Annotated in this window: 57 protein-coding genes, 1 tRNA gene and 1 riboswitch; of the genes, 30 read left to right on the forward strand and 28 right to left on the reverse strand. The window is 36.9% G+C overall.

The window, feature by feature from the left end:
* Positions 1-63: 63 nt before the first annotated feature.
* Positions 64-137, reverse strand: a tRNA-Asp gene (locus tag EL17_RS21225).
* 269 nt (positions 138-406) lie between these two features.
* Between EL17_RS21225 and EL17_RS21230 the strand changes: the two genes are divergently transcribed.
* The 5 genes from EL17_RS21230 (at position 407) to EL17_RS21250 (ending at position 6,032) form a co-directional block, all read left to right on the forward strand.
* A complete protein-coding gene (locus EL17_RS21230) occupies positions 407-1,201 on the forward strand; it encodes a HipA family kinase (RefSeq protein ID WP_035079294.1) in 795 nt (264 codons plus the stop codon).
* Positions 1,179-1,562 (forward strand): DUF3037 domain-containing protein, encoded by a 384-nt coding sequence (locus EL17_RS21235; protein ID WP_035079297.1) that lies wholly within the window; start codon positions 1,179-1,181, stop codon positions 1,560-1,562. The genes EL17_RS21230 and EL17_RS21235 overlap by 23 nt, the downstream gene beginning before the upstream one ends.
* Positions 1,563-1,847: 285 nt before the next feature.
* A complete protein-coding gene (locus EL17_RS21240) occupies positions 1,848-3,467 on the forward strand; it encodes an ABC-F family ATP-binding cassette domain-containing protein (RefSeq protein WP_035079300.1) in 1,620 nt (539 codons plus the stop codon).
* Positions 3,468-3,469: 2 nt separating this feature from the next.
* Complete coding sequence (locus tag EL17_RS21245) at positions 3,470-4,876, forward strand: sodium:solute symporter family protein (RefSeq protein WP_035079303.1); 1,407 nt, start codon at positions 3,470-3,472, stop codon at positions 4,874-4,876.
* Positions 4,854-6,032: a class I SAM-dependent rRNA methyltransferase gene (locus EL17_RS21250; RefSeq protein WP_035079306.1), complete on the forward strand. Its 1,179-nt coding sequence runs from the start codon at positions 4,854-4,856 to the stop codon at positions 6,030-6,032. Before EL17_RS21245 ends, EL17_RS21250 begins: the two co-directional genes overlap by 23 nt.
* Positions 6,033-6,034: 2 nt before the next feature.
* Here EL17_RS21250 and EL17_RS21255 read toward each other — a convergent pair whose 3' ends face one another.
* Both EL17_RS21255 and EL17_RS23700 read right to left on the reverse strand, forming a co-directional pair.
* Positions 6,035-6,757, reverse strand: coding sequence for a DUF3891 family protein (locus EL17_RS21255; protein WP_035079308.1), 723 nt, complete (start codon positions 6,755-6,757; stop codon positions 6,035-6,037).
* 212 nt (positions 6,758-6,969) lie between these two features.
* Positions 6,970-7,119, reverse strand: a complete 150-nt coding sequence (locus tag EL17_RS23700) for a hypothetical protein (RefSeq protein ID WP_164675207.1) — start codon at positions 7,117-7,119, stop codon at positions 6,970-6,972.
* A 165-nt stretch (positions 7,120-7,284) separates the two neighbouring features.
* Here EL17_RS23700 and EL17_RS21260 point away from each other — a divergent pair, with 165 nt between their 5' ends.
* Together EL17_RS21260 and lhgO are read left to right on the forward strand one after the other, a co-directional pair.
* Entirely contained in the window at positions 7,285-7,575 is a 291-nt protein-coding gene (locus EL17_RS21260; RefSeq protein WP_035079310.1) for a hypothetical protein, read from the forward strand.
* 389 nt (positions 7,576-7,964) lie between these two features.
* A complete protein-coding gene (gene lhgO, locus EL17_RS21265; RefSeq protein ID WP_035079313.1) occupies positions 7,965-9,164 on the forward strand; it encodes an L-2-hydroxyglutarate oxidase in 1,200 nt (399 codons plus the stop codon).
* A gap of 29 nt (positions 9,165-9,193) precedes the next feature.
* Here the strand turns inward: lhgO and EL17_RS21270 are convergent, their stop codons facing one another.
* From EL17_RS21270 to EL17_RS21280, 3 genes are all read right to left on the reverse strand, one after another.
* Positions 9,194-10,171, reverse strand: coding sequence for a YheT family hydrolase (locus EL17_RS21270; RefSeq protein ID WP_035079316.1), 978 nt, complete (start codon positions 10,169-10,171; stop codon positions 9,194-9,196).
* Between the two features lie 127 nt (positions 10,172-10,298).
* A complete protein-coding gene (locus tag EL17_RS21275; RefSeq protein ID WP_035079319.1) occupies positions 10,299-10,649 on the reverse strand; it encodes a hypothetical protein in 351 nt (116 codons plus the stop codon).
* Positions 10,650-10,766: 117 nt separating this feature from the next.
* Positions 10,767-11,984 carry a BaiN/RdsA family NAD(P)/FAD-dependent oxidoreductase gene (locus EL17_RS21280; protein WP_035079322.1) on the reverse strand — a complete coding sequence of 406 codons (1,218 nt, stop codon included), beginning with the start codon at positions 11,982-11,984 and terminating at the stop codon, positions 10,767-10,769.
* A 422-nt stretch (positions 11,985-12,406) separates the two neighbouring features.
* On the opposite strand from EL17_RS21280, the gene EL17_RS21285 reads away from it, so the two are divergent.
* Together EL17_RS21285 and EL17_RS21290 are read left to right on the forward strand one after the other, a co-directional pair.
* Positions 12,407-13,285: a DNA/RNA non-specific endonuclease gene (locus EL17_RS21285; RefSeq protein WP_164675208.1), complete on the forward strand. Its 879-nt coding sequence runs from the start codon at positions 12,407-12,409 to the stop codon at positions 13,283-13,285.
* Complete coding sequence (locus tag EL17_RS21290) at positions 13,278-13,961, forward strand: molecular chaperone DnaJ (protein ID WP_240486045.1); 684 nt, start codon at positions 13,278-13,280, stop codon at positions 13,959-13,961. The genes EL17_RS21285 and EL17_RS21290 overlap by 8 nt, the downstream gene beginning before the upstream one ends.
* 257 nt (positions 13,962-14,218) lie before the next feature.
* Here the strand turns inward: EL17_RS21290 and EL17_RS21295 are convergent, their stop codons facing one another.
* Together EL17_RS21295 and EL17_RS21300 are read right to left on the reverse strand one after the other, a co-directional pair.
* Positions 14,219-14,821, reverse strand: a complete 603-nt coding sequence (locus tag EL17_RS21295) for a tetratricopeptide repeat protein (RefSeq protein WP_035079327.1) — start codon at positions 14,819-14,821, stop codon at positions 14,219-14,221.
* Between the two features lie 284 nt (positions 14,822-15,105).
* Complete coding sequence (locus EL17_RS21300; protein WP_035079331.1) at positions 15,106-15,921, reverse strand: 2,3,4,5-tetrahydropyridine-2,6-dicarboxylate N-succinyltransferase; 816 nt, start codon at positions 15,919-15,921, stop codon at positions 15,106-15,108.
* 259 nt (positions 15,922-16,180) lie between these two features.
* Between EL17_RS21300 and EL17_RS21305 the strand changes: the two genes are divergently transcribed.
* The 12 genes from EL17_RS21305 (at position 16,181) to EL17_RS21360 (ending at position 27,634) form a co-directional block, all read left to right on the forward strand.
* Positions 16,181-17,077: a glycosyltransferase gene (locus EL17_RS21305; RefSeq protein ID WP_164675209.1), complete on the forward strand. Its 897-nt coding sequence runs from the start codon at positions 16,181-16,183 to the stop codon at positions 17,075-17,077.
* 306 nt (positions 17,078-17,383) lie between these two features.
* Positions 17,384-18,049: a metal-dependent transcriptional regulator gene (locus tag EL17_RS21310; protein WP_035079337.1), complete on the forward strand. Its 666-nt coding sequence runs from the start codon at positions 17,384-17,386 to the stop codon at positions 18,047-18,049.
* The gene (locus EL17_RS21315; protein WP_035079579.1) at positions 18,049-18,963 is read left to right on the forward strand and encodes a metal ABC transporter solute-binding protein, Zn/Mn family; all 915 of its coding nucleotides are present in this window, start codon (positions 18,049-18,051) and stop codon (positions 18,961-18,963) included. The genes EL17_RS21310 and EL17_RS21315 overlap by 1 nt, the downstream gene beginning before the upstream one ends.
* A 1-nt stretch (position 18,964) precedes the next feature.
* A complete protein-coding gene (locus EL17_RS21320) occupies positions 18,965-19,753 on the forward strand; it encodes a metal ABC transporter ATP-binding protein (RefSeq protein WP_035079340.1) in 789 nt (262 codons plus the stop codon).
* Position 19,754: 1 nt separating this feature from the next.
* Positions 19,755-21,044 carry a metal ABC transporter permease gene (locus tag EL17_RS21325; protein WP_035079343.1) on the forward strand — a complete coding sequence of 430 codons (1,290 nt, stop codon included), beginning with the start codon at positions 19,755-19,757 and terminating at the stop codon, positions 21,042-21,044.
* Complete coding sequence (locus tag EL17_RS21330; RefSeq protein WP_084166310.1) at positions 21,034-21,909, forward strand: metal ABC transporter permease; 876 nt, start codon at positions 21,034-21,036, stop codon at positions 21,907-21,909. The genes EL17_RS21325 and EL17_RS21330 overlap by 11 nt, the downstream gene beginning before the upstream one ends.
* Positions 21,906-23,249, forward strand: coding sequence for a serine hydrolase domain-containing protein (locus tag EL17_RS21335; protein ID WP_035079346.1), 1,344 nt, complete (start codon positions 21,906-21,908; stop codon positions 23,247-23,249). The genes EL17_RS21330 and EL17_RS21335 overlap by 4 nt, the downstream gene beginning before the upstream one ends.
* On the forward strand, positions 23,246-23,698 hold the full coding sequence (locus tag EL17_RS21340) for a thioredoxin family protein (protein ID WP_035079349.1): 453 nt from the start codon (positions 23,246-23,248) through the stop codon (positions 23,696-23,698). The genes EL17_RS21335 and EL17_RS21340 overlap by 4 nt, the downstream gene beginning before the upstream one ends.
* A 2-nt stretch (positions 23,699-23,700) precedes the next feature.
* On the forward strand, positions 23,701-25,083 hold the full coding sequence (gene mnmE, locus EL17_RS21345; protein ID WP_035079352.1) for a tRNA uridine-5-carboxymethylaminomethyl(34) synthesis GTPase MnmE: 1,383 nt from the start codon (positions 23,701-23,703) through the stop codon (positions 25,081-25,083).
* A gap of 190 nt (positions 25,084-25,273) precedes the next feature.
* Positions 25,274-26,419, forward strand: a complete 1,146-nt coding sequence (locus EL17_RS21350) for a site-specific integrase (protein ID WP_035079355.1) — start codon at positions 25,274-25,276, stop codon at positions 26,417-26,419.
* A complete protein-coding gene (locus EL17_RS21355) occupies positions 26,416-27,279 on the forward strand; it encodes a hypothetical protein (RefSeq protein WP_035079358.1) in 864 nt (287 codons plus the stop codon). Before EL17_RS21350 ends, EL17_RS21355 begins: the two co-directional genes overlap by 4 nt.
* 76 nt (positions 27,280-27,355) lie before the next feature.
* Positions 27,356-27,634: a helix-turn-helix transcriptional regulator gene (locus EL17_RS21360; protein ID WP_035079361.1), complete on the forward strand. Its 279-nt coding sequence runs from the start codon at positions 27,356-27,358 to the stop codon at positions 27,632-27,634.
* A 1,154-nt stretch (positions 27,635-28,788) separates the two neighbouring features.
* Here EL17_RS21360 and EL17_RS21365 read toward each other — a convergent pair.
* The 7 genes from EL17_RS21365 to EL17_RS21395 all read right to left on the reverse strand — a co-directional run bounded on the left by EL17_RS21365 (position 28,789) and on the right by EL17_RS21395 (position 34,198).
* Positions 28,789-29,244 (reverse strand): hypothetical protein, encoded by a 456-nt coding sequence (locus EL17_RS21365; protein ID WP_051720300.1) that lies wholly within the window; start codon positions 29,242-29,244, stop codon positions 28,789-28,791.
* 214 nt (positions 29,245-29,458) lie between these two features.
* Positions 29,459-29,776: a hypothetical protein gene (locus tag EL17_RS24135; RefSeq protein ID WP_051720302.1), complete on the reverse strand. Its 318-nt coding sequence runs from the start codon at positions 29,774-29,776 to the stop codon at positions 29,459-29,461.
* A gap of 36 nt (positions 29,777-29,812) precedes the next feature.
* On the reverse strand, positions 29,813-30,019 hold the full coding sequence (locus EL17_RS24140) for a VapE domain-containing protein (protein ID WP_051720304.1): 207 nt from the start codon (positions 30,017-30,019) through the stop codon (positions 29,813-29,815).
* A gap of 54 nt (positions 30,020-30,073) precedes the next feature.
* Positions 30,074-30,733 (reverse strand): porin family protein, encoded by a 660-nt coding sequence (locus tag EL17_RS21375; protein ID WP_035079364.1) that lies wholly within the window; start codon positions 30,731-30,733, stop codon positions 30,074-30,076.
* A 591-nt stretch (positions 30,734-31,324) separates the two neighbouring features.
* On the reverse strand, positions 31,325-31,906 hold the full coding sequence (locus EL17_RS21385; RefSeq protein ID WP_084166318.1) for a hypothetical protein: 582 nt from the start codon (positions 31,904-31,906) through the stop codon (positions 31,325-31,327).
* Positions 31,907-32,016: 110 nt separating this feature from the next.
* A complete protein-coding gene (locus EL17_RS21390) occupies positions 32,017-32,763 on the reverse strand; it encodes a hypothetical protein (RefSeq protein WP_164675210.1) in 747 nt (248 codons plus the stop codon).
* 397 nt (positions 32,764-33,160) lie between these two features.
* Positions 33,161-34,198, reverse strand: coding sequence for a PDDEXK nuclease domain-containing protein (locus tag EL17_RS21395; RefSeq protein ID WP_035079376.1), 1,038 nt, complete (start codon positions 34,196-34,198; stop codon positions 33,161-33,163).
* 631 nt (positions 34,199-34,829) lie between these two features.
* On the opposite strand from EL17_RS21395, the gene EL17_RS21400 reads away from it, so the two are divergent.
* On the forward strand, positions 34,830-35,816 hold the full coding sequence (locus tag EL17_RS21400) for a hypothetical protein (protein WP_035079378.1): 987 nt from the start codon (positions 34,830-34,832) through the stop codon (positions 35,814-35,816).
* A gap of 272 nt (positions 35,817-36,088) precedes the next feature.
* Here the strand turns inward: EL17_RS21400 and EL17_RS21405 are convergent, their stop codons facing one another.
* The 5 genes from EL17_RS21405 to EL17_RS21425 form a co-directional block, all read right to left on the reverse strand.
* Complete coding sequence (locus EL17_RS21405; RefSeq protein ID WP_035079382.1) at positions 36,089-36,682, reverse strand: HD domain-containing protein; 594 nt, start codon at positions 36,680-36,682, stop codon at positions 36,089-36,091.
* 1 nt (position 36,683) lies between these two features.
* A complete protein-coding gene (locus EL17_RS21410; protein ID WP_035079385.1) occupies positions 36,684-37,571 on the reverse strand; it encodes a YitT family protein in 888 nt (295 codons plus the stop codon).
* 81 nt (positions 37,572-37,652) lie between these two features.
* Positions 37,653-38,693: an adenylate/guanylate cyclase domain-containing response regulator gene (locus EL17_RS21415; protein WP_035079587.1), complete on the reverse strand. Its 1,041-nt coding sequence runs from the start codon at positions 38,691-38,693 to the stop codon at positions 37,653-37,655.
* 15 nt (positions 38,694-38,708) lie between these two features.
* A complete protein-coding gene (locus EL17_RS21420; protein WP_035079387.1) occupies positions 38,709-39,083 on the reverse strand; it encodes a response regulator in 375 nt (124 codons plus the stop codon).
* Positions 39,080-40,507 (reverse strand): sensor histidine kinase, encoded by a 1,428-nt coding sequence (locus tag EL17_RS21425; protein ID WP_035079390.1) that lies wholly within the window; start codon positions 40,505-40,507, stop codon positions 39,080-39,082. Before EL17_RS21425 ends, EL17_RS21420 begins: the two co-directional genes overlap by 4 nt.
* A gap of 349 nt (positions 40,508-40,856) precedes the next feature.
* A riboswitch (TPP riboswitch) is annotated at positions 40,857-40,947 on the forward strand.
* Positions 40,948-41,232: 285 nt separating this feature from the next.
* Here EL17_RS21425 and thiC point away from each other — a divergent pair.
* The 4 genes from thiC (at position 41,233) to EL17_RS22910 (ending at position 45,564) form a co-directional block, all read left to right on the forward strand.
* Positions 41,233-43,092: a phosphomethylpyrimidine synthase ThiC gene (gene thiC / locus EL17_RS21430; protein WP_035079393.1), complete on the forward strand. Its 1,860-nt coding sequence runs from the start codon at positions 41,233-41,235 to the stop codon at positions 43,090-43,092.
* A 539-nt stretch (positions 43,093-43,631) separates the two neighbouring features.
* On the forward strand, positions 43,632-44,042 hold the full coding sequence (locus EL17_RS21435) for a YsnF/AvaK domain-containing protein (RefSeq protein ID WP_051720334.1): 411 nt from the start codon (positions 43,632-43,634) through the stop codon (positions 44,040-44,042).
* 285 nt (positions 44,043-44,327) lie between these two features.
* The gene (locus EL17_RS21440; RefSeq protein WP_035079396.1) at positions 44,328-44,579 is read left to right on the forward strand and encodes a hypothetical protein; all 252 of its coding nucleotides are present in this window, start codon (positions 44,328-44,330) and stop codon (positions 44,577-44,579) included.
* An 88-nt stretch (positions 44,580-44,667) separates the two neighbouring features.
* Positions 44,668-45,564 (forward strand): DUF2382 domain-containing protein, encoded by an 897-nt coding sequence (locus EL17_RS22910; protein WP_051720307.1) that lies wholly within the window; start codon positions 44,668-44,670, stop codon positions 45,562-45,564.
* A gap of 108 nt (positions 45,565-45,672) precedes the next feature.
* Here EL17_RS22910 and EL17_RS21450 read toward each other — a convergent pair whose 3' ends face one another.
* Positions 45,673-46,551, reverse strand: a complete 879-nt coding sequence (locus tag EL17_RS21450) for an alpha/beta hydrolase (protein ID WP_051720308.1) — start codon at positions 46,549-46,551, stop codon at positions 45,673-45,675.
* Between the two features lie 313 nt (positions 46,552-46,864).
* Here EL17_RS21450 and EL17_RS21455 point away from each other — a divergent pair, with 313 nt between their 5' ends.
* The gene (locus EL17_RS21455; protein WP_164675211.1) at positions 46,865-47,491 is read left to right on the forward strand and encodes a hypothetical protein; all 627 of its coding nucleotides are present in this window, start codon (positions 46,865-46,867) and stop codon (positions 47,489-47,491) included.
* A 61-nt stretch (positions 47,492-47,552) separates the two neighbouring features.
* Here the strand turns inward: EL17_RS21455 and EL17_RS21460 are convergent, their stop codons facing one another.
* From EL17_RS21460 to EL17_RS21475, 4 genes are all read right to left on the reverse strand, one after another.
* Positions 47,553-47,972, reverse strand: coding sequence for a DUF805 domain-containing protein (locus EL17_RS21460; protein WP_051720310.1), 420 nt, complete (start codon positions 47,970-47,972; stop codon positions 47,553-47,555).
* A 226-nt stretch (positions 47,973-48,198) separates the two neighbouring features.
* Positions 48,199-48,840 (reverse strand): fasciclin domain-containing protein, encoded by a 642-nt coding sequence (locus EL17_RS22915; RefSeq protein WP_051720312.1) that lies wholly within the window; start codon positions 48,838-48,840, stop codon positions 48,199-48,201.
* A 344-nt stretch (positions 48,841-49,184) separates the two neighbouring features.
* Positions 49,185-49,892: a TVP38/TMEM64 family protein gene (locus EL17_RS21470; protein WP_035079411.1), complete on the reverse strand. Its 708-nt coding sequence runs from the start codon at positions 49,890-49,892 to the stop codon at positions 49,185-49,187.
* 471 nt (positions 49,893-50,363) lie between these two features.
* Complete coding sequence (locus tag EL17_RS21475) at positions 50,364-51,731, reverse strand: Gfo/Idh/MocA family protein (protein WP_035079413.1); 1,368 nt, start codon at positions 51,729-51,731, stop codon at positions 50,364-50,366.
* Between the two features lie 179 nt (positions 51,732-51,910).
* Here EL17_RS21475 and EL17_RS21480 point away from each other — a divergent pair, with 179 nt between their 5' ends.
* The 3 genes from EL17_RS21480 to EL17_RS21490 are packed head-to-tail and all read left to right on the forward strand — an operon-like array spanning position 51,911 to position 53,413.
* Positions 51,911-52,399: an RNA polymerase sigma factor gene (locus EL17_RS21480; protein ID WP_035079415.1), complete on the forward strand. Its 489-nt coding sequence runs from the start codon at positions 51,911-51,913 to the stop codon at positions 52,397-52,399.
* Positions 52,386-52,712 carry a hypothetical protein gene (locus EL17_RS21485; RefSeq protein ID WP_035079417.1) on the forward strand — a complete coding sequence of 109 codons (327 nt, stop codon included), beginning with the start codon at positions 52,386-52,388 and terminating at the stop codon, positions 52,710-52,712. Before EL17_RS21480 ends, EL17_RS21485 begins: the two co-directional genes overlap by 14 nt.
* 11 nt (positions 52,713-52,723) lie before the next feature.
* Positions 52,724-53,413 carry a TonB-dependent receptor plug domain-containing protein gene (locus tag EL17_RS21490; RefSeq protein WP_051720315.1) on the forward strand — a complete coding sequence of 230 codons (690 nt, stop codon included), beginning with the start codon at positions 52,724-52,726 and terminating at the stop codon, positions 53,411-53,413.
* 135 nt (positions 53,414-53,548) lie between these two features.
* Here EL17_RS21490 and EL17_RS21495 read toward each other — a convergent pair whose 3' ends face one another.
* The 3 genes from EL17_RS21495 to EL17_RS21505 all read right to left on the reverse strand — a co-directional run bounded on the left by EL17_RS21495 (position 53,549) and on the right by EL17_RS21505 (position 57,196).
* The gene (locus tag EL17_RS21495; protein WP_035079419.1) at positions 53,549-54,553 is read right to left on the reverse strand and encodes a S41 family peptidase; all 1,005 of its coding nucleotides are present in this window, start codon (positions 54,551-54,553) and stop codon (positions 53,549-53,551) included.
* A 2-nt stretch (positions 54,554-54,555) separates the two neighbouring features.
* Entirely contained in the window at positions 54,556-55,437 is an 882-nt protein-coding gene (locus tag EL17_RS21500) for a hypothetical protein (protein WP_035079422.1), read from the reverse strand.
* 109 nt (positions 55,438-55,546) lie between these two features.
* On the reverse strand, positions 55,547-57,196 hold the full coding sequence (locus tag EL17_RS21505) for a L,D-transpeptidase family protein (protein ID WP_164675212.1): 1,650 nt from the start codon (positions 57,194-57,196) through the stop codon (positions 55,547-55,549).
* Positions 57,197-57,671: the final 475 nt, after the last annotated feature.

Consider the following 57,671-nt stretch of genomic DNA (forward strand, 5'->3'; position numbering starts at 1 on the left):
AGCTGAACTACCACTCCAATATTTTATTTGACGTTCTTCTTAATAAGAACTAAGGGTACTAAGCGGAATGGACGGGACTCGAACCCGCGACCTCCTGCGTGACAGGCAGGCATTCTAACCAGCTGAACTACCACTCCGTATTATCTAATAATATCACTTTTTTATTTCCTTCTCGTTTGAAGTGATGCAAAGGTAGTATTATTATAATCCAATGCAAAACAAGTGCTGAAAAAAATGGGTGATAACATACTATTGAACTCTTTTTCAGGTCAATAATTTTCTATTTAGATATATTAAATCTGATTTACCTCAATTAACAGCTGCTATATCAAACAGTCCATTATAATATCCTACAAAAATTCTTCATCATTTTGCCTACCTTTGCCTTTGTCATAAATAAATACCCATGAATAAAAAAATGGATCTCCGCACAGTGAATGTGCAGCGGTATATATTGCCTCTACGGGAAGGAGGCTCCCTACCCGCATTGGCAGATGCAGACGATGGGTTCAAATATGTGCTTAAATTCCGTGGTGCAGGACAAAGGGAAAAGGCATTGATTGCTGAACTTATTGGTGGTGAAATAGCCCGGATATTAGGTTTTAAGGTACCGGAAATTGTTTTTGCACAACTTGATGAAGCTTTTGGCCGTTCTGAAGGAGACGAGGAAATCCAGGATCTTTTAAAAGGCAGCCAAGGACTTAATCTTGCACTACACTTTTTATCTGGAGCCATTAATTATGATCCAGTAGCCTTGGATATTCCCTCACGGCTTTCTTCTGAGATAGTTTGGCTAGATGCGTTCATCACTAATGTAGACAGATCTTTCCGCAATACTAACATGTTGGTATGGAACAAAGATCTATGGCTGATAGATCATGGCGCAGCCTTTTTGTTTCATCACTCCTGGTCCAATTGGGAGAAACATGCCACCGGCCCATTTCCCATGATTAAAGATCATGTACTGCTCCCCACTGCAGGTCAACTGGATGAAGTAAATGAGCGATTTTCAAATATCATAACGGAATCCGATATTATTGGGATCATCAATACTATACCAGAAGAATGGCTGATGGCCTCTCGCGAGATGGATACACCAGAAGAGATGAGAGCCGTGTATAAAAATTTCCTATTGACCCGATTGGCAAGTTCCAGTCAGTTTGTAAAAGAAGCAAAAAATGCAAGAGAAACACTTATATGAATATGCCATCATCCGGGTAGTACCTAGGGTGGAGAGAGAGGAATTTATTAATGTAGGGGTCATAGTTTGCGCTGGAAAAAGCAATTATATAAAATGTAAAATCGGGCTGAATAAGCAGAAACTAGCCTCATTGGATCCTGAAGCAGATCTGGAGATATTAGAAGCACACCTAGATGCCTTTTCCAAAATATGCAGTTCACCAGATCGTGGCGGCCCTATTTCCAAAAATGACCCGGCAGGAAGGTTCCGATGGCTCACTGCAGTGCGGAGCTCTATGATCCAAACCTCGCGACCCCATACCGGTCTGACCGGAGATCTGGAAGGTACATTGGATAGGCTGTATCAGGAAAATGTTTTATAACATTTAATGATGTAAGACTAAAGCCTAGATCAAACAGCATTTAGCGCTTTTTCTATTTTTTTAAAGCTCCTGCTTCACGAGGATATACTAAGGATATAATACCAGGAATCGTTGATTACCGGCAGGTGACCTGTATACACATGTATACATTTCATCTTTTTTTTTATTTCTTTTTTAAAAAGTTAAATAAATTTTTCCCTCTATAGCCTTTGTGTCTAATCTTACTATTCATTAAACAGAATTTCCTTATCTTTGCAGATTGTAAAAAATGCAACTTTATACTAAATGATATCAGTAGATAATTTATCCTTAAAATTCGGCAAACGAACCCTTTTTGAAGACGTCAGTCTAAAATTTACCCCAGGAAACTGCTATGGTGTGATCGGGGCTAACGGCGCTGGAAAATCCACTTTTTTAAAGATCATAGCAGGGGATCAGGACAGCACTTCCGGTTCTATCCACATCACTCCTGGCCAAAGAATGGCTGTACTTAAGCAAAACCACTTTGAATTTGACGAAGTGGAAGTGCTTAAGACTGTAATCATGGGCCATAAAAAACTTTATGGGATTATGAGTGAAAAAGATGCCATCTATCTTAAGGAAGATTTTACTGAAGAAGATGGTATCAAAGCATCCGAACTCGAAGCTGAGTTCGCAGAAATGGACGGTTGGAATGCAGAATCAGATGCTGCTTCTATGCTGTCGGGCCTCGGTATTACAGAGGATCTGCACTATTTGCCTATGAAAGAGCTATCCGGTAACCAAAAAGTTAGGGTTCTCTTGGCACAAGCCCTCTTTGGCAATCCGGATATCTTGGTATTGGATGAACCTACCAATGATTTGGATGCAGATACCATTAACTGGTTAGAGGATTTTCTGGTCAACTTTAAAAACTTGGTAATAGTCGTATCACATGATAGACACTTTTTAGATTCAGTGGCAACCCATATTGTGGATATCGATTTTGGTAAGATCAAGATATATTCAGGCAACTACACTTTCTGGTATGAATCTTCGCAACTGGCAGCGAGGCAAAAATCCGATCAAAATAAAAAAGCAGATGAGAAGCGGAAAGAACTGATGGCATTTATCGAGCGGTTCTCTGCCAACGTGGCCAAGTCCAAACAGGCCACGTCCAGAAGAAAAATGCTCGAAAAACTAAACGTTGATGACATAGAGCCATCCACTCGGAAGTATCCAGGAATTATCTTCAAACCCGAAAGAGAAGCCGGTGACCAAATTTTTATGACTGAAGAACTTGGTCTTAAAGATGATGGTACCATTTACTTTACCGATGTTAACCTTATGGTAGATAAAGGCGATAAAATTGCATTTATCTCCAAAACCAAACAGGCGGTCAATAAATTCTTCCAAACTATCATGGAAGAAATCCCTACTCAGAAAGGTAGTTTCAAATGGGGAGTGACTATTAACAGGGCTTACCTTCCAAATGACAACAGCAAATATTTTAATGCTGATCAAAACCTTATCGACTGGCTGCGCCAATATTCTACCAACCAGGAGGAAGCTTACGTGCGAACTTTCTTGGGAAGAATGCTTTTTACAGGAGAAGAAACACTTAAAAAATCCTCTGTATTATCGGGAGGGGAAAAAGTTAGGTGTATGATCTCCCGAATGATGCTGCAGAATCCAAACCTATTGGTGATGGATGAACCTACCAACCACCTTGACCTAGAGTCAATTACTGCGTTTAATAATGCCATCATCGATTTTAATGGTACTGTTTTGATGTCATCATATGACCACGCCTTTGTTCAGTCAACAGCTAACAGAATTGTCGAGTTTACTCCCAATGGTACCATAGATAGAAGAATGCCTTATGATGATTACCTGGAAAGTCCTGAGGTTAAGTCACTGCGTGAAAAAATGTACTCAAAAGCTTAAAATTGTTAATTACAGCTGTAATCATCTATCTCCTGGTTACTGTATGTATAGGAGTATGGTCGTCAAAACTGGTCAAAAATTCAAATGACTTTGTTTTGGCGGGCAGGCAATTGCCTCTTTTTTTAAGTGCCTCTGCCCTATTCGCTACCTGGTTTGGATCTGAGACGATATTCGGAGCTTCTTCTGAATACTTAGATCATGGATTGCAGGGAGTCATAGAAGATCCGTTTGGAGGTGCACTTTGCCTGGTACTTTTCGGTATGTTTTATCTCCGTCCCATGTACCGGATGAATGTACTCACCCTAGGGGATGTATTTAAAAAGTTATATGGTAAGAAAGTAGAATTTCTGTCTTCTGTATTTATGGTACCTGCTTATTTTGGCTATGTGGCAGCACAGCTCGTAGCGTTAAGTCTTATAATGGGGGCCATAGTGGACATCCCCTTACCGGCAGGTATAATCTTAAGTGCAGTCATCGTTGTGATATACACATTTTTAGGCGGCATGTGGGCCATATCTATCACTGATTTTATACAGACTACGCTCATTATAGTAGGTCTGGTATGGGTGAGCATCATGGTTGCACAAGAGGCAGGAGGTATTATGCCTGTCTTAGAGGCGGCCCCTGAAGGAAGTTTTCAGTTCTTTCCAGAGACAGGTTGGGATTCGTGGATAAATTATTTAGGAGCATGGATGATCCTGGGTTTGGGAAGTATTCCCAGTCAAGATATTTACCAAAGGGTAATGTCTGCTAAGTCTGAAAAAGTGGCCGTTCAATCCACCTATCTGGCAGGAGGCTTCTATTTGAGCTTTGGTTTGCTACCATTATTTATAGCGCTGGGAGCGAGAGTATTATACCCAGAAATTTATTTAGAAAATAAGCAAATGCTTCTGCCCGAAATGGTCCTTCAGCATGGAGGACTTCCGATACAGATATTGTTTTTCGGCGCTTTGTTATCTGCTATTATGAGCACTACAAGTTCTGGCCTATTGGCTCCTGCAGCTATCATTTCTGAAAACATTATCAGGCCGCACTTTGGCAAAAGACTGAAAGATCAAAATTTCCTTTGGATCTTGAGGGTCAATATCATAGTGGTGGCCGTTATAGCCGTGGTGATGGCCACATGGAAAGCCAATATATATGAACTGGTCGCTGAAGCCAGTATGCTGTTATTGGTTTCACTTTTTGTACCTTTGACCGCAGGTCTATATTGGAAAAAATCCACTAAACAGGGTGCCATTATGGCCATAGTAATAGGAATGTTTTCTTACTTGATACTTAGCTTTATGGTCTTACCCATTTATCCGCATGTGATAGCTCTTGGCATCAGTGCAGGGGCCATGGTCATTGGCTCCCATTTATATCCCAATAAAACATATAAAAACTATGTATCCGAAAATATACCTTAAAAAAGGTAAAGAAATATCACTAAAAAGAAGGCATCACTGGGTATTCTCAGGTGCCATTCAGGATAAACCTGAAGACCTAAATAATGGAGATCTGGTCACAGTGGTTAGTCATAAGGGAACATTTCTAGGAATAGGTCATTATCAAAATGGATCAATTATGGTTCGTATCATCAGTTTTGATGATGTAGAGATTAATGTTGATTTCTGGCATAATGTGGTCCTACAGGCATACACTATGCGCAGACACCTAGGTCTTACAGACAATCCCCACACTAATGTATATCGTTTGGTACATGGCGAGGGGGATTTACTGCCTGGCTTGATCATAGATTATTATAATGGTACAGCAGTCATACAAACCCACACGATCGGGATGTTCGGACATATAGGGGAAATTGCATCCGCACTAAGACATGTTTACGGGGATCTGATCAAGGCTGTCTATGATAAGAGTGCTGAAACGCTCTCCAAAAACCTGGTTGAAACAGAAAACAGGTTGATCTTTGGTACACCCCAAACCAATCTGGTGCTGGAAAATGATAGCCAATATGAGATAGATTGGGAAACGGGCCAAAAAACCGGCTTTTTTATTGATCAAAGAGAAAACAGAAAACTGTTCGGAGAGTACAGTAAAGGCAAAAAAGTCTTAAATACCTTCTGTTATTCTGGCGGCTTTTCTATAGCGGCACTAAATGAAGGTGCCAGAGAGGTACACTCTGTGGATATCTCAGAAAAAGCCATAGTCCTCACCGATAAAAACGTTGCGCTGAATTCCAACCACCAGGGTGTGCATAAATCTGTAGTGGCGGATGTGGTGAAGTATATCAGGGAAATTGATTTTGATTTTGATGTAATAGTACTTGATCCACCTGCCTTTGCCAAAAATGTGAAGAGCAGGCACAATGCTGTGCAAGCTTATAAAAGATTAAATGCAGAAGCACTCAAACATATAAAACCAGGAGGTATCTTGTTTACTTTCAGCTGCTCGCAGGTGGTGGACAAACAACTCTTTACAGCTACGGTAACTGCATCAGCTATAGAAGTGGGAAGAAAAGTTAAAATTCTTCATTACCTCTCCCAGCCTGCTGACCATCCTATTAATATATACCATACTGAAACGGAATACCTAAAAGGATTGGTACTGTACGTAGAGTAAACTTAGGCATCTTCTTTTATAAATTTGTAGGAGGAGATGCTTACCTCTGCTTTATTTAAAGTATCCTGAAGATCATGGTCATTTTTGTAAACCCGCTTTTCTATGAGTCTTTTTTCAACTTCAAAAATAACCTTATCTTTTTGGAATATCCATGGGGCAATACTTTTATCCTCTAAATGGGTGATATATGATTTTGACCCATCTGGTAAATATTCTAAAAAATCCTTTTCTCCCTTTACAGGAACCTCGTGCTTACAGATTCTCAAAGATAATTCATCTGCCCACTTCAGTAGTCTATAATACATTTGTGCTGCCGCTTCGCTAAACGGCAGATGCATCTGAAGTTTGGCCTGTAGAGAGTACTGCTGTTGGATCAGTGGCTGGGCTTCTTCCAGATTGCTGTATAGTTCTACTAGATGTTTGGATACCAGCATTGCTACCCATATTGACTTGCATTCAGCAGTATTGACTACTCGTTGAGCCTGTTTTTCATCAAACTTGAATTCGGTAAAATCTTTGGGGTACCCTTTATCATTAATGTGAAAATCACCTTCCCAATTTCTCCTGCCGTCATCATGATCGGCTATGGCTACCAGGGTTTCCAACCAATAGCTAGCAGGAGGCCGAAGTGAGGCAGCTATTTGCTCTGCTATTTTAGCAGCTAACATGCCATGTGCGCGCTGATATATTATTTCAAAATGGTCATCTGCTATATTGACTATCATATGATGTAGGGTGATATAAAATTAATTCTTATCAAAAAATATGCGCAGTTTGTGAAGATGCCTAGTTTAAGACTAAATAATAAGATATGGAAAGTACAAACCATGATATGTCTATTAGTAAAACGTGGCATTAATATGATTAAAAAATTTTAATTTTTACGGATTCTTTTCCGCCATTTAAACGCAATAAATAGCCTATCATTAATAATTAACTACCCTACACAAATCCTATATTCGCTGACCACTTCACTTCTATCAGTTACTACCCTTAGTTTCCATTGAGGCCGGTCCATCCAAATCCACCATTCCATAAAAGAAGTACTCCTTACAGTGAAATCTATAAATGAACGACAAGATTTCATATATATGACCCATACTAATGATTACATCTGATTATCAACAACTTAACCAAGTTATGATATTTTTTATAAGAATTTCTTGATTTTTTTATACAATAGCTATTGATTTATCGAAATTTTGGAATACTTTTGGAATATAATTTAAGCAAATGACCCTAAAAAGGGAAAATGTCATTAAATAAAATCATAGCTTTTAATATATACCCAAATATGAACCCATATCATTTTGACATTGATTTTGCTGGACCTGAGAAAGGTTTTTCTAAATCTCAGATCCTTAATTTAACTTATAAGGATATAGAAAGATTATCCATGATGGAAAATCCAGAAATATCTAATAAAGAAGAAGAAAAGAAAAAAGGACCTAATGATGGTGGTCCGAGACCTCCAAAAGAGGAAGATTTTCCTGATAAAGACCCGTTTCCAGAGGTATCTGATCCAAACGGAAAAGACAATTAACGATTGTAAGACTAACCACTATACAATCTTATTTTTTGATCAATACTTCAACCTTTACCACACATGGAAAACTGTAGAAGTACTTTTTAAAAAAGCCTCTCTAACCAGGAGGCTTTTTTTTATTTAATATAGTATTCCCATTCTTTTAAAAGGTAATTGATAATAGATTAAAGTTGGGTTATACCTTATGGGATTAAAGAAACCGGTCATCAATTCCTTATGGTGTTATATTCCTTTTAGGAGATCAGTGATTTTTCAATAATCATATGCTTTTTTTGCTAAGAACTTATATTTACGAGTATTTCATAATATGCAGATAATGATTAATTCAGGCTTTTTATGCACATAAATTTATACTGTTCTTTATATTTGTGTCTACAATAATAATTATGGAATTCGATATCATTATCATAGGTGGGGGAATAGTAGGTCTTGCTACTGGACTTAAAATTTTACAACAAAGAAGTGAATTAAAAGTAGCTATATTAGAAAAAGAAGGTGAGTTGGCCAAACATCAAACAGGCAACAACAGCGGGGTCATCCATTCCGGGCTCTACTATAAACCAGAATCGCTTAAAGCTAAAAATTGTATCAAAGGATACAATGAACTGATTAACTTCTGTGATGAAGAAAATATTCCATATGAGCTTACTGGTAAAGTGGTAGTTGCCACAAGAAAAGAACAGATCCCATTACTGGAGATATTATTATCCAGAGGCCTAAAAAATGGCTTAGAGGGAACAAGGAAAATATCGTTGGAAGAACTCAAAGCATATGAACCTCACTGCGCAGGTGTAGCAGCCCTACATGTCCCCCAAACTGGTATAGTTGATTATAAAAGAGTGGCCCTAGCTTACGGTGAAAAATTTAAAAAACTCGGTGGAGAGATATTTTTGAATTGTGAGGTCATCGGAGGGAAAGAAAAAAATCATTCTTATTATACAAAGACTTCACAGGGGGAGTTCGTCTCTCAGCTCCTGGTTAATTGTGCTGGATTATATTCAGACAAGATAGCTGACCTAAACAGTGAACAGGAAGGCAACATAAAGATTATTCCATTTAGAGGTGAATATTATAAATTAAGACCAGAAAAAGAATATTTGGTCAAAAATTTAATCTATCCAGTCCCAGATCCCAACTTCCCGTTTTTGGGGGTTCATTTTACCAGAATGATGAAAGGTGGTGTAGAAGCCGGACCCAATGCTGTATTAGCCTTTAAAAGAGAAGGATATAAACGATCTGATATAAATATCCGGGAACTAGCAGAATCTTTAACTTGGCCGGGTTTTCAAAAAGTAGCGGCCAAATACTGGAAGACGGGTGTTGGGGAGTTATACCGATCTTTTTCTAAATCAGCATTTACCAAAGCGCTACAGGAGCTTATACCGGAACTACAGGTACAGGATTTAATCGAGGGTGGTTCTGGCGTCAGGGCTCAGGCTTGTGACAGGAATGGTGGCTTAGTAGATGATTTTAGCATAACTGAAAATAAAATTGCCATCAATGTACTAAATGCTCCATCTCCGGCAGCCACTAGTTCATTAGCTATAGGGGGTATAGTGGCTTCCATGGCTTTAAAAAGAATATAGGAGATGATTTGAACAAGAGTCAAGTACATTTACCATATTTGATCATCATTATTCAGAAATTCCAATAGCCTAGTTTCTGCCCAGGTATATTTCTGGCCTTTGAGTGTAAACCCTGTGTGTCCACCTCTCGCTGGCATTTCTAAATATAAGTATTCATGATCTGCTGCAAGTGTCTTGGGATAACAGGCCTCCCCCAATAAGGGATCATTTAATGCATTTACGATAAGGGTAGGAATAGATATGGCAGCCAGCCAGTTATCTGCGCTCACAGAGGCATAAAAATCCACAGCATCTTTAAAGCCATGAAGAGGCGCTGTAATAAGGTTATCAAATGCATCAAAATCTTTTATTTTCTCTAATATTGTTAAATCTAAAAGATCAGGAAATTGGTTTACTTTTGAAGCCAGTTTAATTTTTAATTTGCCCAAAAAGCGTTTTTTATAAAATGCGTTAGTCCTTAGTTTCAAAGTAGCAGCACTGGAAGGCAAATTACATGGCGTGGAATAGACAGCTGCAGCTTTTATCTCTTTGGGAATTGATAGGGCATTTTCTCCCAAATATTTTAATGTCTGAGCTCCACCCATACTGATACCACTTAAGAAAATGGAATTATAATAGTTTAATTTAAGTACATTATCAATTACCAATTGGAGATCATCTGATGAACCGTGATGATAGAGTCTTGGGGTAGTATTCATTTCCCCACTGCAGGAGCGATTGTTCCACGCAAGTACATCATAACCATATCTATTAAATAGCTTTACCAACCCTAAAACGTAATGTCTTTGTGAACTTCCTTCCAAGCCATGGGATATGATAAGCAGTTTGGAAAACCCCTGTCGTGACCAATCTAAATCCAAAAAATCTTCATCAGGGGTATAAATTCTTTCCCTTTCATATTTTACACCTTCTACTTTTCTGAATAAACTCGGCACTATAGTTTCCCAATGTCCATTGAAAAGATGTGGAGGGGGACCTGAATAACTAGAATTAAGTATTATTGGCATTGGTTATAATAAATAAACTAACAGAATGCGTTTATTTCCTTTTATATAGATTAGTGAGGTATTCGAGCAAATAAATATACCGTAAAATGCAACGGGTTTAATTAAAATTTATGGCCCTATAGATAGGTCATTTATCAATTTGATTTATTTCTTCAATCAGATCTTCCACTGCTTCTATAAATTCGGTTTTGTGTCTATCTGTTTCTGGCCCTATCATATTATTTTCCCCTAATATAATTTTTCCCTCTTCTATTACTGAAGAAAGTTTTTCCAGTCCAAATAGTGAAAGCGTGGGTTTAATCTTATGCCGCGCCTGCATAATCATTTCCTCATTCTGTCCTAATATACCTTCGACATACTTATTGCGAAGGTCTATTACAGAATTTACTATAGCCTCTAAAAGTTCTATTTCAAAGTCTTTTTCACCTTCAGCCATTTCCAACACCATCTGGTAATTGATATTAGTAAGTTGTAACATAATCAGCCAATTTAATTTTTTCAAAAAGATACAAATCCTTCAATCTATTAATTGTTTATTAAATATTTGGTTTTATGGATAGGGTATTCATGAGAAGGAGATATTTTTCTGTTTATACTAAATATACTCTTTTATAGCAGATTTACCTGCCAAATATCCTGTACTCCATGCTGCCTGAAAGTTAAAACCACCGGTGATACCATCCACATCAACAACTTCACCTGCGAAAAACACACCCGGTACTATTTTACTTTCCATGCTTTGTGGATCAATCTCAGAAAGATTAACCCCTCCTGCAGTTACGAACTCTTCCTTAAAAGTGGTTTTACCATCTATGGAAATAATATAGTTAAATAAACATTCAATTAATTTATTTATCTGCTTTTTACCACATTCGTGCCAAAGTAATAGGCTGCTTATACCTGACAGTTCACAGAAATGATCCCATAGTCTGGCAGGTAAATTAAATAAAGGATTGGCAATTATTTTCTTTTTCGGATGAATATTTTTAAATCTGTCTATTTCTTTTCTTAAATCCTCTTCACTGTGCTCACTTGACCATTGGATATGGGCTTTTGCTTTATAGTGTTTTTCGGCGAGCCATTTGGCACCAAAGGCAGACAGTTTGAGAACAGCTGGACCGCTTACCCCCCAATGGGTGATCAATAATGGGCCCCGGTAATTTAATTTAGTTCCTTCAAGCTTTATCAGTGCATTAGGGACCGCTATGCCCGGTAATGATTTTAGGGTTTCCTGAGGTGTATTGAAAGTAAATAAAGAGGGTACCGGGGATACTATCGTATGTCCCAAACCTTTTATCATATCAAACCCTTCCAGTTTAGGATGTCCTCCTGTGGTGATGATCACACTATTAAATACCTCCCAAACACCATTGGACAAAAGTTCCAATCCTTTGTCCGTCCGTTTAATGTCGGATATTTTATGGTTAGTTTTTAACGTAACTTTACTTTGTTCAGCTTCTAGTTTAAGAATATCAATGATGGTCTGGGACTTATCAGTTTCTGGAAACATTCTTCCATCAGATTCTACTTTTAACTTTACACCTCTTTTTTCAAACCAATCTATGGTATCTTTAACATTAAAATGCTGAAACACCTTTTTAAGAAATTTTTCTCCGCGTGGATAATTTTTTGTAAGTTTCGATATTTCATACGCTGCATGTGTGACATTACACCGCCCGCCACCGGAGATTTTTACTTTAGACAGTGTATTAGATGTTTTTTCAAATAGAATGACCTCTGCCTTAACCTGTGAGGCATGGATAGCAGCAAAATATCCTGCTGCCCCTCCTCCTATCACTGCTATCTTTTTCATACAGCAAAAATACTGAATCATTGTTAGGTTTAAAAATTGCCCACTATACTTCCCACAATTAGAAACCCACCTGTATCAAACCATAACCGGAATGTTAGAAAAACCAGCATAATTCATACATAAGTATGGACAAGAAGGTAAAATGAAGTATTGCCTTAAAGTGGGAATATTAGACGGCTATAATAAAAAATGTTTCGGCATGGTTTAACTTTTGGTAAGCTAATATTTATAGAACCAACATAAAATTTAAGTAATATATAGCCTTTGATCCTTTTGTTTTTTATTTAAATTCTTACCTATATTAGGAACCTATATCATTTTCTTATTTTTTTGCAGCCATGAGGCGTGGAGTTAAAAAACATACTAAAAGAAAAAGCAACCATCAAAAAAAATCCCTTCTAGCTTTTATTTTAATGGTTATTATGATTGTTTTTTTAGCTGTATTGGCTGTAAAACACTTTAAAGAGTCCCATACATCCTTCTTAACCAATGCGGCATTAAACGTCCCATATTATGAAGAGCTGCCATCGTCTTCCAGCCAAATAAAGAATGAAAACAAAATGTCCAGTACAAAATCACCGAATCACCACGGTTATATTGTAACGCTAACAGAACTTCCTGAATTTAAGTCAGTATTATTTTCCAGCGGTCAAAACGGTGAACAGATCGTTCATTCTGCTATTACACTTTCCTATGATGAGGAGCATGAACAAGCCCATTGGGTATCGTATAAACTTACCTCCTCCATGTTAAAAGGTAAGGAAAAGCGTACTGATAAATTCATACAAGATCCAAAAGTGAGTACGAAATCAGCTTCTTCTTCAGATTATCGGCTATCAGGTTATGACAGGGGTCATTTGGCACCTGCAGGAGATTTCACCTATGATATGCAGGCCATGCGTGAAAGTTTTTATATGAGTAATATTTCCCCTCAATCACCATCTTTTAATAGGGGTATTTGGAAAAAACTGGAAGATCAGGTAAGGTATTGGGCCAGGGAATATGAAGAAATCTATATCGTCACCGGGCCTGTAATTAAGAAAAAAGAGATAACTTTAGGCATAAATAACGTTACAGTACCAAATTACTTTTATAAAGTGATTTTGGATATACACCCACCGGAGTATAAAGCAATAGCATTTCTGATGAAAAATGAATCATCCAACAGACCGCTGTTGGAATTTGCCATCAGCGTGGACAGTTTGGAAAGGTTTTCAGGCTTGGACTTCTTTCCTATGCTTCCGGATACTTTAGAAAGAAGACTTCAAGAAATGAAAAATCATGAGATTTGGTTTGAATAAAATAATTATCATCATAGCGTGTTCACTCCTACTGCCGGCAATGACACATGCACAACTAAAACCCCATCTGGGTGAGACCTCTAGGAAGATGAATACCGCAATAGATGCAATGGAAAGCGGGCAGTATGAAAAGGCCAACCATATATTTAGAGAGATCATAGAGAGTAAGGTGCCCCTACCTTCTGAGATGCCCTATTATTTTGCAGAAACCCTATTTAGGATAGGCCAATATGATAATTCAGCTAATTTTCTAAATAAGTATTTAGAAATAAATGGGTTTAAAGGAGATAATTATGATGCTGCTAAAATGCTGGAAGAAAAGCTTATCCAGCCGCTCAGTGCGATAAAGGCCTGCTCCTACTGTGACAGAAAGGGGTATAGGTACTTAACCTGTTCTACCTGTAATGGAGCCAAATCATTGGAACAGGCATGTAATGTTTGTAAGGGAAAAGCTATAGTGGGTTGTAGCCGTTGTGCTGCTTCAGGTATGGTCACCAAAAAAAATGTGTTTAACATTATGGAATATTATGAATGTGACCGCTGTGAAGGAAAGGGCAGGCTAACGTGTCATGCCTGTGAAGGTTCTAAAATAGTCCATAGTAAATGCCGGACCTGTAATGGATCAGGTACTATAGGTTCTGACGAACTGTGTGATCATTTGGAACATAAGCATTGACCGGAAAACTTGGCATCCATGATTACCTTTATCCAAATATATTAGTTTCTTATCCGCCATTTACCATTTCATGCACCAATAGTAGCCGTGTTAATTTTTACTAAAATATCATAACCATAAAACATTCGAAAAAAAACATCCCTCTGGTTAATCGGAGGGATGTTTAAATATTCTTTAGGACCTAAAGGAGCATGATCTGTAAATTATGTATTTCATCTCTTCAAACCAACTGTGAAGTATCGGTTAGGATAGGTTTATTAATTGCAATACTTATCTTTTGCTGCCTGGGCTGGAGTATAGTTCATGGAAACAGCCATATTGATATCCCCACAGCCTCCTTTAATTTGTTTTGTACCTAATTTCAAAAGACCTCTATAGTAATAAGCCTGGGCAAAATCTTCATCATTTTTTATAGCGGCACTATATTCACGTAATGCCTCATCTGTATTGCCCAATTGGTGAAGTGCTCTGGCTTTAAGAAAGTAAGCCATGGCGGGAGCCCCTGGAAGCTCTACAGCATAATCAGCATATAATAAGGCTGAGGTATGGTTTTTTTGCTTTTGGTATAAATTTGATAAACTCATTAATACCTGTACATTTTGATTGTCCAATTCATAAGCTTTCTTAAAATCATTTTCAGCCTCCTCGGCATTTCCCAATTCTTCCTGGGCCCTTCCTCTGTTATATAATGATTTTACATTCCTAGGATTGGATGACAGATAATTATCGTATGCCTCTACAGCGGCCTGGTAATCTCCCCTAGCAAAATATGTATCTCCCTGATCTGAAGAAGCTTCACCACAGGAGGACAAAATGGTCACTATACTGATCAATATTAAGATACTCCTTTTAAAATTCATGTGTCTATAATTACTTTTTAATCACCATACCCACCTACAGGCAGACAGACGGAATCAAATATAGGTGATCCTCCCCAACTCCCGCACACCCTAAGGATATCGTGGCATGAAGCATTATAGAGGTATCTCCTACTATGACGCTAGTATAGCGCTTGGTTTTTAGTTTTAATTTATATTTCCTTAATTTTTGACTGGTGTCTTATGTAATCGCCGTAATGCACCTCACCTATTACCAATCATCGTAATGCATAACGGTTTTTTATAGGTTTCATTTTATTGATTCATTATACGGCAACATTATTTTCTCTCAATGCCTGATTGAGCGAAGTTTTTAGATCAGTGGAAGCCTTACGCTGTCCTATGATAAGTGCACACGGGACCCCATACTCCCCTGCAGCAAATTTCTTATTGATCGTGCCAGGGATGACCACTGAACGATCCGGAACATACCCCTTATATTCTTTCGGTTCTTCACCTGTTACATCTATAATCTTGGAACTGGCGGTAAGGGTAACCCCTGCCCCTATGACGGCTTCTTTACCAATCCGTACTCCCTCTACTATTATAGCCCTTGAACCTATAAATGCTCCGTCCTCTATTATAACGGGTGCTGCCTGAACAGGTTCTAATACACCGCCTATTCCTACTCCCCCACTTAGGTGCACATTTTTCCCTATCTGGGCACAAGATCCCACGGTGGCCCAAGTATCCACCATAGTACCACTATCCACATAAGCTCCTATATTTACATAGGAAGGCATCATCACCACCCCACTGGCCAGATAGGCACCATATCGAGCTACTGCATGGGGGACTACCCTTACACCCTGTTTGGCATAATTGGTTTTCAGCGCCATCTTATCATGGAATTCAAATGGTCCTACCTCTATGGTAGCCATTTTTTGGATAGGGAAATACAGAATAACTGCTTTTTTGATCCAGTCATTTACTTTCCACGATCCGTCTTCTAGCGGTTCTGCCACCCTTAAAGCACCTGTATCCAATTCGCTTATAACAGTTTTTATTGCTATAATGACGTCCTTTTCCTTTAATAATTCCCTGTTGTCCCAGGTTTTTTCTATAATATTCTGTAATTCCATAATTTATATGATTAGCTTAGCTAATGTTTGATTGATTGATAGCATGTATAAAGTTGTGATCGCATCGGTATTAAAACCTCTCAATGACCCGAGATCTTTTGATAAACTTGGGCTTTCATTGTGTGAAACAAATAAATACCAGTTAAACATCATAGGTTTTTTTGCAAAAAATGTAATAAATAACCCACATCTTGTATTTAAGACAATCTATTCTGGCCTAAGGTTGCATCCAAAAAGACTTTTGGTTCCTTGGCGTTTTATGAATTTACTTCAGGATTGCTTTCCAGATCTGGTCATAGTGACCACATATGAACTGTTACCCGCTGCAGTGTGGGCAAAAAAACGATTGGGGTTCAAACTCATTTATGATGTACAGGAAAACTATGCTCTTAACATTCTCGATCATAATACCCTCCCTTTTGGAATGGGGTACGCTTATGCAAAACTCGTCCAGTTGATAGAAAAAAGAACAGCCCCATATGTAGACCATTTTTTATTAGCAGAAGAAAGCTATAAAGACGAGCTTCCATTTATAGGTAAGCACACAGTTTTACAAAACAAATTTTCTGGCAATATTAATCCAGTAAAGCCATACCGACTTGATAAAGTTAAAATCTTTCATTTTGTCATAAGTGGGACGCTCACTCCATCGTATGGATCACACGAAGCGATGCACTGGTTCGCTGAAATATTAAATCGGTACCCTGGTTCTAAACTGACTATTATAGGTCATGTCCCCCTTAATACTTATAAAAATAAACTTGAAAAAATCGGAAGTAAAAATCATGCATTTAAGCTTCATTTATCATCTACCCCTATAGCACATCAAGAGATTTTAAGGGTATTAAAAAGTGCTGATATTGTATTGCTGCCCTATCTTCAAAAATCCTCCATAAAGTATAAAATACCTACTAAACTTTATGAAGCTTTGGCTTTGGGAAAGCCTGTTTTATATACTCAAAATCTCTATTGGGATGCTTTGGTCCAGCGATATCCAGGTGGTATGCCTATTGATTTTTCAAATAAAAATTCAGCCATTAAAGCATTTGAATCATTTCTTTCGCTTACCCTTTATAATACCCCCCCAACCAAAGAGCTCACTTGGGAACATGAAAAAGCCCAATGGAAGGCAATTGTGGATAAGTTGATCCAATAGAGATATCCTAGTAAAGTTATCCACCACATGCCCCATAAGGAAACTCATCACCTATAAAAGGAAACTCCTTTAATTGAAATTTACCTATCCAAATTATAGGCTGTAACGAGGATTACAAATATTAAATAATTGTAATTCAGATTTATACATATTATTTTAGCTTTATCTAAATAATATTTTAGCCTTCATACAAACCCTATTCACAAACCGAAAGGAGTTATCCACACGCAGATTAGGTAATAGTGAAATATTTTTTTAGTACCGTCTAAATTACTATATTTGTGCTTTCAATCCTATATTGTGATCATGATCAGATTAACCTCCGCAGAAGAAAACTACCTTAAAGCTGTTTATCACCTATCCCAAGAAGGTAAGACTACAGTATCTACCAATGACATTTCCAGTGAGATGAAAACCAAACCTGCTTCAGTAAGTGATATGCTTAGAAAACTGGCAGAAAAAGAGGTGATCGATTACAGAAAATATTATGGTGTCAACGTAACTGAAAATGGTAAAAAATACGCCCTACAGATTATCAGAAAACATCGTTTATGGGAAGTTTTTCTGGTAGAAAAGTTGAGGTTTGCATGGGACGAGGTACATGAAGTGGCCGAGGAATTGGAACATATTAAAAGTCCTATTCTCATACAGCGATTAGATGAGTATTTGGGCCATCCAAAATTTGATCCACATGGAGATCCCATACCTGATGAATATGGAGATGTGAAGGCCAGACCTCGGCTCCCGCTCAATGAACTCGCCATCAATGACGGCGGGCAGATAGTAGCTGTAAAAGACAGTAGCGCGGCCTTCCTTCGATACCTGGATAAAGTGGGAGCCTATATCGGTGCCCGGATCAAAGTACTGGATAAAGTAGAGTTTGATGGTTCTCTGGAAATTCTGGTAGATAATAAAAAAACACTCTTTATGTCAAAAGACGTGGCCGCTAACATCCTGGTATTGCAACAATGATGGCCTCGCATAAATATGTAGCCCTACTGATATTACTTATCCTTTCCTCCTGCAAAAAAGCAGAAGACAGGAACCATCATCAATACCAGATCGTCACCACTACCAATATCCTAGCAGATGCTGTCAAGGCTTTGGTAAGAGACAGCGCTGAGGTGGAATCTTTAATGGCTATAGGAGTGGATCCCCATTTATATAAAACTTCACAGAGAGACCTGGATAAATTGTTTGATGCGGATCTGGTCATATATCAGGGTTTTTACCTGGAAGGAAAAATGAATGAAGTGTTGAAAAAATTTGCAAGGACTAACCAGGTGTTGTCAGTGGAAAGCTATCTCTCCCCTGAACTTTTGCTAAAAGACGAAGCTTTTGAAAATAGTGTAGACCCCCACCTGTGGTTTGACCCTGTGACCTGGAAAGAAGTAATGCGGGGACTGGCTGAGAAGTTGATCCATATTCATCCAGGATGGGAAGCATACCTGCTTGATAATCTAAATGCATATGAACAGCAAATGGAACAGCTAGATGTAGAATTAAAGGAAAAGATCAACCGGTTGCCTGCCGATAAGAGAATTTTGGTTACAGCACATGACGCTTTCGCATATTTTGGTAAAGCTTATGGATTTGAGGTGAAAGGCCTCCAGGGACTTTCCACACTCAGTGAGCCCGGCCTGAATGATGTAACCCGCCTGGTTCAATATATTTCTGAACACAGGATCAAAGCCATTTTCTCTGAGCAGAGCATATCCCCTAGGGGTGTTAAAGCCCTGGTAGAAGGTTGTAGGAGAAATGGGCATGAAGTAACACTGGCAGGGCCGCTTTATACCGACAGCCTGGGAGAGCCAGATGGACCGGCCGGTACATACCTGCGAATGTTAAGGTACAATATGGAAATGATAGTTGAAAATCTGAGATGACATGATCGTAAAAGTAACTAAACCTGTTTTGGAAATTCATGACCTCACAGTAAGCTATGGTAAAAACCCTATCTTATGGAACATAGATTTCAGTTTGCCACATGGTGTATTGGCCGGAATCATCGGACCTAATGGCGCCGGCAAATCATCTCTGATCAAAGCCATCATGGGGCTGCTGGATGTAAACAGTGGCTATGTAAGGATTTTTGATAGTGAAATGAACGCTGTAAGAAAAAAAATCAGCTATGTGCCACAGCGGGAATCAGTGGATTGGGATTTCCCAGCTTCCGCCCTGGACATTGTGATGATGGGCACCTATCATAAATTGGGTCTATTTAAAAGGCCCGGAAAAAAGGAAAAAGAACTAGCCATTAAATGCCTGGAAAAAGTAAACATGTCTAATTTTCAAGATCGACAAATTAGTGAACTTTCAGGGGGACAGCAGCAAAGGGTCTTTATAGCACGGGCTCTGGCACAGGAAGCAGATATTTATTTTATGGATGAACCTTTTGCCGGAGTGGATATCAGTACAGAAAATACCATTGTAGAATTGCTGAAAAAAATGACCAAAGACGGTAAGACGGTTATTGTGGTTCATCATGACATTCACTCAGCATCCCGGTATTTTAACTGGATCATCATGCTGAACCTGCATTTGGTTGCCTCTGGTCCTACGGATAAAGTGTTAACCGAGGAACTGCTTCAAAAAACCTTCGGGGGCAAACTGGCCCTGCTGTCCGATGTGGGAGACTTAATTAAACAAAAAGGATTTGACCCGCTTAAAAATTAGTATGGAAGAGTTCATTTATTTTTTTTCATTTAAAGACCCCAACATTGTCTTAGTGGTAGCTGGCATCAGCCTGCTTTCCATCAGTGCTGCGATGGTGGGTACATTTACATTTTTGGATAAAAAAGCCCTGGTCGGAGATGCCATATCCCATGCTGTCCTACCCGGGGTGTGCATGGCATTTATGTTTGCCGGAAATAAAAACCCATATTGGATAGTACTTGGCGCCTTTACTACCGGAGCCATCTCGACTTATTGTATATCTTATATTAGTACCACGACCAAGTTAAAAGAGGATACAGTAATAGCCGCTGTGCTTTCTATTTTTTTTGGTGTAGGTATACTTTTGCTCACGCAGTTACAGCAAACGGGCAATGCTGCCCTGTCAGGTCTGGACCATTTCCTTTTTGGAAATGCCATAGCTATAGTATGGGAAGATTTAATAGTATATGGCTTTATAGCCTCTTTTGTAATCATTATATTACTTGTATTTTACAAAGAATTTAAACTGATCATATTTAATGCGCACTTTGCGGAAAGTGTAGGAATGCCGGTTAGGATATTAAGGTTCGTATTCAATTCACTTCTGGTACTGGCAGTGGTAACTGGAATTCAGGCAATTGGCGTGGTACTGATGGCAGCCCTACTGATTACACCTGCCGCCGCAGCCCGTTTCTGGACCAATAAGCTGCATGTCATGCTGCTCCTAGCGGTGACATTTGCCTTGTTTTCGGGTGTGGCAGGCGCCTACATTTCTTATGTAATCCCAAAGATGCCGACTGGACCATGGGTAGTGATGGTGATATCCTTTCTGGCATTTATATCTTTTTTCTTTGCCAAAAAGAAAGGAATGGTTTCTAGGTGGTATTCTCAAAGGAAATACCAGAAGAAAATTCATATGGACCATATTCTCAAAACACTCTTTCTTCATTGGGAAAAAAAGCAACAAGGCATGACCCAGGGGGAACTGATCAATCAGTTTCAAGGTAAAGCTAGTACCACTAGGCAATACATTAATCATCTTATCAATAAGGATCACCTATCGGCCACTGAGCACTATATTACCCTTACCCCTTCCGGCTTTACAGAAGCAAAGCGCATCGTGCGGCTTCACAGACTATGGGAAGTATATTTATCTAAATACCTTAATTTGGCACCGGATCACGTCCATGATATGGCAGAGAAAATGGAACACCTGTTAACGCCTGATTTAGAAGCTCAATTAGAAGCTTCACTGGATTATCCTGCCACAGACCCTCATCAGTCCACTATACCCCGAGACCATGACGTTTGACCATAATGCTTTCCTTATCATCATCACCGGTGCCCTTATAGCTATTTCTTGTGGGTTATTAGGTACATTTCTAATTCTGAGAAGGATGGCTATGATAGGTGATGCCATATCTCATGCTGTCCTACCTGGTATTGTTTTGGCTTTCTTGTTCTCTCAGCAGCGGGAAGGGATAGCAGTGATCATAGGGGCAGGTGTTTTGGGCATAATCGCTACACTCATCATAGACTATCTGAGCACCAAGATCAAACTTCAGCATGACGCTTCTATTGGAGTTACTTTTACATGGCTTTTTGCGATAGGCATCATATTGATTACCCTATTTGCTGGCCAGATAGACCTTGATCAGGATTGCGTCTTATATGGTGAAATAGCCTATATTCCGATTGACCTTTGGATTTTGCCTAATGGCACCATTATGGGTCCACGCGTTTTGTATGTGGCGCTGATTAATGTTATTTTGGTCATCTTTTTCATAATGTATCTATTTAAAGAATTAAAGATAACTTCTTTTGATGCTGAATTTGCCAGTTCTATAGGCATTTCTACCGGCATTATAAACCTGAGTTTAATGGGGATGGTATCCTATACTACCGTCAGTTCTTTTGAAGCCGTAGGTGCCATTTTAGTATTGGCCCTTTTGGTGGTACCGCCAGCCACTGCTTATTTACTTACTTCAAATCTAAAAAGGATGATACTATATACTTTAATAATTGGAGTATTCACTTCTCTGATAGGCTACTATGTAGCTTATTACATTAATGGATCCATTGCAGGCGCGATGGCAGGCGTGTCAGGTATATTCCTGTTGTTTGCCATAATTTATTCTAATTTTGCTAAACGTATTATAATATTTTCCAAAGCATGAAAAAACTATTAGGTATTGCCCTAGCTTCTTTGTTCTGTATACCTCTGTTAGCCCAAGGGCCTGAACAGGTCAACTTACTGCTGGACCGCTGGGAGGAAGATCAAACATTCATGGGAGAAATCCTGATCATGAAAAACGATGAAACTGTTTTGCACCGGCACATAGGTTTCCGGAATGTGGATAAGGAAATGCCTCATGATAACGGATCAACCTTTACCATTGGTGGCATATCTCAAGCATTTACTGCGGTTTTGGTACTGAAGGCTGTAGAAGAAGACAAGCTCACTTTAGACACAACCATAGATACACTTCTACCTCAACTACCAAACAGTAATCTAATCACTATCAGGCATTTATTAGAACACCGGTCAGGTTTGGCAGACTATACAGATTACCTCCCTGCCTATCAAAATTCTGCCATTGGCACAACTTTAGAAAAATTGATTATCCCTTTAGAAGTTTCTGAACATGAATTTTTGCCCGGTCAAAAGCAGCAGCTCAGGAATACAAATTACCTAGTGCTTTCTTATATATTAGAAAAAACTTATGATAAAGATTATCAAACATTACTTGAAGATAAAATAACAAGTCCTAATTCACTGAACAATACTTTTTTAACCACGGTCAATGCAAGTAAATTACGTTCAAAATCCTCTGGGCATTTATTGATTGGTAAAGAGCTGAGACCTCAGCCTGCCACCCACCCATTATTTACAGCTGGAGCTTCTGGGATAAACAGCAATGCAACAGATCTAGCAAATTTTTTTCTGCTAATGTGGAATGAAAAGCTACTCAACAAACAGTCTCTAAGCTTGATGCAGGCAGATAGATCCAATGACAATAGTGGTATGGGTTTATCAGAAATGAATGTATTGGGAAAAAAAACTTTAGGCTATGATGGAAATATAAACGGATTTGAGTCAAGTCTCCTTTATTTTCTAAATGATAAGGTAACTTTAGTGATCTTGATGAACAGAACCGATGCAAGTTATCAAGATAAATTAAATGAAATAGGAGAAGCTTACTTTGGAGCCTCCCCTTTACCCGCCCCGATGTCTACACCTATAGAAGCCGAAAAGCCGAAACCGACAGCATCAAACGCAGTCATCACCGGAACTTATGCCTTTAATCCAAAGTTAAAGATAACGGTATTTAAAGAAGGTTCAGATTTAAAAGCTAGAACAGCTAGTCAGCCTGCTACGACTTTGGTAAAAGAAGGGCCTCTTATCTATAAAATAAAAGGAACGGAAGGTAAAATCAGGTTTGTAACGGAAAATGATGAAGTCACCCACCTAATCTTTGAGCAAACTGGGTTTCAACAAAAAGCTATAAAGGAATGAGGAATTTAGTATTGATTTTAATCATAGTAATCTGCAGCTGGACTGCCCAAGCCCAACAGTCAGAGAAGATCAATTGGCTTACCTTTGAGGAAGCAGCAAATCTAACCGAAAAAAACCCCAAAATGATCATCGTAGATGTGTACACGGATTGGTGCGGTTGGTGTAAAAAAATGGACAAAGGAACTTTTACTGATCCTGCTGTGGTGGAATATATTAATAATACTTTTTATCCAGTAAAAATGAATGCTGAAAACAGCAAGCACACCTTTACCTTCAAAGGCCAAGAGTACACTGAACAGTCTATGGCAAGGGCTATGAGGGTGAGCTCCTACCCTAACTTTATAATTATGGACGCAGCGATGGAAAACATTACGCAGATGCCCGGGTACCGAGAAGCTGAGCCATTTATACAGACCCTTCAGGCCGTACTAAAACAATTTAACCCCTAAAGATGAGCTTTTCTATAAGTGAAAAAAGTGATACCATTATAGCCTTAGCGACTCCGCAGGGCGTAGGGGCCATAGCTGTCATTAGATTATCAGGACCGGATGCTATTAGTTTGACCAATGAAGTCTTTAAAGGCAAAGACCTCACCAAGCAGGCTTCCCATACCATCCACTTCGGTACCATCCGAGACGGCGAAAAAATCATCGATGAAGTACTGGTTTCTCTTTTTGTTGCGCCCAAAAGTTTCACCAAAGAAAATGTTGTTGAGATCTCCACGCACGGCTCCTCGTACATAGTCAACCAGGTCATCAAGCTCTTCATCCGCAAGGGAGCCCGACCGGCCAAACCCGGTGAATTCACCCAGCGGGCATTTCTCAATGGTCAGTTCGATTTGGCTCAAGCTGAGGCAGTAGCTGATTTGATCCACTCTGATTCCGAGACCTCTCACCAGGCCGCAATGAACCAGATGAGAGGTGGTTTTAGTGGAGAAATACAACAGTTGAGAAGCAAACTAATACACTTCGCTTCTATGATTGAATTAGAGCTTGATTTTGGGGAAGAAGATGTAGAGTTTGCCAGCCGGGATGATCTGCGTGATTTGGTAGAGAAATTACTGCGTGTGGTAGAAGTATTGATCGGAAGTTTTGACCTTGGTAATGTCATAAAAAACGGTGTTCCGACAGTGATTGCGGGCAAGCCAAACGCAGGAAAATCCACGCTTTTAAATGCCCTTTTGAACGAAGAAAAAGCAATCGTTTCAGAAATCGCCGGGACCACCCGTGATTTTATTGAAGATGAGATTAATATCGGCGGGATCATTTTCAGGTTTATCGATACGGCGGGATTGAGAGAAACTACTGACGTGATAGAGGCCATGGGTGTCAGCCGGACCCAGGAAAAAATGAAAACTGCCAGTCTGATCCTCTATCTTTTTGACCTCACTGACACCGATATGGTCGAAATCAGCCGGGATGTAAATAAATTGGAAAATTTAGGCGTTCCATTCCTTAAAGTTGGAAATAAAATAGACAGGCATAATCCACAACTCATCAGTGACTTAAAACATAAACATCCGGATACTATTTTTATCTCTGCCGGCGAAAAAGAAAACCTGGATGCCTTAAAAGACAGGATACTCGAACTCGTCAATTTGGACAAGTTCCGAACAGGAAATACGATAGTGACCAACATTCGTCATTACGACTCACTTGTCAAAACCCGTCAGTCATTGCTGGATGTGCTGAATGGACTGGACATACAGATTACCAATGACTTTTTGGCCATGGATATTAGGAGATCTCTCCATTATTTGGGAGAAATCACGGGGGAGATTACTACTGATGATTTACTTGCGAATATTTTCAGTAAGTTTTGTATCGGGAAATAAATCTTTTTTCTTTTAATATACTTGGTTGTATTTCTTTTGACTGTCAATTATTTACATAATTTTTATTTTTCTTTAATTGAGTTTAATAGTACATTTGTTACAACTCCTGTACAACTCCTATATAAAAAGTTGTACAAGTGTACAACTCCTATATAAAAAGTTGTACAAGTGTACAACTTAAGAATGAGAGATGAATATAACATTAAAAGAGAAAAAGCTATCGAACGGTATGATTAGCCTTTATATTGAATATTATAAAGGATCTACTAGCGATTTGAATGGGAAGCGTAGCCATATCCGAGATTTCGAGTTTCTGAAGATTTACCTTCACCAGAATCCGAAAGATGCTGTAGAAAGAAAAGAGAATAAAGAGAACCGGAAACTTGCTGAGGATATCCTTTCCATAAGACAAAGTAATTACATTCAAGGTAAATTTGAATTTAAAAACCTGAATAAGTCCAAGAGACAGTTCTTAAACTTTTTTGCTGAAAAAATGGAAGAAAAATCTAACTCAGTTAAGAACTATGGAGTTTGGCAATCAACCTATTCACATCTTAAAAATTGTATAAGCCCAAATTACCTATTCGATGAAGTTGACGAAAACTTTGTAAAGAGAATCAAACACTATTTTGAAGTTGAAGCGCGAACAAAAAGTAACCTACCCCTTTCCCAAAACTCAAAGTATTCTTATTTTAATAAGTTCAAGGCATGTCTTAGAAGTGCATTTGATGATGGATATCTCTCCATTAATTATGCTGTTAAAGTAAAAGCTTTCGAACAGGGAGAAAGTCAAAGAGAATACCTGACTTTTAATGAACTACAAGCTTTAGTCAATACAGCATGTAAATATGAAGTTTTGAAGAAAGCTTTCATATTTTCCTGCTTGGTAGGCTTAAGATGGTCTGATATCAATACGCTTGTCTGGTCAGAAATAAGAGATGAAGGCGAAAATTTACATAAACTAAATTTTCGGCAGGAAAAAACTGATGGAGTAGAGTACCTATATATTTCAAAGCAAGCCAGGAATCTTCTAGGTGTTAGGAAATCTCCCCAAGATCGAGTGTTCATAGGTTTAAAATATAGTGCAGTATATAATAATGAAATAGTTAGATGGTGCAATCGAGCCGGAGTTTTTAAGCATATCACTTTCCATAGTGCCAGACATACCAATGCTGTTTTACTTTTGGAAAATGGTGCAGATCTGTACACAGTTCAGAAAAGGCTTGGCCATAAAGAAATTAAAACCACAGCAATATATGCTAAAATTGTGGATCAAAAAATGCGAGAATCTGCTCAATTAATTCCAGAACTGGCATTGGAAATCAGAAAAATATGAAAGGTTCAAAGTTAATAATTTCCTTAAAAATTTTCCTATTCATAGCCCTAATAATGGGTTATTCAGCTTTAGGCCTATCCTTTGATTTTCAATTATTTAAATGGGTTACTTTAGTTGCAATAATGTGCTATTTTTTATTCATATCATGGAAATTTTATAAACACTTTGCTCTCATCTATGCCAACTATATGTTCAACCAAAAATCTAATGATTTTAATAAACATATTGACAAACCTCGTATTTTAATTTACTCTATTTTTTGGCCTTTAATGATCATAGCTATGATTTTGTTTATAATCCATACGCCTAAATATGAGCTCTGGATTGAGATGATAATAATATCACCACTTATTGTGCTGTTCAGTATTGCGTCCTATACCTGTCATTTCACATGGCAACCTGTATTTTCAGAGAAGTTTATTCCCCAAATCAAGAAGAGGATTCAAAGCAAAAAAGCTACTTTTAAATGTCATTATTCTGTAGTACAGTTAAGGAAGATTTTTAAAGGCATGATTGAATATGAACTCATGGAATATGAAGATCACTATTTACAAAAACAACATATAAATTTGTTTACAGAAATTTTCCAAAAAGAAAAATTACCAGATATACCCCCCTTTGATTTAAAAATGATCAATTCAGATATTATTTATTTCTTCCGTAAAATGGAGACAAAAATCAATGGAATGACTAATCCGAAATGGGCACAAATTTTCACCCGAAACGGAGCGGAAATTAATCCTTCATCATTGTATATCGAAAAAAAAACCATGGAAGAAACTAAAGGCAGATCTGAAAAAATGGACATGATAGACATCATTTTTTCACAAATAGGTTTAGATTTTCGACAAAAACATTAAGATTTTTAAATAGTTACCCATTCCTTTTTTGAACATTTTTTTCCTTTGCTACATCACATCAAACGAAAAGATAGCAATGGAAAACGAATTAATTCTGCACAAACTCAACCGAATTGAAAAATTCATTTTTGGCCTTAAGGATATCCTAAATACTGAGGAATTAAGTGATTATACGGGATTTAAGATTTCTTACATCTACAAGCTCGTAAATCAATCGAAAATCCCCTACTCTAAGCCGAATGGTGGAAGTCTCTTCTTTGAATGTAAAAAAATCGATGCCTGGTTATTACAAAACCCTAGTAAGTCTGTAGACGAGATAAAAAGAGAAGCATTCCATTATACAAGAAGAAAATAGAGTGAATCTTTTCAGATTTGACCTTATTTATTGTTGGATTCAGCTTCCAATGCGTCGACACAAGGAATGGTCTCAGCTGCATTTGGACAACAAACGCTTCTGAATCTTCGATTTAGAAGCGTTCTTAACATTTTTCAATAGATCAATTCTTTGAACAGGAAGTTTTTCCCCAATCCTAATGTATTCTTATCCAGAGCAATTTTTTTTTGACATTATCGGGAGAAAATAATAATTACTCCGAGAACCCGAAAAACACTTTCTATGGTCAAACAATCGTTAGAATGGAGGCTAAATTTATTGATTAAGTCATTAATGTTCCAGGCTCACCAAGCTAATTGTAATCAATAGTCCAAAAATTTATAATTTATTAAAGCAATATTTTAGATGTATTGATTGAAGAGTAAACACTAGTGTACATGAGAAACGGCTATACAAGTAAGTCCATATATAGCTATACATATATATATTGTAAAACTCCGTAAGAGTACCTACAAGACGTACTCTTTTGCAATAACAAAACCAAAACGAAAAGCCCCCGATGAGCTTTTATTACTTTTAGAGTCCTTTTTCAACCTGATCATTGCAACTGGGATAAGTATCGAATAAAAGAACGCCTTGTTCTTTTATAAACCTTACTATTTTTTTCACTTATCTCCTTTTTAAAAGACCGAGTTGCGAGGTTTTTTCATCCTAATGATTTTATATTTTCCTTTTCGGAAAATGTAGAATCATTAGGCAAGTAAGTTTTTGGCTGTCTAAATCCCAAAGGATTTTGTCAGACAAAGACACAACTTGCAAGGACCGCGCACACATAGGGTACTACTTTATCTTTAAGGGATTTATCATATCATTAGCTGTTTTAATGCTGCCACATCTCTATCTAGATAAAGATCCACCTGATCTTACTTTTCATTACCGGAAGTGTTTTTTTTAAATTGGCCAGGGAATTAAGTACCTTATAATCCTCTTCGGACCCATTGGTTTTGTTCAACTATAAATAGTTAGGCAGATCAAAAATTCCTTCAAAAAGGCAGAGCTTATTTCTATTATTTCCGAAATAAAAAAGCCCTGGCCTGAACAACTTTTCCAGTATTTGTTGCAGATATCCCAATCGTTGGAGTGTTCATTGCCAATGCCAAAATACCTTTTGTCGTCTATGCTGTAGTAGACTCTTTACAGAATTTTTTAACTGTATCAAGTACTATTCCTCTAGAATGTAAATAGGCGGTCAATGCCAGGTTGTTTCCAAGTTCCTTAATGCTATGAATTTGAACTCTCCTTTCTTCATCATCGCCGGATCTTTCTGATGTTTTGATTAAATGTTGGTGGTAAGGAATTATCTCACCACTAATTCTTGCAATTTCCGCAATGGCTTCGGATACACCACAATTCGGATTATGCTTTAAGACCAGGTCGATTAATGTCCCCCCTTTGCTGTCACCATAGTCAACCCATAGGTTCTTATTATTGCAAACTTTAAATGATGGGGTATTTTCTATTCTATAAGGGGAAAGGTAAAAGAGATATCCTCTGACAATTCTGGCTGGCTTTATTCCTATGCTTAAAAGATAGGAATTGATGCTTACTTTGGTGGCTTCTTTGGCTTTCATGGCGATTTATGTTTAATGGTTTAGATATTTTAAATTTCCTCCTACTACACCTACTACTTACTACATATTTGATTTTTATATTTGATTATCAGACACTTGCATCCAATCATTTGTATTTTTCATCCTACTACAAGGTTAGGATTTGTAGTAGGTTGTAGTAAGTTAAATTTGAATCTTACTAGACCTTAATTACTTATTTTTCAATCACTTAAACCTACTTGTAGTAAGTAGTAAGATAATTCAGCTTGATATAGTAGCCTTTTTCAGGAAATGCCTGATTGGGGTTTCTTCTTTTTTGGCTTTGGATATGACCAAGTGTCTTCATGGCCTTACTCACCTCTATTGAGCTTAACCTTAAATTGGCATTGCCATTGGCCGCTAAGTACTGACAGATATCAGTGGCGGTAAAAAATTGGTCATGTTCATCCTTGGTGCCCGGTAACAGATATTTTTGGACCAGCTCCACTTCAGCTGTAAGGGTTTTGAATTGGTGGTTGGATGTTTCATTTTCCAAAATTTCCTGGGCGGTCATCTCATATTTGAAATCTGACTTATAAAGCTGGTAGGCCTAGGACCAAACCATATCAATATCTATAACTGTTTTATAGGACCAGTCTATATCGATTACAGTAAAGCAGAGCCACCTAACACTACCGGTGACATCTGAAAGAAATTCAGCTTTGTTGGTGGATCCCCAGATGGAAGCCCGTCTTGGTTCCATCTTAGGCTTTTTATCATATGGATGCCTAACCTTGATATAAGATTTACTCTTCAAGGTTTTTTGAGCATTTATTTACAGTCCATTAAGTCAGATCATCTAAAAATTGTTTTATAATTCATTTATAATACTCCATCTAAGGCTTAATTGTAGGGTCATTCCGTTATGTTTAATTTTACTGTCCGAAAAATATTCCGCGTTTGTGATTGATGTAATACTGTGCTGATAAATAAAAGATGCAGATAAGGAAATCTTCTCTATAAATCTATAGCCCGTTCCTATTTCGGCAAGTCCACCTAAGTCAAATTTTGACACATTATTTTTTACATCAAAAAATTCAGTCCCTATTATTGCTGCATTATCATCAAAACGGGGAGTCACTGTTTTAGCATTGATAAGCAGTGATGGTACGAGCCCCGCTTTTAAAAAACTAAAAAACTTGTTTTGCCTATCATAAAAACCTGCTTTGACAGGAAGTGATATATAATCATAATTAAATTCTGAAGATGCCATTTGCCCGTTCGGAATTTCCATATCTAATTGAAACCCTCTCTGGTTGTATATTAAATCAGTCCCGAGCGAAAAACCGGGGTTCAGGAAATACTCGTAAGTTAAGCCACCGGAAAAGCCTTGTCTCTGCTTAGTTTGATTATCAAATTTACCGGAAGTAATATTGGTCCAACTTGCTCCACCTATAACTCCCATTATTTGGTCCTGTGCAGTAACTTGAAATGTTGCCAATGTTAAGATGATGACGACAAACTGTTTCATATTTGTAAATGAATTAATTTTCAATATTTAATTTTATGGTTTGAGATACATAAATACAGTGCCTTTTCGTAAGAACAGGAACATAATAGCTATAATTGACTGAAGATTCTAAGCTAAAACACATATTAGCATTAAATACAATAATTACTATTTAACTTTTGTAGACCCACATTGTCTATCGAATTTGAATGAATTTATTTAGATCAAACTGATGAAAAGACATTCTTCTAACTGTTATAAAAAGAGACGAATAAATTATTATTGTTTTTGAAGAATAATTTATAGTAATAAAATAAAAAGCCCATCAATGCTTATGTCTATAGGCCTTAATTTTAGTTAATATTATTTCAAAATTAAGGTCCATTCAATAGCGGACCAGTTGTTATTGCCAATTATGTAATATAGTCTGGTCAAATTTAATCCTTATCATCTTTTTTTGAGACCATAGGAAATAATATTTAGCTAGTAAATGTTTATACCCTGCTAGGCTTTTTGTTCTTTGAAAATCCTTTAAGTTCATATTTAACAATTTATAGAATTGCCTTTGGGAAACTTTAAATTCTTTATCATCGCCAAAAACCACAGTTAGTTTTATTCTAGGATTATAGCGGCTGTAAAAGTCGTATTTTCGTAATTAACCATAGGGGTTGGGGTTATCTCATTGCCTTCAAACTCTATACGGTAACATTTAGCACCATGATTTAATTTATCCTTTGGAATTTCCCAATAGGTAATAAATTCATGTATCGCATCATCGCCAAATAAATAAGGACATTTCAGCTTGTAAGTGAGTTTCTTCTGTTCACCACAATTTTTTAAAGATAATCCAAAATGATTTGTCAAATGACTATAACCATTATAGCTTACCATTCCTAATTGTGGAAGATTAACATCTGGTATAAAGCCTGGTCTGGCAGGAGCATTGTAAATAGTATTATCCCAATTCTGACATGGTTCTGAAATAATAATATCCAATATATATAAAGAGTCTTTCACAGCGCCTGAAGAGCCATTTAATTCAATTCCTTTTACCAAATCATTTCCTGAAACATCCTGAAAGCTCAAGTATAAATTATATCCAACAGACTCTGGGGGTGTATTAAAGGAAAGTAAATCACAGGAAGAAACGTATATCATCAAAGCCAACAAGCTTATTATTCTTTTTGATTTCATAATTTTTATATTAAAATTCATAAAGATTAAATGTGAACGCATCTTATAAAATTGGGAGTAACGCGATGATAAATCATCAGAGGTCTACCCTAAAACTAGAGTCATAATAATCAGAAGCTCAATTCATATCCCAACTGCAATGACGTAAATGAACCGCTAAACCTGTGTTTTGCAGCATGGTATTCCCCCTGATAGGAAATGGAATTAAAATCTATCGTTAAGATAGGATCTTTAAATGCGTATCCATAAACAAATGAAGCTAATAGTTTATGTCTTCCCATCTGTTTGAATAAGGTTACTTCGGGACGCAAATGTAGGAGAACTTTTTGCTCTGAGTATATATAATCAACATCATGGCCCAACACACCTCCGTTAATCATTTGCCCATCTTCATTAAGGATTCTTATTGCTGTTAAGGGGTGGCCTTCCTCGCTTGAAACAGTTCTGTTGTTATACTGGTGTGCTCTGCTGGCATTCAGACCTGCTGAAAATATGACTCCAAAATTACTTTCACCAAATGACAGGTGGTAATCCAGACTGGTCATTACTTGGGGCTGCACGCCCTGAAAGCCTGTACGGGTGGTAATGCCCCTAGTATGGATATGCGCAGAACGATATCCTATTATACCACCACCTACTCTCATACTCCAATTGGGTTGGAAGTTATACCGCCCGTAAATCAACATGTTAACTCCTCCTGCCCCTCTTGCTTTGAAGGTGGTCAATTGGTTGGGTACCTCAACTGTTTCGGGTACCAGACTGGATCTACCTCCCTGGATTCCAACCGAAATTTTACTTTGGGCGTATGACAGTGTAATTGCCATAAAGAAGAAGATCAAAACAAAGGGATACTTCATAATTTAATAAGTTAATTTCTATCTATTTTATAATATTAATAATTTGAATTCCATCATTGACTAGTCCAACTGTATAGTATTGAAATATATAATACTAATTAATTGTGTCAATCTCCTACTTTCTTTAAAAATGTATCATTTACTAGATCAACTACTTACGGTGGTGAGAGAGCAACTTTGACTTTAATCTCCTTCTGTTTAATTTGCTTCTTTAAAACCACAATTACTAAATATCATTCACACTAACTAAACAATACAAATATATTATTAAAATATTAAAATAATTCATTTTTTGTTAGTAGCCTGTATCATCTTATCCATAAGTATTAAATTGAGGTTGCATCTATTTAAGCTTTGAAACCATCTAGTAAACTTTTGATATTGTTTTCTAATTTGTTCATTCAATTTCTTCTAAGCGTTCATTTCTTTTTTTTATTTCCGAATGAAGTTTTTCTTTCAGCAATTGCTTATCGGGTAATTCAGTTAGGTACTCGGCTACTTTTATTCCCGATTGTTCCAATTGAAGCAATTCAATTTGTTCTTTACCACCTTCTGCGCATAAAATTAATCCCATTGGGCTTTCTTCGCCTTTCTGTTTTTCATTCTTTTCCAACCATCGGAGGTAAAGTTCCATTTGACCTTTATAGGCTGCTTTGAATTTTCCCAGTTTTAATTCTATAGCAATAAGTCTTCTGAGTTTTCTATTATAAAAAAGAAGATCTAAATAAAAATCTTCTCCATCTATGATCATTCTTTTTTGTCGCTCCACGAATGTAAATCCAACACCTAATTCCATTATGAACTCTTCTAGAGATGCTATTAGGCTGTCCTCAAGGCTCTTTTCACTGTACATTCCTTTAAGTCCAGCAAAATCTAAAAAATACGGACTTTTGAAAACAAGATCAGCAGAGATGGGTTCACCAGTTTTTAATTTTACCAATTCAGTTTTGATGATTTTATCCGGTTTACCACTAATTAATGTCCGCTCGTAAAGCATTCCATCTATTTTAGCTCGCAAGGTATTTCGTCCCCACTTTTCATTGATGGACATGGTAAGATAGAACTCTCTTTGTAGTTCTTTTTTAACTGATAATAGTTCTAAAAAATGAGACCAACTTAATTGTGTCGCAACCTGCGACACAATTTTAAAATCTGGGAATAGCTCAGCGAATTGCATCATCCTTCTGATATTGCGTTCCTGAAAACCTCGCTTACCAAAGCGTTCCTGTAATTGCGTCGCCAGCTGCGACACAATTTGCTTTCCGTAAGCTGCACGCTCTCCATCTAAGAGTTCTTTGTTTATTCTTTCTCCGATCTGCCAATACATCAAGGTAATGTTGCTGTTAACAACTGATGCCACGGCATTTCGGATATTTTCAACAAGTGCGCTGATATCATAAAAAAGTTTACCTTGATCCATTTTCGGGCTCTTCATGATGTATTTATTTTATCTGTACTAAAGCCTTTTTATTTATATTATAATTTAGAACTTCTATATTTAAGAAAGTTAAGTGAATATTATTGTTTAAATAAATTTTTTAGAATGAAAGTTTAGCGGCTAAGTTGACCATATGTAACTATTAACCGAGATCCACCAACATATCTCCATTCATTTAATAGAACCCTATTTAGATTGATCAGGCTACAGTCATACTTAGTTCATAATTCAGCGATTCTATGGAAAGGAAATGCAGGGTATATTCATAAAAGTGAGTATTTTTGTAAAAGGCAATACTTGTCAACTATGATTAAAGTAGGTGAACTGAAATACAAAGTACCTGAAATGATCAATCATCCCCAATAGGCCTTTTCAAAATTCAAGGGGAGATAACAGGAGATATTAAGTGAAATTACTAATACATTGATTATTTATTATTATTTCACAATGTACAACCCGTGTACAACTACATACCCATAAATATATTGATTATCAAATAGTTATCACTTACTGCATCGGGAAATAATCCTGTGCTATCCCATATCCTACATTTTACATTAATGAGATGTTGTATTATTAATAAATACAGTCATATATTTACTCATTAAAAGTATCCATCATTTTATTTATGTCAGAAAATATAAAGATTTTTATTAAACTATTATTGGGTAAAGATTTGAGAGGCAGAGAGTTTAAACAATTAATAGACTTAATTGCACCACTTAAAAATCAGAAAGTATTTGAATTACTCGTTAGAAAATTTGACCCCTCACTCAAATGGACATATGTGGATACAATGACGAGCAAACGATTTTTGGATCAGGGTAAAGGATTAGGCACTTTAAAACCATACAGGGTTCTAAAAGATAACAAAACTAAAGTCTTTGAGAAAATTTTTTTTAACACCTCCCATAATTTAAAAGCTGCCTTATTCTTCGATAAAAATAAAGGTTTACTCTTAAATAATTTAAATATCAGGAGTCCGAGATTAATCAGTACTTATAGTGGGGAAAATTTAACTGTATTATTATATGAATATTGGGATCTATATAAATTACCCATTGAGAGTGCATATGAGGTATTAAAAGCAAAAACCCTTGAACTTAGTCAAGGTATTCATGCAGATGAAGCATTCCTACAATTAAACCCGAGCATTAACTCCAGTATAGGTACTAAAATTTATAATCCTAGACCAGACTTGTTTATAGAGGAATTTAAAACGATAGAAAAACTGGCGCAATCTTTCCCAGTTTACTTTCAGCATTTAGACTTGGGTGAAGAAAATGTTTATCTAAATAATGTTATTATAGATTGGGACAATTCTGGATTTTATAATTTGGGCGTTGACTTTGGCAGGCTATTGCTCTCGAATTACATACTGAATAGCGAATCCTTCGTGGAAAAATATAAAGTTGAAATAGCTGATTATCATGAAAAGCTGAAATTGGATATACATTTTGACTCTTTTTATTTGGTAGTATTATTCTATTTTCTTTCCTTATTCTATGGGCATCACAAGACCGAACACGCTGTAGGTCAAATAAATGAAGTGGTAGAGGAGTTTAAAAATTCCGTAATGAAACTATCACTAAGTGAAAATATAGGTAAAGTTTAATGGATACATTTATCACCCTTCATCTTTTGGCTACTTAGGAAATAAAGTGGTGAATGAAATATGAATCAAAAATTGAAGTAACAGAAAAGTCGGCGGACGATCATTAGATGTTAAATCTCCTTCCCAAACCGATTTATCTGCCAAAGACATAACACAAATTAAAGTGACTTTAACCTTAATAAATCATATATCAGACATGCTGTTAAGTGCTATTTTTGAACCCAAAGGTTTTCATTTATAGGGATGCTAAAAAGTATAGATTTCTATATGGTTTAAATGTATTTACTAATTGCCTTTTCTTTTAGCTTGTTCAGGTTTAATTGTTTTATAGGCTCTAATACATTGATGCAAAATTCGGTATGGAAGGAGTGCTTTTCCAAAAAGTCAATCTGAAATTTGATCCAATCATTCATTTTTATGGATGTATCAAAATGTTTCATTTCTTTAAAAAGGCATTCACTTCTCATATCATAATCTGTAGTTCCCAAATATTCCAGGTCTGCATCAGCCAATATTTTCTCTAAATTTGATTGTGGTTGTTGGGGTATTTTTGTAGCCATGATGATCCCGCATATTGAATCTATCACATTGGTTTCATATCCTAATTCCTTTAGATCCCTTCTTGCCAATTCACAGCTGATCTGCTCATGTTCAAATCTTTGGACCATAAATCCGGTGTCATGATATAAGGCTGCTAATTTAAGCACTTCCAATTCAGCAGGCAGCACATCCTGTTGATGCGCAAAAACAATACTTTTATTTAGTACATGAAGCGTATGGGCTACATTATGATAGTACAGATAAGAAGGTAAATTTTCTTCCAATCTAGCTATACACCGGGGAAATATTGAATCAAAAGCTTCCATCTTATTCGTGACCTATTTTTCTTTTTATCACGCCCCCTTTTACTTCCTTTATGCTTTGAATATAGAAAAACGCATTAGCATCAATTTCATTGACAGCCTCTTTTATCCTATGTATTTCTAATCGGGTAACAATAGTCATGATGATATCACACTCATATTTAAGGTGGAAATTTTCCGGTAAATATCCCCTTTCCCCCTTATAGACAGATATAGCCTTCCCAAAATTATTCACTATTAAATCTTTAATAAGATCATGTTCTTTTGAAATAATAGTAAGGGCAGTATACTCCTCAAATCCATCCACCACATAATCAGACGTTTTCATAGCCGTGAAATATACTAAAATGGAATACATGGCTGTTTCAATACCAAATTTAAAAGCAGCTCCCAAAATGATAATAGTATTTAAAAATAAAATGATCTCTCCTGCGGTGAAACCCGATTTTTTTTTGGTATAATATCCTATAATTTCCAGTCCGTCTATTACTCCTCCTCCCCTGATTACAAAGCCAATTCCCATCCCTATAAAAAACCCGCCGAATACTGCTATCAAAACCTTATCGGTAGTAAATATGGGTATTTCAATGAAATACATCCCTGCAGCCAGTAATAAAATAGCAATCAATGCTTTAAGGCTGAATGTCTGTCCAATTTTACTGTAACCTATTATGAGGAAGGGTAAATTAAAAACTATCAACAGAACACTGATGTGGACATCGGCAAAACCTTTTACCAAAATAGAAATACCAGTAATGCCCCCATCTAGGAAATTATTGGGTACCATAAACCCCTGCAACCCTACCACGGCAAAAGAAACACCTATAATAGTAAAAATGATAGATTGAAGTGAAAAAACAGACTTCCAGTTAACTTTTTTTAATTGGCTCATTGGTATAATTTATATTCATTCCTCTGCTGAGATAATGATAGGTAAAATATTGTATAGACGGATTGAAATAGCATGGAATCGCTATTCTAACACCTCATAAGTTTTAACTGGCTCTTTTTTATTTTTTAATTTCAATACACTGGATGCTTTACAATGGAAAGACTCTTTTACTTTTTGATAATTGGTATCTGTAATCAGAATCTGGTTTTTGTCTGCAGATGCCTGTAACCTGGCTGCCACATTCACTACATCCCCTATCACTGTAAAATCAAACCTTTTTAAAGTAGTAGATCCTATATTGCCGGATACCATTTCTCCTGAATTTATACCGATGGAAACATGGGGTTTAAATGTGCTTTTTCCATTAAAATCCGGCAGGCCTGCCAAAGTTTTTCTGATAGAAAGGCAGCTATCAAGTGCCCGATCCAAATGATAATTACCTGTAAAAACTGCCATTATAGCATCTCCAATAAACTTATCTACAGTTCCACCTTCTTTTATAATTTCCTGTACCATGATATCAAAGTAACAGTTTAATAGCTCCACTACTTTATCAGGAGTTTCGTGTTCACTTATCGAAGTAAAACTGCAGATATCAATAAATGCTACAGTACCTTCCACATTTTCATTGAGAAACATAGCCTTCTCAATTTCCTGCCCTCCCATGAAATTTAGCACCGTTTCATCTACATACATCCTGAGTATATTATTTTCCTTAACTGCTTTAAGTGTCTCCCTTATCATCAGGACATGTTTTAAAGTCCTGTCAATGGTCAATTCTAAATCTGCAAAATTTACAGGTTTGGTAACAAAATCAAACGCTCCCCTATTCATGGCCAAGCGGATGTTATCCATATCGCCATACGCTGAAACAATGACCGACTTGAGCAGAGAATTCTGTTCGTTGAGTTTGGACAATAAGGTGAGGCCATCCATTTCTGGCATATTGATGTCACTAAGGACTATGTCCACATCCTTGTGTGTTTTCAGCTGTTCCAGAGCATGCCTGCCATTTATCGCAAAAACAAATTCATATTCACTTTGGCGGATCTTCTGTCTAAATTTTTGTTTGATTAGTATTTCCAAATCCTCCTCGTCATCTACCACTAGTATCTTCGCCATATTCATCAATTTCTTCTAATTCAGTAATATCCCAATCTCTCTTTTCAGTGTGTCAAAATCGATGGGTTTAGTGAAAAAGCCCGTCGCCCCTGAGTTCATAGCCTTATCATGGTTTTCTTTGTCCCCATAGGCAGATATCATACTGACTTTTAGTTTTGGAAACCTATCTTTTACTTTTGACAAAAGTTCCAAGCCACTCATGCCCGGCATATTGATATCAGAGAACATATACATCACACTCGGGGGATTGGTATCTCCAAGGATGGTCAATGCCTCCGCTCCTGAAAATGCAAAGACAAGCTCCAAACTACCCTTTTTAATTTCCTTTCTGAACTTTTGCCTGAAGAGCATCTCTACATCTCTCTCATCATCTACTATCAATACTTTCATAATTTAGTTGTGTTTTCGTAAGGCAGCGTTATGGTAAAAACAGTCCCCTGCTTATCCCCTTCCGAATGGGCTTCAGGGGCAAAGGGATTGAGCCCATGATCAGAAATTACTTCGAGGCCGCCACCATGAGCCTTTATAATATCATAGCTCAAAGAAAGCCCAAGGCCAGTACCTTCACCGGTAGGTTTGGTGGTAAAGAAAGGCTGGAAAATTTTGGATTTTATTGATTCTGGAATTCCGAGACCATTATCACCTATGGTGATTACTAAATATCCTTTGCCATTATCCGAATATAAAGCTGTAGATAAATTTACGGTAGGGGAATACCCATCAATACCTTCTTCTTTCGATTTTTTGGCCCTTTCATTTACTGCATAAAAAGCATTATTGATTAGGTTAAGAAAAACCCTGCCCATATCCTGTGGAACTACCTCAATTTGGGGAAGATGGGGATCTAAATGGATACGAAAAGTAGCATTAAATGATTTGTCTTTGGCTCGTAACCCATGATAGGATAACCGTAGGTATTCTTCCGCTAATGCATTGATATCTGTCAAAGATTTTTGCTCCGGATTATTTCTGCTGTGCATTAACATTCCTTTAACTATTGCATCTGCCCTTTTGCCGTGATGGGAGATCTTTTGCATGTTCAATTTTATATCTTCAACCAACGCTAAGACTTCATCCATATCTCCTTTTTGGATTTCATCACACATCTCATCCAGGAGCTCACTGCTTACCTCTGAGAAATTATTGACAAAATTAAGCGGATTTTGGATCTCATGGGCTATGCCTGCTGTGAGTTCACCCAGAGAGGCCATTTTTTCTGCATGGATCAGCTGTGCCTGAGTGGCATTTAGATCACTTAATGCTTTTTCAAGCTCTTCTTTCTGGGCTGTAAGCGCTGAGGTTCGTTCTGCTACCTGTTGTTCCAAGATGATTTTCATCTCCTCTGTTGCTTTGAATTCCTGTTCACGAGCCAGGGCTTTTATTTTTTCCTTCTCCAGCGTTTTGCGCTGTTTGTTATTTATGATCCAAATAGCGATCCCCCAAACGACTGCAAAAAAGATTATAGAAGTAAAATAATCATCCCATCTATTAAAAAAAGCAGGAAACAAATATTCTATCATCTCAAAAAGTAAAGATAATAGTAATAAGGGAAGCCAGGCATATACTAACTGTTTTCCTTTATGGAGTTCTTCATATCGGAGAATGACATAGATGACACCGCCTACTAAGAATAAAGATAGTACTTTGGATATTTCAGAGTTGAGTAAAGTGGATATGTCCAGTACGGCAATAGTAAGGGCTGAAAAAAAACCCCATTTTAGCGGTTTTTTCCATCTTTCTGGAACGTCGTAAGTTAGTGTAGAAACCCTAAGATAAGATATCAGTATGATGGCTACTATTATTTCTACATTCATCCTAATAAGTAATAGTAAAGTATAAGCAAAATTTCATTTTTATAACGATAAATTTGCAAGAATTAAATAGAATAAGCAACCCTACTTATAAAATTAAAATGTTTGTAAGTACTTTTTTATGAATTATAACCCATGTTATGCTGATTGAATCTTATAGCATTTTCACTCTTAACTTATGTGAAATTTACCAAATCTCACCCTTCTGATGAATTATATTTCACAAAATATTTATAAGTGATATCCGTAATACAATCCAGAAATATAAGAGGAACCCACCACTTCCAATATAATTTCTGATAAAATATATGGGCATCATCTTGTAGCTATCTGAAATATTTCTAAATTTACAGGTAGACTTTAGGGGTGCCGTAACGGCTGAGATCATACCCTCTGAACCTGATGCTGTTAATACTGACGAAGGGAAAAGCACAAAGGTACATATTATGTATCTTATCTCCCCTTCTATTTAGTTCACTTGTAAATGTGGGTAAATGGAAATCATACGCAATTATATTTCAAAAAGGATAACCAATCCTTCCTTCCTTACATCACGCTCCTTGGAGGCAATTCATTGCTGTGACTGGAAACAATCATGGGTTAAAAGATTTGTTTCAATCCAAGAAATAAACAGCATTAAGTTCTATATAGAGGTGTTCAGATCTTTTAGCCCATACTTAAACTGCTGATGTCTTCATTCTATTTTTAATAAATAAAATTTATGCCTTATGAAATCAGACAAAATCCCTGATCATGGATCTATCACCAGGGACCCATTCCCCAATTCAAAAAAAGTATATGTTCCTGGAAAAATTCATGATATCCATGTAGCCATGAGAGCTATATATCAGGAAGACACTGTACACCGCTTTACTGACAAAGCATCTGAGAAGAACCCAGCGGTCACTGTATACGATTCGAGTGGACCCTACACTGATCCGAGTTTTACCATAGATCTAAGAAAAGGTCTACCACGACTCAGAGAAAATTGGATTATGGGCAGAGGTGATGTCACCTTTTTGGACGAAGTAAGTTCTACATATGGTAAGTTGCGTGCAGCAAATGAGTCATTGAAACCATTAAGGTTTGGGCATATCAAAAAACCAATGAAGGCTACGTCAGGTAATAATGTGACGCAACTACACTATGCACGTAAAGGCATCATTACACCTGAAATGGAGTATATAGCTATTCGAGAAAATCAGCGTATAGAAGAAACCCAAGAGATGGTATCACCGCATCCGGGCAATAGTTTTGGGGCCAATACGCCCAAAGGCATTATTACACCCGAATTTGTAAGATCAGAAGTAGCAGCAGGTAGGGCTATTATTCCGGCCAATATTAACCATCCGGAAATTGAACCTATGATCATTGGTAGGAATTTTTTGGTAAAAATCAATGCAAATATTGGAAATTCAGCTGTTTCCTCCAGTATAGAAGAAGAAGTGGAAAAGGCAGTTTGGGCCTGCCGGTGGGGGGCTGATACGGTTATGGACCTATCTACCGGTAAAAACATCCATGAAACACGAGAATGGATCATAAGAAACTCACCTGTACCCATAGGGACTGTCCCCATCTACCAGGCATTGGAAAAGGTGAATGGTAAAGCCGAAGACCTATCTTGGGAAATATTCAAAGATACGCTGATCGAACAAGCGGAACAGGGTGTGGATTATTTCACGATTCATGCAGGAGTCTTACTTAGGTACATCCCATTGACAGCCAAAAGGATCACCGGTATAGTATCTAGAGGAGGGTCTATTATGGCTAAATGGTGTCTGGCACACCACAAAGAAAATTTTCTTTATACACATTTTGAAGAAATATGTGATATAATGAAAGCCTATGATGTATCTTTTTCCCTGGGAGACGGACTTAGGCCTGGGTCAATAGCCGATGCAAATGATGCAGCCCAGTTTGCAGAACTTGAGACGCTGGGTGAGCTTACTAAAATTGCATGGAAACATGATGTACAAGTGATGATAGAGGGTCCTGGTCATGTGCCGATGCATCTGATCAAAGAGAATATGGACAAACAATTAGCTGTATGTGATGAAGCCCCATTTTATACACTGGGACCATTGACTACGGATATAGCACCGGGATATGATCATATTACTTCCGGTATAGGAGCTGCTATGATCGGTTGGTTTGGCTGTGCAATGCTCTGCTATGTAACGCCTAAGGAACACCTTGGGCTACCAAATAAAAAAGATGTGAAAGACGGTGTCATCACCTACAAAATAGCTGCTCATGCAGCAGACCTTGCAAAAGGACACCCAGGGGCACAAAACAGGGATAATGCATTAAGTAAAGCCCGGTTTGAATTTAGGTGGCAAGACCAGTTTAATCTATCCCTCGATCCGGATACCGCTAGAGAATTTCATGATGAAACCTTGCCAGCAGAAGGAGCAAAAATAGCCCATTTCTGCTCTATGTGCGGCCCAAACTTCTGTTCTATGAAAATAACGCAGGATGTCCGTGATTTTGCAGAAAAAGAAGGAATAAAAGAAGAAGAAGCTTTGCAATTGGGTATGGAAAAGAAATCAAAAGAATTTTCAGATACTGGTAATCAGATATACTTATAGAACATCTATCGGGATATAAATAAAAAATAGCATAAATTTTACACATTATAAACTCTGGAGATTTTATAAATCCATATCAATGTAAAAGATTATTTATAATGTATGATACATTTTAAATTTTATCGAAGGGGAATAAATGGTCTCCAGAGTTTAATCAATAGTATAACAGAAAATTATATTAAATATTAATGCATAGTAATATTCATCTTCGATTAAATACACATCATTAAAAAAAAATGGAAGTTTTTTTTTTAATATTTATTTTACTTCTATAAGACTTTGTTCTAAATTTTTTAATCATTACGTTTCGAAATCTCTAAAATCATATATTTTTTGACCCTTAAGAATTGGCAAGATTACGAATTAATCATAATGACTATCATTTGGAAGTTGAGACGGTCAAAATGTACCCATTTAGCAACACCTAATTATAATTAAATTATTCTACAGCATCTATGAGTTAGATGCTAACATTAATAGAGAGCTTGCATTTTAGGTACATAGATTGCTTCGTTTTATATTCTAATCTAATGAATCTTATGAAGGATAAAATAAATAAAGATGAAAGTTTAAAATCCCCTCATATAAACAATATTCCTATAATCGAAGAAAAACTTCATCTAAATAAAAATAAAATCATAACAGGCAGTTATAAGTTCATTAAATCGGTAGCGGAAGAGGCAGTAAAGGAAAATCTTTCAGTTACTGAAGATAATATCACTATTCAGAGAAAAGAATTTAACGCCTATGTAGATACGGCCCCTCCCCCAGTACGGCAAGAAGGAGATTCTACTATCATATCAGTAATAAAAGAAGTATTGGTAATTGAGAAAAAAATGATGTTGGTGGAAGAGATTCATATCACCAAAGAAAAAAAAGAAACTTCAATATCTATAGAAGATACATTGAGAAAAGAATCCATAGAAATAAAACATTCAAATATTGAATAAGAAAAAAAATTCTTAAAATCTGTCTTAAAATATGCACTCACGGATCAGGGTTCATCCAATAAATCCAGATTCAAAAGCTAAATCATATAATAAAAGAGGTGTTTTATACTATATATATATATATAGATGCATAAGGGCTGATTAATTATTTATGAAATATAACTCCATTCATAATTAATAACCTAATCATCTGATACAATCACATACTATTTTCAACTTAAAAACAATAATTTAAATATCAATACTTAAAACCTTATCTATTAACTTATAACCTATAAAAATCAAATGGGAGAAATTAAAATTGAAAAAAAAAATTCATTTCCTTGGTGGATATGGATCGTAGTAGGACTTATAGTAGTGGCCATATTGTTCTTCTTATTAGGTGGAGACAATCAAAATACCGGGACCGACGATAGTAGAAACAGACAGATGGATCAAGAAGACACGGTGAGGCGTCAACCTACGTCGGAATTTATTCCAAATTCTGAAGGCTATATCTTAGGAAGAGTATCTGAAAGTAGATTGTTGATATCATAAAGATTAATAAGAATATCCATACAGGTATAATGACTAACTACCATTTTAAAAAAACAATCAATTAATGAACCCTTAAAAACTAAACCAAATGGCCTCAAATAGTAATGATAATAACAAATTAGTGGAACTGGGAGGGAGTAACTATAAAGTTGCAGATAACTATCCTAATATAATAAACTGGACAGTGAAGGATGATCTAGGCCGAAAATATGGAAATGTAAATGAACTTTTATTCCATCCTGCTTCTAAAAAAGTTAGGTATATGGTGCTCGATTTAGATGGCAACGAATTTGATTTTACCCCTAAAAAGGTATTAATACCTATCGGCAAAGCAACTCTCCATGAAAAAGATGATGATGTAATACTGCCTGAGCTTGTACCTAACCGTGTTGGCACTCTGCCTTCTTATGAAAAACACCAAGAAATAAACCCTTCAACCGAAAAGGAAATCCGCCAGCACCTTACATCACCCTCACCGACATCTACAAAAGAGCATCATGATGACTCATTTTATGAGCACGAAGATTTTGATGAAAATAGATTTTATAAAAATAGACAGGCGGGTACCATGTCAGCATCAATTCCCATCCTTGAAGAAAAACTTGATATCGAAAAAAAGGAAGAAGAAACTGGACGAACGTATATTTACAAAACTATTGTAGAAAATGATATTGAGGAAAAAATCTATTTAAAAGAGGAGCATGTCGAAGTAAACAGAAAACCTGTGGACAGAGCAGCTACAGACCAAGATCTCCAGACATTCGAGGAAGGTGAAATGGAAATAAAGGAAACTAAAGAAATACCTGTGGTGAATAAAGAAGCCCGGGTAGTAGAAGAAATAGAAATAAAGAAGACAACCTCAAATGATGAACATACCATTTATGACTCAATACGTAAAACAAAGATAGATATTGATGATCACAATCCAAATTCACCGACAAGTAATGAAAATTTAGGTGATATTGAAGACCCAAATAGAAAATGATAAGTAGCACTCAATAAATTCAATGCCTTACATTTTTCAAAAGAAAGCACTAAAAAGCCTGCTATTAAACTATATAGCAGGCTTTTTTAATGGGAAATATAAATCAAATCAGTTAAGGTCATCATGCTCTATAATCGAGGGCGGCATAATAGTTACGGTTTTATTATTTTTGATAAATTTGTCTATAAGGTCAGCTTCTTTAATCATAAAACCTGCCACTTCATGGCCCCTACCCCTATAAGAATGAAATTCCACGGGTACATTCAGTTCTTTAGCTTTATTAAAAATCGCATGAGATCCAAAAAACATAAGCCATCCGGGATCAGAAGTTTGACAAAAACGGTGCGGGGCCGTACCGTAAGGAACCAGGATATCTTCTGATCCATGAAATAATAATAAAGGAACCCAATCTATATCGTTTATCAATCTTAAATCCAATATGGCCCCAGCAAATGAAATAGCTCCCTTAAATTTAAAATTTTCTTTAAAGCCGTATGTATCCGAGGCTATATTAGAAAAAGGATTATACAATAATTGGAGAATGACTTCAGCACCTGCACTGCTACCTGATAAGTAAAAATTGTCCAAATCAATTTTATATTTTTTATGATGTTGAATCAGAAAAGTAGTAGCTTTTGCTGCATCCTCTACGCCTGCTCGTATGGCATTCAATTTATCCAAAGTGGGAATATCACAGCCAAATCCCCTCCCCTTCATCAAGAGTCTATATGACATAACAAATACCTGATAGCCCCTTTGCTGCATTTCTTCTGCAAACTGTCTTTCGCCATCAGGATTTCCTCCCTCAAAACCACCTCCATGGACAAATAAAATGGATGTACCTTTCCCTTTTGTAGGATAAATATCTATATAAAGCTCTTCATCATCGGTGACTGAATAAACAATCCTTTCACTAGTTTGGCAGTAAGCAGACCATGTCACTATAGAATACAGCACCACAGTATATATGAAAACATTATATGACATAAAAATGGTATAGAGTTAACTTAAAATTAGCCCTTTTCTTTCAATCCACATAGTAAGAATTATTTATTTTATTACAGGTAGAGATATATGGTGTAAATTATAACAAACAATTTTAATTGTTTGCTGTTAACCTATCCTTAAATCAAGTGATGTACCCTAAATAAATTGAACAGCTGATTTATCAATGCTCAGCCAAACGCTATTTTTAATGACAATTATTGACCCAAAAACTTTAGGTATCAATTCATTCTTTACATTTATTACACTTAAGTTGACATCACACATCCTATCATCTAATCAAAATTCAGGATTTATGGAAAAAAATGCAGATTTTAAAAACTATGTAGGTATATCGGGCTTGGCTTTCTTACCAAAGCAGCATTTACATAAAATCCTGCTGCAAAAGTCTATTCATATCATAGGTATGGGGGAAGACGGAATTAATGCTATGAAGTTTTTTGAAAAAAAAGGTATCGGTCATGTTTTCACTGCCATTAAAGATTTAAGCAATCATCTCCCTAATCAAAAAGAAAAAAATTCAATCTATGAAGCATACAATAGAAATGATCGTATAACCTTTAACATACCTACTTCTATAAAAATGACAATACATGAAACCAGCCAATTTTTACTATTAGCGAGATTACAAAACTTTACAGAAGTGCAGAATTTTATATCTCTGATCAATTTTTTGAATATAAACAATACCGATTTTAAGGTCATATATAGCATCCCCTTATTAAATGACAGCCTAGATATTGAAAAATTGATGGCAGACACACTGATTTATAACGAAAAAAATATTGCATATTTTAAATTTAAAATGCATCCGAAAGCTATGGAAACTATATTAGATAAACTCTTTTATGATGCCGTTCAAGAGAATCATCATACAATGATGATGGAAAAGTTCAATAAACTTACCCAGATGATAAAGTAATACATTATTAAACTAAAATCGGGTATACATTAGGAACTTATTTTTATTCTATTCATATATATTAGGACGTGGTTTGACTATTGAAATCTTTTTGACTCAGCCTAATTTTTGGAGCCAAACCGTAAATATTGATATGGTTTTCCCCTTCCGCTACCATTAACCAAATTACATAAAATGGAATAAGTTGATAATATCCTGGTTTATTTATATCATGGCACCTTTTTGCCCCAGCCACTATGATTACCCATATTGACAGAAGACCTAATATTAGTAATATGATTTCTCCATATTCCAGATCAAAATTATTTTTTTTTATTTTAGAATAGATTAATAGAAAATTGGCTAAAACCACTAAAAGTACCGATAAGAAAACAAAAATATAATCCGATCTCCTTATTCTTCCTTTAGTAAAAAAATACTCTTTTATAATCTGCATCCCTTCCTGCCTATAGAACTCTAAAATACATGATGCCACATGCATACAAAGCCTATAATGATCTTATATGATTAAATAATTTTATCAAAAATAAAAAAAAAATATTACAATACTGCTTAATAGATGGTGGAAAAACGCATTTATATACAATATAATCAATAAATGACATAAAAAAGATCAAGAAGGATACTTCCCAACTTGATCTTTTTTTTCTGGTAAACATTGATTTACTTGTTCAAGCTTAGGCGCTAAAGGCCTCTTTTAATACAAATTATCTAACTGCGCCAAATCCAGTAGTGGGAGTCACCTGTCCTGGAATGATCACTCGATCGACTACGTGGATCACACCGTTTGATGCCTGTACATCTGATTTCATTATACGAGCACCACCTACTACCATTCTGTTTACTCCTCCTGCGGTCGCTACTGCTCCTTCAGTTTCTATGGGAATTTCTACACCATCTGAAGTTTCCATGGTCTGTCTACCGGTAAAATCATTCATGCCTACTTTAGCAGGAAAAATATGCGCCTTGATTACCCTAGTGAGCATATCTTTGTTTTCAGGTTTGGTCAATGCTTCATATTGCCTTACTGTAAGTTCCTTAAAAGCATCGTTTGTAGGTATAAAGACTGTAAACTCATCGGCAGCCCTCATAGAAGGTGCCAATCCCGACTGGTCAACCAATTCCATAAATTTAGAAAAATTCTCATCATCCCTTATCAATGAAAAAATGTCTTGGCCTTCTGTATCCCCATTAAACATTTCTTCATAATTCAAATCATCTCTTTCCCTGTTGTCCATCAACAGCTCATCGGAAATTTGTTGCTGTTGAGCCATAGATACCGATATGCCAAGTACCATCAAAGCTATCAATGCTGTCAAATGTCTGAAACTATTATCAATTATTTTCATATTAAAATTATATTTTGGTTTAAAACTTTATTTTTTATTATAATTTTCACATTAAAGTACAAATTCTATGCCACTGACTTATTAGATAATCAATAATTAACAAAAACACATGACTGGCCAGCACAAGCCTAACAATAATTGAAAAGTCACTACACTTTAATACTAGCAGAATAATTTAGGTGTATTTTATGGATTTAAAAGTATATGACTGAAGGGATGTAGGTAATGTTTATTCATATACCTTTCTATGTAAAAAGTAATTTATGAGAAATAAACATATCCATAAATGAATATGGAATATAAGTTTAAATGATGATGCTTTTTGATGGAATGAGTTACATATCCTAAGATTTTCTTTTTTTATCCCACCAGATATATGCTATAAACAAAAATAAACTCACCACAGATACCCATATAAAACCAGTTTTAAGGCCATCAGTGGTTTCCCCCAATACAGCTATAAAAACGGTTAAAGGAGCTATCCCTACCAAGGTTGCACCAACAAATTTCCAATAGTTCATTTTAAGTATTCCTGCTATTAGACTGATGGCATCATTTGACAATAAGGGGTTTATTCTTGTGATTATCACGGCCCAAAAGCCATAATCTTCTAAAAAACCTACTGCTTTTTTTTCGGATTTTTCTCCAATAAATCTTTTTACCAAACTTGCTCCATAAATCCGGCCTATAAAGTATGCCACCGTGGCTGCTGAGTAGATGGCAGCAAGTACAATCAAGCTTCCCCATATAGGACCATAAGCCAGTATAGAGACTACCATCAATGCAAAAGATGGGATGACCAATACGACTATCTGCGCCACCATACTTACTATCAGGATTACAGGTCCAATCCATCCAAACTGGCTTACCCACTCCTTAGTCCTATTCTCATCACCACTGGTCAGAACTTCCCATGCGTTTTGAAAAAACTGCTGGACTTCCGGTATTAAAAAATAAGTTGCGATTGCTATCCCAATGAGGGCCAAAGATACATACAGGGGAAGTTTACTTTTTTTATTTTTTGATTCTCCTTTTGCTTCTTTAGTATTCATGATGTCCAGCGACTATTGACTCCTATTTAATTTAAAATTGTTTAAAGCAAATGTTAATCCATAACTGCTGCTCAAGCTAGCATCCTGATTATTCACTATGGACACAATAAATCAAATTCTATAAATTACTGCTTCGTAATGTACGGTTATGTAACAATCAATTGTTCAAAATAGAACTACAAAATTCCATTTATAACCTTTAATCGACTTACAATAGATATCATAACTTTGGAATACAGATTGGGGTCATTGATTTAAAAGAATAAATATGACGCATTTCCTTCTATGGTTGATACTACTGGTTTTATGCTGGCCAATAGCTATAATATATATGATATTATATCCCATTTTATGGCTGTTACTTCTTCCTATTAGATTCTTGGGGTTGGCAGTCAATCTATCATTTACATTAATAGGGAAATTGCTGATGTTACCTTTTACATGGTTGAAAATTAGATAAATTGGATCTTATCAGATATTATCGGGATCGGGATGGACCCAAGCTTCTCTATATGATCTTGAGAGTAATTGGGTAGCTTCTTCATCACCAGGTATGCTCCTTGATATAGGATCGTAAACCAGGGCTCTACCCAAAATCATAGACAAATTGGCCAAAATACAGCTGGCAGATGATATATGCCCTTCCTGAATGTCAGCGATAGGTTTAACATTATGCTCTATAGCATGTATAAAATTTTGGAGATGTTTTCTGGTGGCAGGAGCGGCGTGCAGTTCTATATCTTTTTCCTTTAGGTCTTCAGGGTATCTTTCCTTTTCATAAATTGCCTCCCCGTGTTCAGACGCCCCACCATCCACTGGTATGAAATCGTATTGGAAAGTACTACCCTTAAGCGTGCCTTTTTCACCATATAGGATAAAGGACCAAGGGTAAGTTGGATCTGAAGGGGATCCCCAGGTTCTATGCTGCCATGAACAGTTAAGTTCATCAAATTCAAAGACAGCTGATTGGGTATCGGCTATGGTAGACTTCCCTCCTTTCTGTACATATATTCCCCCTGAAGCATGTATGCGCTTAGGCCACCCAAGGTCGAGCATCCATCGTACAGTGTCCAGCATGTGAACAGCCATATCTCCGGTAATACCATTGCCATATTCCATCATTGTCCGCCACCCACCTCTATGTGGCAGGCCTGTATAAGGAAGAAGCGGTGCTGGCCCAGTCCACTGCTCATAATCAAAAAAATCTGGTACAGGCTCGACAGGAGGATTACCATTCTCCCTCATATGATAATAGCAACACATGTCCACATGAGAGATTTTTCCAAGCTTTCCTGTGTCTACAAATCGTTTTTTGGCCTCTATAAGATGAGGAGTACTTTTCCTTTGCGTACCCACCTGAACTACTTTATTATATTTACGGGCAGCTGCCACCATAGCTTCACCTTCTATTACATCCACACTGAGAGGTTTCTGCACATAAACGTGCGCACCTGCTCTCAAAGCATCTATGGTTTGTAAGGCATGCCAATGGTCCGGACTTGCGATAAGGACTATATCCAGCTGGTTTTCAACTAACATAATACTATGATCATTATATAGTTTGGGTACCTTTCCGGTTTTTTGTCTTTCACTTACAAGCTTTCCTGCTTCTGTCAACATGTGTTTATCTGGATCGCAGAGGGCGACTACTTCTACTTGCGCCACCTGTATCAACCTGAAAAGATCACTTTTACCATACCACCCAGCACCTATCAATGCCACTTTATAGATTTTATCATCTGATGAAAACTGTATAGCCTCAGCTCCTATGGCCGTAAGTGCAAAGAACGCTGTAGATCCCTTAATAAAGTGGCGTCTGTTTATTTTATAATGATCCATACACAAAATGGGTGGTTAGATGATAAAATATTTTTACTATATTCAAATCAATATAAGTTTTCTCTCAAACAAATCCACTTTAACCTGTACATAAAACCTAAAAGATTTTTTTAATGAAAAATAATAATTTTTGTTTTCCTGTCATATACTTTCCGGGTTTAAGCACTAATAGTTGAACAATGAAAAATAGTACGCTGCAACATATCTTAAAAGAACACCATAGCAGTGCCTATATCTGGGCCCGGCAATGTTGTTCGTTTGATGAAGATATGGCAAAGGATGTTTTGCAGCTGGTATATTTAAAAATACTTGAAGGAAAGGCAGTTTATCATGAAAAGTCAAGTTTGAAAACCTGGCTCTTCTCCGTGATCAAATTTACTGCTGCTGAATTCAAAAGAAAAGAGCAAGTGACCATTGGCCTGGATGATCTAATAGAATACGCCCAAACCGCAGAGGAAGAGCAGCAGGGGTTCCATGAGGCTATGATCATGCTTTTGCCAAAAAGACAGCAAGAGGTACTGCTATTGGTTTTTTACCACAGTTTAACGCTGGAAAAAGCAGCAGTTGTGATGGGCATCAGTATTGGATCTGTTCGGACCCACTATGATAGGGGCAAAAAAAACTTACGGGAACTAATCATAAAAAATAATAGACATGAAAATGCCTGAGGATAGAGATATGGAGATACTGGATGGCTTTTTTGCCGAGATGAAGGAAAAGGACAAAGGATTGACCATACCTGCATTCCTTCCGCATAAAAAAGCCAGTAATTGGAAGTTGATACCTATTGGCATAGCTGCCACACTATTATTGGTTATATGGTCAAGATACGAAGAAGAACCCGTTTACGATCTGGATCATGATGTGGTCATTATCAGTTTGGATAAGCAGCCTGGCGAGGAGATGTATATTGGTATCCAGACTGCCTCATCCTTAGATATCTGGGAAGCTCCCAGTACATCATTGCTGACTGAATTTTAAAAAATTATGATATGAAAAAGTTGATAATTATATGTCTACTATTGACTTTTGGGCAGGGTCATGCGCAGGACCTGTTTCAGGAGTCACTCTATTCCGCTGATCTGGTGATGATGCACCAGGATAAGATCAAACTGAGTGATCAGCAGCGTGAACGGATCAAAAAATACCAGTATCAGAATGCCAAAGATTTTAATCTACTAAAAAAAGATTTGGAGCGTGCAACTTCAAAGTTAAAAGAAATGCTGAATGAGCGAAACCTTCACCAGGGAGAAGTTCAAATTCAAATGGATAAGGTTTTGGCCTTGGAAAATTCCCTCAAACAAAAACAGCTCGCCACGCTGATTGCCATAAAAAATGTCCTCAATGCTTCACAACAGGACGCATTGAAAAAACTGAAAGCAGCATCACGACCATTAAATGGAGTAGCTTCAGTATCTAGGTCTAATGGTACTGCTGGCAATGGAGTAGCTATGACTATTCATAATGGCAACTCGGTTGATCAACCTTCCTTTTATATATCCTCCAAAAGTGGCCTTATCAAAATAAAGGACGTCAGCACTATATCGCCCGATGACATCAAAGCCATAGAAGTACTTAAAGGGGATACTGCCGTCGAAAGAATGGGTAATGAAGGTAAAAACGGCGTCATTATCATCACGCTTAAAGATGGAGCTCAATATGATTTGAAAAACAGCAAATAAATTTCTCTTACTCGGAAAGATACTTTTACATTAGCCTCCCCTGTAACTCCCTTTCCTTAATTTCTTACAATTTAACTTACACCGAAAATCAAATCTTCCTTTGATGGATTAAATTTGTTATAAGCAATACTTACCTCACAGGACGCCTAGCTCCTCCAAAGCCCGGATTATGATTTCATCCTTGCTAAGATCCGACCAATCAAATTCTGCGAAAATATCCGGGGGGACTCCCTGTTCAGCATAATTGTTTCCTCCAAGATCGAGAATTTGGGATACGCTAAACCTGTATGTCCAGCCATTTGGTAACTGACCTCCATTTGGCAATCCGCCTCCTCCTCCTGTATAATCCCCAACTAGGGTTAAGGTGGAAATATATTTAGTCAGCAAAGCAAAAAAAGTTGTAGCAGAATATGACCCACGGTCAATGAGCACCATCACCGGTTTAAAATATTGAATTCCACGATGGGCTCCAATAAAAAAAGGCTCCGGGGGTCCAAAATCACTTCGTAAAGGTCCATTACGAGTAATGGCACTGGCAGCATGTATTCTCCTAAAAGTGAATCTTTCCAGCATGATAGGGATATTAGAAATGGCCCCTCCCCCATTTTCCCTCAGGTCCAATATGAGTCCTTGGGTATCACGGTATCTGGTTAAAACATGATCAAGGGACCTTGGATCTAGATTGTTTAAAAAACTACTATATCTGATGTATCCCACGGTACCACCAGCGATGAAATCATGGTAAAATGGACCGGTTATATGTGCATTGGGAATATAAAATTCTTCCACTGTTCTTGAAAAAAATTGCTTTCTTTCCTTTAACGGAAGGTTATATCTAGAAATATTAAACGGGGAAATCAAGTTCGAATGATCATCCCTAAGTTCATTCATCATAGCAGCCATCACATCAAATAGTGCTTCTTCAGTCATATCAGGTGATAACTGAGCACGATAACGTATCCGGATTTCATCCCAATCGACTTCTTTCAATTCAAAATAACTGTACTTTCTGTCTATTTCATTCCAGAGATAGTCAAAGTTTACAAAGGGATCGCTACTGGCATAATCGCTTTCAAAAAATATATTTTCGCAAGCGCTGAGCATAAAGGACAAGAAAAATATGGTCCATATTCTGTTCATGACTATTTCTTGTTATTGTTGATGATAAGGGTATACTGCAGCGTATGGGAAGCCATTTGAAAGGCTTCGTGTCTACCGGGAGCATGAGCGGCATCCCAGAGATAACTTATTTTACGTCCGTTACCGGATGGTTTAAACCAGCTATACTCCAGCCTTGTGCCCAATCGCCAACCGTTCAGAGACCATTTATAGGCATCCAGTACCCAGGAAGCCGGGTCAGTATCCGTCCCATCCCATTCATTGTGATATACATAAGCATAGCCGGGCCTGCGATTGAGGTTCAGTAGGCCTATGTTGGCCTGGATATCGACATACCTGCGGACAGGCTGTAAAGTGGTCTGCACAAATAAAAATTTAAAAGGGATAGGTACCAAACGAGATATGTCCCTGTTGAGCCTTCCCGCTACCATGAGATTGGCCAGATTTTCAAGGCCCATGGCGGCATTCTGCAATTCTGGATTGATACGGATATTTTGAGTAAGGTTCAAGGCAGCTCCCAATTTGATGGAGTTTTTATCATTGGACAATCTTTCTATCCGATGTAAATAATGCGCATAACTGCCCAGGTTTATAAAAAAAGCTGGAGTGATGCTTTGAAAAAAATCGCTTCTAGGAGCATTGGCTATAACTATACTGCCATTAAGGTCTATTTCGATTAGAAAGTCCTTTTTCCTGTTTTGCCTCAGCCAACCATATCCGATATGAAAACCAGCACCTGAATAAAAAAGCGGAGAAGTAGCAAAGTCTCTATATACTGGAATTACAATGCCTATAGAGCGCTGCAGAAATCTGTTGTCTTTTAAACTATCGGGATCGGATAAATTTGAAGCGTACGTGAACAATGGAATACTAACGATCATCAAGAAAAAAATAAACTTATTCATAAAATAGCATTATAACCAAATAATTATTCATTATATTTTGTATCATAGAATAAATTGTAAATATATAAAGTTTATTCAAGTAATGTAATTAGATTATATATTTATAAAATCATTTACCCCTACTTCCTATAAATTCGGTCTCTTTAGGTGGATGCTGCCTCAGAGCATTCAAAAGAGACTGGTCCCGATTATATATATCCTTTCTAAAATGAACTGTGCCATCATCCTCGGCCCAAGTAGTCATATAAAGTAGGTGAACAGGAAGAGGGCTGGTAAGGAATATGGTTTGCTCTTTTCCTAGGGCAATAGTACGTTTAATTTTGTCAGTTGTCCAATCCTTTTTGTCACTAAGTAAATATTCGACTAGCTCCATAGGCCTGCTGATGCGTATACATCCTGAACTGAATGACCTGTCCACTTGTGCAAAGAGGTTGCGTGCCGGGGTATCGTGAATGTAAATGCTATGTTGGTTTGGGAACATAAATTTTACTGATCCCAAAGCATTGTCCTTTCCGGGAGCCTGCCGGACCATGTATGGAAAATTTGAACGGTTGACATTCTTCCAGTCTACAGTCACTGGATTTACTACGGTTCCATCATTTCGGATAAGTTGCATATTTTTCTGAGAGAAGTATTCAGGATTTTTCTTTACCGCAGGGATAATATCCTGCCAAAGTATGGTGGGTGGTACTGTCCAAGTTGGTGCCAGCACCAGGTGGTTCATGACTGAACTGAAAACAGGTGTTTGTCTATATGGCCGTCCCACTATCGCCTCACAGGTAAACACGGGCTGATCATTTTCTACCACCTGCATCTCAAAATTAGCAATATTAACTTTTATATATTTCTCTCCCAATTCATCACTTAACCATCTCCATCGTTCAAGGTTAGCTTCAATGGCAGCTATGCGGTCATATACAGAAATATTTAAAGCTTCTACTGTCTCCTTTCCCACTATACCATCAGCAGTAAGCCCGTGTATCTTTTGGAATGATAAAACACTGGCATATAGCTTATCATCAAAAAATAATGAATCCGTACTCTGCCCTGCTGACAGCCTTTTTTTTAATTTAGCCACATCAGGATGGGATATTCCCTTCTCTAGTTTGATACCAGTGATCACTATAGGTTCCCACCCTCCATTAGCTTCCAGGTCTCTATAGATGGCAAGACCTTTTTTCAGATTACTGTATTCCCTATGTGAAGGGGTTAGGCTCTCTATGCTTTCAATAACCCGATCATAAACGATGGTGCTGTCGGTAAACCTGGCAAGGTCATGCCTTGCAGTCCTTTTTGCAGCCATCCATCTTGGATCTACGGTTTCTTGATCGGTTTTCCCGGCAGATAGATGGGTAGAAATCATTAGATAGGCATCGGTAAGCAGAAGTTCCAGATTTACCTTATCATCTATTTTCAGTCCTTTTTCATAAAATACTTTTTCGACCAAAGCTTCAATAGCCATAAGATGGTAATCTTGTGGATGCAGCCCATCCTGGGATATATTACGGATGACGTAAAGCATTTCGTTAACTTTATCTATATTGCCCCACTTGGGCAGGACGATCTGGTCTTCTTCTTCGTACAGGGCAGCAATGCTTTCAAGATTATAAATAAGATCACCATGAAATTTCCCTGGAATACCGGTATCAGCTTTTAATCGCTGCTTAAATCTATCGGAAAATTCACTGTTACGACCACAGCCCACGCAGAGAAATAGTACTAATAATAGATAATATAAAGCAAAACCGTAAAATTTCATATTTAAGTTTAGCGTAAACATAATAAACCCCAAACTAGTAATAAATACTGGTTTACCATTCAGAGAAATTTAAAAAATTTACAATAAATCCACATTATTAAACTATAACATTAATTTTTATAAGTATTGGTTTTCACCCTTATTAATACCTTTATTCAAAGATAAAATGAAAAAAAGCTTTCCTTAATTTTTCGATCATCAGTGTCGATTGATGGATGACTGCTTTGGAAGAAATAAATGCTGTTAAAATCATACTTCCTGAAGATATTAGCGTAAAGCACATTAATCCGAAAGTTGTAAAAAATGGTTTTTTTTAAATATATATAATTATGTGAATTGCCTTTTCCAGGTTTGCCTGAAGCATCATCTATAAGAAAATAGTATGGAATTAACTGTTGTCTTACTTATTATTTGATCAATAACAAACGTATAATGAAACGGGTAATCCAAGGTTATGATAGAGACATATCAGCAA

Origin of the sequence: Anditalea andensis, assembly GCF_000714815.1 — a bacterium.
In the GTDB taxonomy this organism is placed as follows: domain Bacteria; phylum Bacteroidota; class Bacteroidia; order Cytophagales; family Cyclobacteriaceae; genus Anditalea; species Anditalea andensis.

Bases quoted from the DNA above. Each gene is read 5' to 3' on its own strand.
- EL17_RS21230 (WP_035079294.1), top strand. From the start codon at position 407: ATGAATAAAAAAATGGATCTCCGCACAGTGAATGTGCAGCGGTATATA.
- EL17_RS21235 (WP_035079297.1), top strand. From the start codon at position 1,179: ATGCAAGAGAAACACTTATATGAATATGCCATCATCCGGGTAGTACCT.
- EL17_RS21240 (WP_035079300.1), top strand. From the start codon at position 1,848: ATGATATCAGTAGATAATTTATCCTTAAAATTCGGCAAACGAACCCTT.
- EL17_RS21250 (WP_035079306.1), top strand. From the start codon at position 4,854: ATGTATCCGAAAATATACCTTAAAAAAGGTAAAGAAATATCACTAAAA.
- EL17_RS21255 (WP_035079308.1), bottom strand. From the start codon at position 6,757: ATGATAGTCAATATAGCAGATGACCATTTTGAAATAATATATCAGCGC.
- EL17_RS23700 (WP_164675207.1), bottom strand. From the start codon at position 7,119: ATGAAATCTTGTCGTTCATTTATAGATTTCACTGTAAGGAGTACTTCT.
- EL17_RS21260 (WP_035079310.1), top strand. From the start codon at position 7,285: ATGTCATTAAATAAAATCATAGCTTTTAATATATACCCAAATATGAAC.
- lhgO (WP_035079313.1), top strand. From the start codon at position 7,965: ATGGAATTCGATATCATTATCATAGGTGGGGGAATAGTAGGTCTTGCT.
- EL17_RS21270 (WP_035079316.1), bottom strand. From the start codon at position 10,171: ATGCCAATAATACTTAATTCTAGTTATTCAGGTCCCCCTCCACATCTT.
- EL17_RS21275 (WP_035079319.1), bottom strand. From the start codon at position 10,649: ATGTTACAACTTACTAATATCAATTACCAGATGGTGTTGGAAATGGCT.
- EL17_RS21280 (WP_035079322.1), bottom strand. From the start codon at position 11,984: ATGAAAAAGATAGCAGTGATAGGAGGAGGGGCAGCAGGATATTTTGCT.
- EL17_RS21285 (WP_164675208.1), top strand. From the start codon at position 12,407: ATGATTGTTTTTTTAGCTGTATTGGCTGTAAAACACTTTAAAGAGTCC.
- EL17_RS21295 (WP_035079327.1), bottom strand. From the start codon at position 14,821: ATGAATTTTAAAAGGAGTATCTTAATATTGATCAGTATAGTGACCATT.
- EL17_RS21300 (WP_035079331.1), bottom strand. From the start codon at position 15,921: ATGGAATTACAGAATATTATAGAAAAAACCTGGGACAACAGGGAATTA.
- EL17_RS21305 (WP_164675209.1), top strand. From the start codon at position 16,181: ATGAATTTACTTCAGGATTGCTTTCCAGATCTGGTCATAGTGACCACA.
- EL17_RS21310 (WP_035079337.1), top strand. From the start codon at position 17,384: ATGATCAGATTAACCTCCGCAGAAGAAAACTACCTTAAAGCTGTTTAT.
- EL17_RS21315 (WP_035079579.1), top strand. From the start codon at position 18,049: ATGGCCTCGCATAAATATGTAGCCCTACTGATATTACTTATCCTTTCC.
- EL17_RS21320 (WP_035079340.1), top strand. From the start codon at position 18,965: ATGATCGTAAAAGTAACTAAACCTGTTTTGGAAATTCATGACCTCACA.
- EL17_RS21325 (WP_035079343.1), top strand. From the start codon at position 19,755: ATGGAAGAGTTCATTTATTTTTTTTCATTTAAAGACCCCAACATTGTC.
- EL17_RS21330 (WP_084166310.1), top strand. From the start codon at position 21,034: ATGACGTTTGACCATAATGCTTTCCTTATCATCATCACCGGTGCCCTT.
- EL17_RS21335 (WP_035079346.1), top strand. From the start codon at position 21,906: ATGAAAAAACTATTAGGTATTGCCCTAGCTTCTTTGTTCTGTATACCT.
- EL17_RS21340 (WP_035079349.1), top strand. From the start codon at position 23,246: ATGAGGAATTTAGTATTGATTTTAATCATAGTAATCTGCAGCTGGACT.
- mnmE (WP_035079352.1), top strand. From the start codon at position 23,701: ATGAGCTTTTCTATAAGTGAAAAAAGTGATACCATTATAGCCTTAGCG.
- EL17_RS21350 (WP_035079355.1), top strand. From the start codon at position 25,274: ATGAATATAACATTAAAAGAGAAAAAGCTATCGAACGGTATGATTAGC.
- EL17_RS21355 (WP_035079358.1), top strand. From the start codon at position 26,416: ATGAAAGGTTCAAAGTTAATAATTTCCTTAAAAATTTTCCTATTCATA.
- EL17_RS21360 (WP_035079361.1), top strand. From the start codon at position 27,356: ATGGAAAACGAATTAATTCTGCACAAACTCAACCGAATTGAAAAATTC.
- EL17_RS21365 (WP_051720300.1), bottom strand. From the start codon at position 29,244: ATGAAAGCCAAAGAAGCCACCAAAGTAAGCATCAATTCCTATCTTTTA.
- EL17_RS24135 (WP_051720302.1), bottom strand. From the start codon at position 29,776: ATGACCGCCCAGGAAATTTTGGAAAATGAAACATCCAACCACCAATTC.
- EL17_RS21375 (WP_035079364.1), bottom strand. From the start codon at position 30,733: ATGAAACAGTTTGTCGTCATCATCTTAACATTGGCAACATTTCAAGTT.
- EL17_RS21385 (WP_084166318.1), bottom strand. From the start codon at position 31,906: ATGAAATCAAAAAGAATAATAAGCTTGTTGGCTTTGATGATATACGTT.
- EL17_RS21390 (WP_164675210.1), bottom strand. From the start codon at position 32,763: ATGAAGTATCCCTTTGTTTTGATCTTCTTCTTTATGGCAATTACACTG.
- EL17_RS21395 (WP_035079376.1), bottom strand. From the start codon at position 34,198: ATGAAGAGCCCGAAAATGGATCAAGGTAAACTTTTTTATGATATCAGC.
- EL17_RS21400 (WP_035079378.1), top strand. From the start codon at position 34,830: ATGTCAGAAAATATAAAGATTTTTATTAAACTATTATTGGGTAAAGAT.
- EL17_RS21405 (WP_035079382.1), bottom strand. From the start codon at position 36,682: ATGGAAGCTTTTGATTCAATATTTCCCCGGTGTATAGCTAGATTGGAA.
- EL17_RS21410 (WP_035079385.1), bottom strand. From the start codon at position 37,571: ATGAGCCAATTAAAAAAAGTTAACTGGAAGTCTGTTTTTTCACTTCAA.
- EL17_RS21415 (WP_035079587.1), bottom strand. From the start codon at position 38,693: ATGGCGAAGATACTAGTGGTAGATGACGAGGAGGATTTGGAAATACTA.
- EL17_RS21420 (WP_035079387.1), bottom strand. From the start codon at position 39,083: ATGAAAGTATTGATAGTAGATGATGAGAGAGATGTAGAGATGCTCTTC.
- EL17_RS21425 (WP_035079390.1), bottom strand. From the start codon at position 40,507: ATGAATGTAGAAATAATAGTAGCCATCATACTGATATCTTATCTTAGG.
- thiC (WP_035079393.1), top strand. From the start codon at position 41,233: ATGAAATCAGACAAAATCCCTGATCATGGATCTATCACCAGGGACCCA.
- EL17_RS21435 (WP_051720334.1), top strand. From the start codon at position 43,632: ATGAAGGATAAAATAAATAAAGATGAAAGTTTAAAATCCCCTCATATA.
- EL17_RS21440 (WP_035079396.1), top strand. From the start codon at position 44,328: ATGGGAGAAATTAAAATTGAAAAAAAAAATTCATTTCCTTGGTGGATA.
- EL17_RS22910 (WP_051720307.1), top strand. From the start codon at position 44,668: ATGGCCTCAAATAGTAATGATAATAACAAATTAGTGGAACTGGGAGGG.
- EL17_RS21450 (WP_051720308.1), bottom strand. From the start codon at position 46,551: ATGTCATATAATGTTTTCATATATACTGTGGTGCTGTATTCTATAGTG.
- EL17_RS21455 (WP_164675211.1), top strand. From the start codon at position 46,865: ATGGAAAAAAATGCAGATTTTAAAAACTATGTAGGTATATCGGGCTTG.
- EL17_RS21460 (WP_051720310.1), bottom strand. From the start codon at position 47,972: ATGCATGTGGCATCATGTATTTTAGAGTTCTATAGGCAGGAAGGGATG.
- EL17_RS22915 (WP_051720312.1), bottom strand. From the start codon at position 48,840: ATGAAAATAATTGATAATAGTTTCAGACATTTGACAGCATTGATAGCT.
- EL17_RS21470 (WP_035079411.1), bottom strand. From the start codon at position 49,892: ATGAATACTAAAGAAGCAAAAGGAGAATCAAAAAATAAAAAAAGTAAA.
- EL17_RS21475 (WP_035079413.1), bottom strand. From the start codon at position 51,731: ATGGATCATTATAAAATAAACAGACGCCACTTTATTAAGGGATCTACA.
- EL17_RS21480 (WP_035079415.1), top strand. From the start codon at position 51,911: ATGAAAAATAGTACGCTGCAACATATCTTAAAAGAACACCATAGCAGT.
- EL17_RS21485 (WP_035079417.1), top strand. From the start codon at position 52,386: ATGAAAATGCCTGAGGATAGAGATATGGAGATACTGGATGGCTTTTTT.
- EL17_RS21490 (WP_051720315.1), top strand. From the start codon at position 52,724: ATGAAAAAGTTGATAATTATATGTCTACTATTGACTTTTGGGCAGGGT.
- EL17_RS21495 (WP_035079419.1), bottom strand. From the start codon at position 54,553: ATGAACAGAATATGGACCATATTTTTCTTGTCCTTTATGCTCAGCGCT.
- EL17_RS21500 (WP_035079422.1), bottom strand. From the start codon at position 55,437: ATGAATAAGTTTATTTTTTTCTTGATGATCGTTAGTATTCCATTGTTC.
- EL17_RS21505 (WP_164675212.1), bottom strand. From the start codon at position 57,196: ATGAAATTTTACGGTTTTGCTTTATATTATCTATTATTAGTACTATTT.